Annotated in this window: 54 protein-coding genes and 3 riboswitches (2 of these 57 running past the window's edge); of the genes, 9 read left to right on the top strand and 45 right to left on the bottom strand. The window is 47.7% G+C overall.

What is annotated here, in order from left to right:
* The 6 genes from G3352_RS19770 to G3352_RS19795 all read right to left on the bottom strand — a co-directional run.
* Positions 1 to 1717, bottom strand: the 5' portion of a protein-coding gene (locus G3352_RS19770) for a PAS domain-containing hybrid sensor histidine kinase/response regulator (protein ID WP_163759057.1). It extends 992 nt beyond the left edge of the window; the window shows 1717 of its 2709 coding nt (coding positions 1–1717); its start codon is at positions 1715 to 1717; the stop codon falls past the left edge of the window.
* Positions 1718 to 1994: 277 nt separating this feature from the next.
* Positions 1995 to 2729 carry an ABC transporter permease gene (locus G3352_RS19775; RefSeq protein WP_163759059.1) on the bottom strand — a complete coding sequence of 245 codons (735 nt, stop codon included), beginning with the start codon at positions 2727 to 2729 and terminating at the stop codon, positions 1995 to 1997.
* A gap of 1 nt (position 2730) precedes the next feature.
* Positions 2731 to 3447: an ABC transporter permease gene (locus G3352_RS19780; protein WP_163759061.1), complete on the bottom strand. Its 717-nt coding sequence runs from the start codon at positions 3445 to 3447 to the stop codon at positions 2731 to 2733.
* The gene (locus G3352_RS19785; RefSeq protein WP_163759063.1) at positions 3444 to 4358 is read right to left on the bottom strand and encodes an ATP-binding cassette domain-containing protein; all 915 of its coding nucleotides are present in this window, start codon (positions 4356 to 4358) and stop codon (positions 3444 to 3446) included. The genes G3352_RS19780 and G3352_RS19785 overlap by 4 nt, the downstream gene beginning before the upstream one ends.
* Before the next feature lie 83 nt (positions 4359 to 4441).
* Positions 4442 to 5887, bottom strand: a complete 1446-nt coding sequence (locus G3352_RS19790) for a HAMP domain-containing sensor histidine kinase (protein WP_240343150.1) — start codon at positions 5885 to 5887, stop codon at positions 4442 to 4444.
* 95 nt (positions 5888 to 5982) lie between these two features.
* Positions 5983 to 6666 (bottom strand): response regulator transcription factor, encoded by a 684-nt coding sequence (locus G3352_RS19795; protein ID WP_163759065.1) that lies wholly within the window; start codon positions 6664 to 6666, stop codon positions 5983 to 5985.
* A gap of 217 nt (positions 6667 to 6883) precedes the next feature.
* Here G3352_RS19795 and G3352_RS19800 point away from each other — a divergent pair, with 217 nt between their 5' ends.
* Positions 6884 to 8638 carry an alpha-glycosidase gene (locus G3352_RS19800; protein ID WP_163759066.1) on the top strand — a complete coding sequence of 585 codons (1755 nt, stop codon included), beginning with the start codon at positions 6884 to 6886 and terminating at the stop codon, positions 8636 to 8638.
* 149 nt (positions 8639 to 8787) lie between these two features.
* Here the strand turns inward: G3352_RS19800 and G3352_RS19805 are convergent, their stop codons facing one another.
* From G3352_RS19805 to serS, 32 genes are all read right to left on the bottom strand, one after another.
* Positions 8788 to 9300 (bottom strand): PadR family transcriptional regulator, encoded by a 513-nt coding sequence (locus G3352_RS19805; RefSeq protein WP_163759068.1) that lies wholly within the window; start codon positions 9298 to 9300, stop codon positions 8788 to 8790.
* Between the two features lie 118 nt (positions 9301 to 9418).
* Entirely contained in the window at positions 9419 to 10636 is a 1218-nt protein-coding gene (locus G3352_RS19810) for a YhgE/Pip domain-containing protein (RefSeq protein ID WP_163759071.1), read from the bottom strand.
* A gap of 250 nt (positions 10637 to 10886) precedes the next feature.
* The gene (gene sdaAA, locus G3352_RS19815) at positions 10887 to 11831 is read right to left on the bottom strand and encodes an L-serine ammonia-lyase, iron-sulfur-dependent, subunit alpha (protein ID WP_163759073.1); all 945 of its coding nucleotides are present in this window, start codon (positions 11829 to 11831) and stop codon (positions 10887 to 10889) included.
* Positions 11821 to 12510 carry an L-serine ammonia-lyase, iron-sulfur-dependent subunit beta gene (gene sdaAB / locus G3352_RS19820; RefSeq protein ID WP_163759074.1) on the bottom strand — a complete coding sequence of 230 codons (690 nt, stop codon included), beginning with the start codon at positions 12508 to 12510 and terminating at the stop codon, positions 11821 to 11823. Before sdaAB ends, sdaAA begins: the two co-directional genes overlap by 11 nt.
* A 111-nt stretch (positions 12511 to 12621) precedes the next feature.
* Positions 12622 to 12763: riboswitch (glycine riboswitch) on the bottom strand.
* Between the two features lie 4 nt (positions 12764 to 12767).
* A riboswitch (glycine riboswitch) is annotated at positions 12768 to 12891 on the bottom strand.
* Between the two features lie 337 nt (positions 12892 to 13228).
* On the bottom strand, positions 13229 to 14506 hold the full coding sequence (locus G3352_RS19825) for an MFS transporter (RefSeq protein WP_163759076.1): 1278 nt from the start codon (positions 14504 to 14506) through the stop codon (positions 13229 to 13231).
* Between the two features lie 29 nt (positions 14507 to 14535).
* Positions 14536 to 15633, bottom strand: a complete 1098-nt coding sequence (locus G3352_RS19830) for a phosphotransferase enzyme family protein (RefSeq protein ID WP_163759078.1) — start codon at positions 15631 to 15633, stop codon at positions 14536 to 14538.
* Between the two features lie 227 nt (positions 15634 to 15860).
* Complete coding sequence (gene pstB / locus G3352_RS19835) at positions 15861 to 16616, bottom strand: phosphate ABC transporter ATP-binding protein PstB (RefSeq protein WP_163759080.1); 756 nt, start codon at positions 16614 to 16616, stop codon at positions 15861 to 15863.
* Between the two features lie 12 nt (positions 16617 to 16628).
* Positions 16629 to 17516, bottom strand: coding sequence for a phosphate ABC transporter permease PstA (gene pstA, locus G3352_RS19840; RefSeq protein ID WP_063566305.1), 888 nt, complete (start codon positions 17514 to 17516; stop codon positions 16629 to 16631).
* 2 nt (positions 17517 to 17518) lie between these two features.
* Positions 17519 to 18427: a phosphate ABC transporter permease subunit PstC gene (gene pstC, locus G3352_RS19845; protein ID WP_099858708.1), complete on the bottom strand. Its 909-nt coding sequence runs from the start codon at positions 18425 to 18427 to the stop codon at positions 17519 to 17521.
* Between the two features lie 142 nt (positions 18428 to 18569).
* Entirely contained in the window at positions 18570 to 19493 is a 924-nt protein-coding gene (locus G3352_RS19850) for a phosphate ABC transporter substrate-binding protein PstS family protein (protein WP_163759082.1), read from the bottom strand.
* A gap of 551 nt (positions 19494 to 20044) precedes the next feature.
* Positions 20045 to 21337 (bottom strand): arsenic transporter, encoded by a 1293-nt coding sequence (locus tag G3352_RS19855; protein WP_163759084.1) that lies wholly within the window; start codon positions 21335 to 21337, stop codon positions 20045 to 20047.
* A gap of 190 nt (positions 21338 to 21527) precedes the next feature.
* Positions 21528 to 23624, bottom strand: coding sequence for a methyl-accepting chemotaxis protein (locus tag G3352_RS19860; protein WP_163759086.1), 2097 nt, complete (start codon positions 23622 to 23624; stop codon positions 21528 to 21530).
* 219 nt (positions 23625 to 23843) lie between these two features.
* The gene (locus G3352_RS19865; RefSeq protein ID WP_163759088.1) at positions 23844 to 24887 is read right to left on the bottom strand and encodes an EAL domain-containing protein; all 1044 of its coding nucleotides are present in this window, start codon (positions 24885 to 24887) and stop codon (positions 23844 to 23846) included.
* Between the two features lie 213 nt (positions 24888 to 25100).
* Positions 25101 to 27359, bottom strand: a complete 2259-nt coding sequence (locus G3352_RS19870) for a bifunctional 2',3'-cyclic-nucleotide 2'-phosphodiesterase/3'-nucleotidase (RefSeq protein WP_076290636.1) — start codon at positions 27357 to 27359, stop codon at positions 25101 to 25103.
* Between the two features lie 478 nt (positions 27360 to 27837).
* Positions 27838 to 28254: a pyridoxamine 5'-phosphate oxidase family protein gene (locus G3352_RS19875; protein ID WP_163759090.1), complete on the bottom strand. Its 417-nt coding sequence runs from the start codon at positions 28252 to 28254 to the stop codon at positions 27838 to 27840.
* Between the two features lie 419 nt (positions 28255 to 28673).
* Complete coding sequence (locus tag G3352_RS19880; RefSeq protein ID WP_163759093.1) at positions 28674 to 29132, bottom strand: NUDIX domain-containing protein; 459 nt, start codon at positions 29130 to 29132, stop codon at positions 28674 to 28676.
* A gap of 63 nt (positions 29133 to 29195) precedes the next feature.
* The gene (locus G3352_RS19885) at positions 29196 to 29963 is read right to left on the bottom strand and encodes a LamB/YcsF family protein (RefSeq protein WP_163759095.1); all 768 of its coding nucleotides are present in this window, start codon (positions 29961 to 29963) and stop codon (positions 29196 to 29198) included.
* Positions 29963 to 30994, bottom strand: coding sequence for a 5-oxoprolinase subunit C family protein (locus G3352_RS19890; protein WP_163759096.1), 1032 nt, complete (start codon positions 30992 to 30994; stop codon positions 29963 to 29965). Before G3352_RS19890 ends, G3352_RS19885 begins: the two co-directional genes overlap by 1 nt.
* Positions 30991 to 31701 (bottom strand): 5-oxoprolinase subunit PxpB, encoded by a 711-nt coding sequence (gene pxpB, locus G3352_RS19895; RefSeq protein ID WP_163759099.1) that lies wholly within the window; start codon positions 31699 to 31701, stop codon positions 30991 to 30993. Before pxpB ends, G3352_RS19890 begins: the two co-directional genes overlap by 4 nt.
* A gap of 39 nt (positions 31702 to 31740) precedes the next feature.
* The gene (locus G3352_RS19900) at positions 31741 to 32571 is read right to left on the bottom strand and encodes a DUF2785 domain-containing protein (protein WP_163759101.1); all 831 of its coding nucleotides are present in this window, start codon (positions 32569 to 32571) and stop codon (positions 31741 to 31743) included.
* Between the two features lie 3 nt (positions 32572 to 32574).
* Positions 32575 to 33165, bottom strand: coding sequence for a histidine phosphatase family protein (locus G3352_RS19905; RefSeq protein WP_163759103.1), 591 nt, complete (start codon positions 33163 to 33165; stop codon positions 32575 to 32577).
* Positions 33166 to 33167: 2 nt separating this feature from the next.
* Complete coding sequence (locus G3352_RS19910; RefSeq protein WP_163759105.1) at positions 33168 to 33758, bottom strand: DUF1572 family protein; 591 nt, start codon at positions 33756 to 33758, stop codon at positions 33168 to 33170.
* 27 nt (positions 33759 to 33785) lie between these two features.
* The gene (locus tag G3352_RS19915; RefSeq protein ID WP_063566229.1) at positions 33786 to 34115 is read right to left on the bottom strand and encodes a DUF952 domain-containing protein; all 330 of its coding nucleotides are present in this window, start codon (positions 34113 to 34115) and stop codon (positions 33786 to 33788) included.
* Positions 34116 to 34166: 51 nt separating this feature from the next.
* The gene (locus G3352_RS19920; RefSeq protein WP_163759107.1) at positions 34167 to 34724 is read right to left on the bottom strand and encodes a GNAT family N-acetyltransferase; all 558 of its coding nucleotides are present in this window, start codon (positions 34722 to 34724) and stop codon (positions 34167 to 34169) included.
* A gap of 18 nt (positions 34725 to 34742) precedes the next feature.
* Positions 34743 to 35144, bottom strand: a complete 402-nt coding sequence (locus G3352_RS19925; protein ID WP_163759109.1) for a ribosomal maturation YjgA family protein — start codon at positions 35142 to 35144, stop codon at positions 34743 to 34745.
* Between the two features lie 3 nt (positions 35145 to 35147).
* On the bottom strand, positions 35148 to 35699 hold the full coding sequence (locus G3352_RS19930; RefSeq protein ID WP_163759111.1) for a GrpB family protein: 552 nt from the start codon (positions 35697 to 35699) through the stop codon (positions 35148 to 35150).
* A 202-nt stretch (positions 35700 to 35901) separates the two neighbouring features.
* Entirely contained in the window at positions 35902 to 36999 is a 1098-nt protein-coding gene (locus G3352_RS19935) for an Ig-like domain-containing protein (protein ID WP_240343151.1), read from the bottom strand.
* Between the two features lie 339 nt (positions 37000 to 37338).
* Positions 37339 to 38445 (bottom strand): undecaprenyldiphospho-muramoylpentapeptide beta-N-acetylglucosaminyltransferase, encoded by a 1107-nt coding sequence (locus G3352_RS19940; protein WP_205524960.1) that lies wholly within the window; start codon positions 38443 to 38445, stop codon positions 37339 to 37341.
* Entirely contained in the window at positions 38394 to 39419 is a 1026-nt protein-coding gene (locus G3352_RS19945) for a polysaccharide biosynthesis protein (protein WP_163759117.1), read from the bottom strand. Before G3352_RS19945 ends, G3352_RS19940 begins: the two co-directional genes overlap by 52 nt.
* 154 nt (positions 39420 to 39573) lie before the next feature.
* On the bottom strand, positions 39574 to 40833 hold the full coding sequence (locus G3352_RS19950; RefSeq protein WP_163759120.1) for a HAMP domain-containing sensor histidine kinase: 1260 nt from the start codon (positions 40831 to 40833) through the stop codon (positions 39574 to 39576).
* A 117-nt stretch (positions 40834 to 40950) separates the two neighbouring features.
* Positions 40951 to 41598 (bottom strand): response regulator transcription factor, encoded by a 648-nt coding sequence (locus G3352_RS19955; RefSeq protein WP_163759122.1) that lies wholly within the window; start codon positions 41596 to 41598, stop codon positions 40951 to 40953.
* A 219-nt stretch (positions 41599 to 41817) separates the two neighbouring features.
* Positions 41818 to 43116, bottom strand: a complete 1299-nt coding sequence (serS, locus tag G3352_RS19960; RefSeq protein ID WP_163759124.1) for a serine--tRNA ligase — start codon at positions 43114 to 43116, stop codon at positions 41818 to 41820.
* A 381-nt stretch (positions 43117 to 43497) separates the two neighbouring features.
* Here serS and G3352_RS19965 point away from each other — a divergent pair, with 381 nt between their 5' ends.
* Positions 43498 to 44733, top strand: a complete 1236-nt coding sequence (locus G3352_RS19965; RefSeq protein ID WP_163759126.1) for an MFS transporter — start codon at positions 43498 to 43500, stop codon at positions 44731 to 44733.
* A gap of 183 nt (positions 44734 to 44916) precedes the next feature.
* On the opposite strand, the gene G3352_RS19970 is transcribed toward G3352_RS19965, so the two are convergent.
* Positions 44917 to 45405, bottom strand: coding sequence for a DUF2798 domain-containing protein (locus G3352_RS19970; RefSeq protein ID WP_163759128.1), 489 nt, complete (start codon positions 45403 to 45405; stop codon positions 44917 to 44919).
* 186 nt (positions 45406 to 45591) lie between these two features.
* Here G3352_RS19970 and G3352_RS19975 point away from each other — a divergent pair, with 186 nt between their 5' ends.
* From G3352_RS19975 to G3352_RS20005, 7 genes are all read left to right on the top strand, one after another.
* Positions 45592 to 45978 (top strand): VOC family protein, encoded by a 387-nt coding sequence (locus G3352_RS19975; RefSeq protein WP_163759130.1) that lies wholly within the window; start codon positions 45592 to 45594, stop codon positions 45976 to 45978.
* A 16-nt stretch (positions 45979 to 45994) separates the two neighbouring features.
* Complete coding sequence (locus G3352_RS19980) at positions 45995 to 46750, top strand: NAD-dependent epimerase/dehydratase family protein (RefSeq protein WP_163759132.1); 756 nt, start codon at positions 45995 to 45997, stop codon at positions 46748 to 46750.
* A gap of 145 nt (positions 46751 to 46895) precedes the next feature.
* A riboswitch (TPP riboswitch) is annotated at positions 46896 to 47008 on the top strand.
* Positions 47009 to 47229: 221 nt separating this feature from the next.
* Positions 47230 to 48270 (top strand): ABC transporter substrate-binding protein, encoded by a 1041-nt coding sequence (locus G3352_RS19985; protein WP_143764782.1) that lies wholly within the window; start codon positions 47230 to 47232, stop codon positions 48268 to 48270.
* Between the two features lie 222 nt (positions 48271 to 48492).
* Positions 48493 to 48783, top strand: a complete 291-nt coding sequence (locus tag G3352_RS19990; protein ID WP_090904115.1) for a thiamine-binding protein — start codon at positions 48493 to 48495, stop codon at positions 48781 to 48783.
* Positions 48783 to 49541, top strand: coding sequence for an ABC transporter permease (locus G3352_RS19995; RefSeq protein WP_063566244.1), 759 nt, complete (start codon positions 48783 to 48785; stop codon positions 49539 to 49541). The genes G3352_RS19990 and G3352_RS19995 overlap by 1 nt, the downstream gene beginning before the upstream one ends.
* A 43-nt stretch (positions 49542 to 49584) precedes the next feature.
* Positions 49585 to 50484: an ABC transporter ATP-binding protein gene (locus tag G3352_RS20000; RefSeq protein ID WP_240343152.1), complete on the top strand. Its 900-nt coding sequence runs from the start codon at positions 49585 to 49587 to the stop codon at positions 50482 to 50484.
* Between the two features lie 95 nt (positions 50485 to 50579).
* Positions 50580 to 51386, top strand: a complete 807-nt coding sequence (locus G3352_RS20005; RefSeq protein WP_163759134.1) for a TatD family hydrolase — start codon at positions 50580 to 50582, stop codon at positions 51384 to 51386.
* Between the two features lie 107 nt (positions 51387 to 51493).
* Here G3352_RS20005 and nfsA read toward each other — a convergent pair whose 3' ends face one another.
* The 6 genes from nfsA to G3352_RS20035 all read right to left on the bottom strand — a co-directional run.
* On the bottom strand, positions 51494 to 52237 hold the full coding sequence (nfsA, locus tag G3352_RS20010) for an oxygen-insensitive NADPH nitroreductase (RefSeq protein WP_163759135.1): 744 nt from the start codon (positions 52235 to 52237) through the stop codon (positions 51494 to 51496).
* A complete protein-coding gene (locus tag G3352_RS20015; protein WP_076290660.1) occupies positions 52221 to 52829 on the bottom strand; it encodes a TetR family transcriptional regulator in 609 nt (202 codons plus the stop codon). The genes nfsA and G3352_RS20015 overlap by 17 nt, the downstream gene beginning before the upstream one ends.
* 227 nt (positions 52830 to 53056) lie before the next feature.
* On the bottom strand, positions 53057 to 54217 hold the full coding sequence (locus G3352_RS20020; RefSeq protein ID WP_163759138.1) for a YhgE/Pip domain-containing protein: 1161 nt from the start codon (positions 54215 to 54217) through the stop codon (positions 53057 to 53059).
* Between the two features lie 334 nt (positions 54218 to 54551).
* Complete coding sequence (locus G3352_RS20025; protein WP_163759140.1) at positions 54552 to 57080, bottom strand: heavy metal translocating P-type ATPase; 2529 nt, start codon at positions 57078 to 57080, stop codon at positions 54552 to 54554.
* A gap of 163 nt (positions 57081 to 57243) precedes the next feature.
* Positions 57244 to 57444, bottom strand: coding sequence for a copper ion binding protein (locus G3352_RS20030; protein WP_053779829.1), 201 nt, complete (start codon positions 57442 to 57444; stop codon positions 57244 to 57246).
* A gap of 48 nt (positions 57445 to 57492) precedes the next feature.
* A protein-coding gene (locus tag G3352_RS20035; RefSeq protein WP_163759149.1) for a metal-sensitive transcriptional regulator crosses the window boundary here: on the bottom strand, positions 57493 to 57671 show its end. 223 nt of this gene lie beyond the right edge of the window; only the last 179 of its 402 coding nucleotides appear in the window; its start codon lies beyond the right edge, outside the window; the stop codon is at positions 57493 to 57495.

The following is a 57671-nucleotide window of genomic DNA, read 5'->3' on the forward strand; positions in this document are numbered from 1 at the left end:
GGATATTCAAGAGTGCATCGCCGCTCTCACGGATGATCTCGGCGTACTCTCGCTGTTCCTCTGATAAATCCGTTCCAATGAGCAATTCAGTCATGCCTACGATTCCATTCATTGGTGTGCGAATTTCATGACTGACCATGGACAGGAATTCTGACTTAGCCTGTGCCGCAAGTTCAGCGGTTTCCTTGGCTCGCACAATTTCGCGATCACCAGTCACATCATTGAATACGATAACGGCGCCACGAATCTGACCTTCATCGATAATGGGTGTAACCTGATATTCCACCAGAAAGCTCGTTCCGTCTTTGCGCCAGAACACATCCTCCTTCACTGTACGGCGCTGCCCATCCATCACCGTCATATGAATAGGACATTCGATTTTTGGAAAATAGCTGCCGTCTGCACGTGAATGATGAATGATAGGATGCGAGCTTTTGCCGACAAACTCTTCCGCTTCGTAGCCGAACATGGAAGCAGCAGCCGGATTCATAAACCTGGTGATGCCATCTGCGTCCAGTCCATAGATGCCCTCTGTAACCGAGTTAAGAATCAGGGCATGCTGTTTGCTAAGCTCCTGGATCTGCTCAGTATAATCCTTACGCTCCGTAATATCAGACAGGATCCCATACACACCCACGAGTTCCTGATCCACAATGATGGGAACATTAATGATAGATACATCTACCTTCCGGCCACTGGAATTCACGATCCGCGTTTCATAATGTTGGGGTTTCCCCTGCTTCACCAGTTCGAAATATGCTTGCCCGCCGTGCACTTCACATTTATCCAAATGCGAAAGAAAGGACTGCCCGATCAATTTGCTTCGAGGTACATCCAGCATTTTGACCAGATTGCGGTTCACTGCCGTATATTTGCCTTCGAGATTCAGCGAGTATACCGCTGCCGGATTATGTTCAAACAGAGATTTGTACCGTTGACGACTCTCTCTAAGACGTCTCTCTGCATTTTTATGCTGGGTAATATCCCGGCTGACGCTGACAATCTGAGTATTCTTGCCCTCTTCTCCGGCCACCGGCTTCGCCAGCGTTTCCATCCAGATGTAGTGCCCCTTCTTATGAAGCACCCGCATCTTGCAGCCATTCCCACTCGACGACATCTCCAGTAGTTCAGGGTAATCCCCAGGATAACAGTAATCCTTCAGTAACTTCCCTGTCACCTCTTCCGGACGATATCCCAGCAACGAATAGACGGAAGGGGAAACGTACAGCAGCTTGCCGTCCATCGAACTCGTTGTAATTAGATCCTGGGCATGGTCAGCCAACATCTGATATTTCTCCTGCGTTTCATGCAATTTACGTTCCACTTCTACGATCTCGGTTACATCCCTAGCAATACCGTATATCCCCACAATCTCTTCTTTTTCCGTTATGGGGACATAGGTAATCTCGGCCTGCTTCAGAGAACCGTCTCTATGATAAAACGTGATCGAATTACTGACTGAATGTCCAGCCAGCACCTCACGAATGTATTCTTTACGCGACTCCTCACTCTCGGGAGGGCAAATCCTATCTCGATTCAAGTTACGGAGTTCTTCAAATGTATACCCTGAAATCCTCTCAATCGAGGGATTGGCATCAATATAATTTCCATGGATGTCCATCACATATATGGCATCTGGGTGATTAAAAAACAATGATTGGTAAGAACTTCCCTCAGAAATAATGCGCTTCAGGGTTTCCGTTTTATTAATATCCAAGGCTTACCCCTCTTTTCTCAGCCTATATCTTCATCTAACAACCAAAAAATATAATTTCCGGCGAAATGGGCCTACCCTCGAATAACCATGTAAGCCTTCCTAGAAACAGCTTTTTTTATTTTACCAGATTCCAGTTCGAATTTGCTTACAATCTCTTCACCAAAACCATATATAAACGACAAAAAAAATCCCCTTTAAGCGACATAGACCATCAATAACTGAGGTCTATGTTTGCTCAAAAGGAATTCATTATACAATTAATTGTAATATTTTGTAATTAAATTTCTTTTTTTCTAAAATAAAAAATTCCAATTAAAATGAAGAGAATTGCACTCCCCCCGACCACTGCCAGCATGGTCCCAAGTGGAACATTGTACGCTCCGAATCCCCCACCTTCAAACGGTGTCATTAGAATCATCGGTTGCGCCCAAGGGTAATACGGGCCAAATGTAGCCGAGTTCACGATCAGAATGTTCGGTACGGTCAATGCAAAATTCAATGCCAGCGGTGCGGCAAAGCTGCTCCATACCAAGGAAACGAACATTTGGAGAGCAGCGAGCGGCACACAAGCGAATAGTCCCAGCAGCAGCTTACCTGTAAGGAATCCCCATGGGATGGGATCCGTTATGTCCTGGATCGTACCTGCCAGCAGGATGGATCCCAACAGCAGCAATTGTGTGCCTGCCAGAAGCAAAATCACGATGGTCAGTTTACCTGCATATACGCCCGTACGGGTAAGCGGAAGCACCAGCATTTTTTTCCAGCCTCCCCCCGCATGCTCGAAACGACAGACGAAAGAGGTAAATACGCCGGTCAGGATGGGCAGCAATAACAAACCGTGAAGAAAGACCATTGAACCCATAAGCACATTCCATTGACCTGATGGTGTGGATAGCAGCCCGATAAGCAGTGCGATCAATGGACTAAGCAGAATCAGAAGCCAGACAGGTGATTTGCCCATTTTGAGTCGCTCAGAGGATAGGATTCGAAAATAAGTAGTTGCAAAACTCATCTTAGGCCACATCCTTCCGGCTAAAGTGCACCATCCCCAGCAGCATGATCAAGAGACCCGAACCTACGCCCAAACCGACATACACGAATGGTGTTGGGCTGGCCCAAGCCATCTGCGCCCATGCAAGCGGAAAGTACGGTGAGATACTGAGTGCGAACATGCCCATTACTGCGAGGACAATGCCAAGCGTGACGGGAAGAGCCTGATTTTTGTTTACCATCGTAAGCCATAGCTCCAGCGATAACACCGGAAGTGCGCCAGCCAGCGGCAGTAAACCCAGTTTAATTGCATGTATCCAGGGAATCTCACCCGCGTTGAATCCAAGCACCAGTCCCAGACCAATAATTCCCGCTGTTAATACCAAACAGGAGATGATGAGCAGCATACAAGCGAGCAGGAACTTGGCCAGGAACACCGCAGGTCTTGTGATTGGCATCGCCAGCAATTGCTTCCAAGATCCCTGTTCATGTTCAACATTTGCGATCATCGAACTGAGAATCGTCGCCCCCAGCATCAAGGCAAGCGGTACAAAAACAACCACATTATCCAGCAAACTCTCCCACAGATGACCCCCATACTGTTCTTTCAGATAGTCCAAACGAAGCCCGAAATTCAAAGCTTGCATCGCCGTCAGTCCAATGGGGGCCAGAAAAACGAGGAACCAAATACCTTTGCCACGAATTTTGAGCCAGTCGGACGATAACGCACGGCCCGTCATATCGTTGCCCCCTCACCGATGACCCGCATGAACAAGTCTTCTAGGGATTGACGGTGCTCTTCGACACGATAGACCGCGTGATCCTGCTCAACCAATCGGCGAACCAGCAATGCAATCGCGCTATTATCCATATACGGGAACGTGAGCGCGGCTCCTTCACGTTGACCGAACTGTCCCTGCTCTCTTGCCAGCTTCATCGCCTCTTCCGGCTCGGAAACCGTCATTCGAATGGAACTGCCCGTCTGGCTATGCAGATTGGCAATCGTATCCTGAAGGACCATTTTCCCCTCACGGATAATGCCGACCCGGCTCGCCATCTGTTCCACTTCACTCAGCAAATGGCTGGACACTAGGACGGTAATGCCGTGTTCCAGGGGCATGCGTTTGATTAACTCCCGGATCTCCTGAATGCCCGCCGGATCAAGGCCGTTCGTCGGCTCGTCCAAAATCAGCAGCTCCGGCTGACCCAGCAGGGCACTTGCAATCCCCAGACGCTGTTTCATTCCAAGCGAGTAACCTTTTACGGAACGTTTGGCATCTCGGGTCAGATCCACGATGGAAAGCACTTCGGCAATCCTCGATTTGGGTACATCCAATATCCGGCGCAAGGTTTCCAGATTCTCCACCGCGTTCAGATGTCCATAGTATGACGGATATTCAACCAACGAACCTACACGTCGCAGAATGTCCATGCGATCCTTGCGGATATCCTTGTCGAATACACGGATGACACCTTTGGTTGGCTTGATTAAGCCAAGAAGCATACGAATGGTTGTTGTTTTACCAGCGCCGTTGGGACCAAGGAAGCCATAAATGTCTCCCTTTTTAATATGCAGATCAAGTTCACGGACCGCCGCACGGTCCCGGTATGTTTTCCATAAGTTAGCGGTTTGAATAATGTTATTAGTCACTGTTTAATCACCTCGGATATCATCGTAACCTTCCAAGGTTAAAGCTGAAGTCGGCTGAAGTTTAAGTTTAGTTTAAAAAAAGGTTAGGGCCTTGGCTTCCCAGCTCCCCCGCCGCTATAGAGGCTGACCCGCAATCCGTTCTCAGAGCTGTCTACCCTCTTCCGCAGCCCCATCTCACGAATCAGCAGATCCACGATGGATAACCCCAGACCAGTTCCCTTGGTATCCGAATCTTCCTGCAATCCTGGGCCCCTATCTTGAATAACAAGAGCCTTCTCCCCATGGATCTGTTCTGTCGATATGCCAATATATTTTCCACTCGCTGCATGACGGATGACATTCTGAAACAGGTTATCGAGAACACGACGTAACCCCTGCTCATCCACCTGCCAGATCAACGGTTCTTCTGGCAGATCGATATCAATCTCAAACTGCTCTTTCTCCCAAACGGGATACCAGGCAGCTGCCGTTTCTCTGACGATTCGCAGGACGTCCTTCTGTTCCAGCTTCAATGTATATTTTCCGCTGGTGAGCAGGTTGTACGACAACATGTTATCGATCAGTCCGCTCAAATCATCCATCTTGGCTTCCATACGACGCAATGAAGTATCCGCAGCTGTGCTTAGTGGTTCTTTGTGAAGGGAATGCATATGTCCACGAATAACAGTCAGCGGTGTACGCAGATCATGCGACAGTCCCGCGACAAGACGTTTGCGAAGCTGCTCTTCCTCCCGCTCCCGGTGACGACTATCTGTCAACTGATGCACCATTTCGTTAAACGATTCCTCCAGATGTCCAATCTCGTCCGATCTGCGAATCTCCACAGGAAGTGGAATGCCTTCCTTGCCAGGGGTGATCATCGCCGTCTGGAGACGGATGAGCCGCTTGCGAATTCGCGCAAAGAACAGGATCGACATGATAATAAATAAGAGGAAGATGATCATCATTAATCCACCCAAATACAAAAGTTCCATAGGCCAGTTGTTCTGCGGTTTTTGCAAAAGGTACCTTGGGACCTCAATCACCATAAAGCCTTGTCCCTTGTCTTCGCTATCTCCCCCTACAAAAGAAACCACCGTTAGCGGATCACGATAGGACGCTTCCTTCATAAATTCCATGGTAGTGTTTGAGTTCCATATCGCTGGAATCTGGGTCTCTGTTCTCTGATGATTCAACGTCCACTTCAATATTGTCATCCTTGTTCCATCCACGGTCGATTCCGATACAGCAACGCCCTCTCCAGCGAGAATAAATGCCGTTTTACCGTTTTGGTCCACACGGTACATCGAAGATTTGGGATATTTGCGGTGAAGCTGTGCCATACGTTGATTGATTTTTTCAGAGGTCGCCCCATCCAACTTCTCGGATTCCCGGGTCCACAGATTGCTAATTTTCGTGCTATCCCCATAAGGTGCCGTATTCTCTTTATTTGTATTGTTCACCACCACCACATAGATGATGGATGTAATGGGGAGAACGACCGGCACAAACAAAACCGCTGCCAAGATCAAGAGGATATACCGAGACATCAGGGTCCTTCCAAAACGCATTTTCCGTTTGCCCGGAAAGCTACGTTTCACTCCTCTACCCCTACTGGATGGATCGCGCATCGTCGCCTTTTTGCTCATGGCTTCTTCACACGATAGCCGACACCGCGAACGGTTTGAATGATGGTCGGGTTCGCCGGATCACGCTCCAGCTTCTCGCGCAGATGCCGAATATGTACCATTAATGTCTTGTCTCCGTCGAGGTAAGATTCGTTCCAAACAGCTTCGTAGATCTGTTCCTTGGTTCGAATCATGCCCATATGCCTGAGCAAGTAGGCGAAGATATGAAACTGTTTGCCTGATAAAATAATTTCTTCCCCCGTCTCCTCATTCACGATCCGGTGATCTTTCTCGTAGATGGACAAATGGTCCAGTTTTACAACGGTATCGGCCGAGATTGCAGTTCCTGCCTTTCGAAGCTGTACCTCAATCCGTGCGGCGAGTTCATCGGGATGGAATGGCTTGGTTACATAATCATCGGCAAAATCAAGCCCATGCAGCTTGTCGTCAATGGACGTTCTGGCTGAAAGCATGACAATGGGCACTTCAGGATGTTCCTTTTTGAGTCGTTGTCCTACCGTAAAACCATCCAGTCCCGGCAGCATGACATCCAGAATAACCAACGAGCAACCCCCTGCAGCTTCAGTAGCCCCCTCACCACTGCCGAGCCATACCAATTCATATCCACGCTCCTCCAAGTCGGCCCTGACCCATGTAGCAATTTCCGTATCGTCTTCAATGTATAACAGTTTCGTTTTCATGCGCACATTCGTTTCCTTTCTGCACCCTTTGGGTTAATTATATATTTGAAACATAATGAAGTATCTTGTTTATATAAAATGTACGAATGATGATCACACGACCATTGATGTCTTTTTATTTTAAATTATACCTTAATCATCCGCTTCGCATAATTCTGCATCGAATGCTGCGACTTGCTCACATACTACGTGTGTATACGACGGGAGGAAATTCAACATGCTGCTGGAAGCCATCTATCATCAACCGAAACGGAACTGGGCCTATGCCTACGATAAGGATACCATTCGTCTGCGTCTGCGTGCCAAAAAGAATGATCTCACCGAGGTACATGCCCTGACTGGGGACAAATACGCCTGGGATCGCACTAAAGAGCTGGTTCCTTTAACCAAATATACATCCGATTCCATGTTCGATTATTATGAGGGGCAAGTAAAACCTCCGTATCATCGACTGAAGTATTCCTTCCTGCTGAAAAGCGGCACAGAACAGATCTGGATGACCGAAACGGATTTCCAAACGCATGAACCCGACGATCCTGGTCACATGTTCCAGTTTCCGTATATCCACCCCGGAGCTGTATTTACACCGCCTGCATGGGTGAAGGATGCGATCTTCTATCAGATCTTCCCTGAACGATTCGCAAATGGCAACCCCGACCTTGATCCAGAACATGTGGAACCCTGGGGAGGTGAGCCGACCCCGTTTAACTTCTTCGGCGGTGATCTTCAGGGCGTTATCGACCATCTGGATTACCTTGAAGAGTTGGGCATTAACGCCATTTATTTCACTCCGATCTTCGAGGCAACAACCAATCACAAATACGATACCGAAGATTATCTGCGAGTAGATCGGCATTTTGGTGATGCAGATACAACCAAACGGCTTGTTGAACTGTGCCATGCACGTGGAATCCGGGTATTGCTCGATGCGGTGTTCAATCATTCCGGGAAGACATTCGCCCCATTTGTGGATGTGCAGAAGAACGGGGAGAAATCCAAATACAAGGACTGGTTCCATGTGCATGAATTCCCGCTGGATGTGAAGGATGGCATACCTACGTATGAAACCTTTGGATTTGAAGCTCACATGCCGAAGCTGAACACGGAAAACCCTGAGGTGAAGGCGTATTTGCTGGAGGTCGCCGAATACTGGATTAAGGAAGTCGGCACCGACGGCTGGCGGCTGGATGTCGCGGATGAAGTGGATGATGCGTTCTGGCGTGACTTCCGCCGTGTGGTCAAAGCTGCGAATCCGGATGCCTATATCTTGGGTGAGGTATGGAATGAGTCCTCCTCCTGGCTGCAAGGCGACCAGTTCGATGCCTCGATGAACTATCCATTTACGGAAGCTGTGAATCGTTTTTTTGTAAAAGATGTCATGCACGCTGACCAATTCGCCAACTCCATCGGTCGACAGCTATCCCGCTATCCGCTGCAAGCCAGCGAAGTAGCGTTTAATCTGCTGGATAGCCACGATACACCACGGCTGCTCACCTTATGTGAGGGCGACCAGCGGAAAATGAAACTGGCCGCGCTGTTCCAATTCACTTATATGGGTACTCCGTGCATTTATTACGGAGACGAGATTGGGCTGGACGGGGATCATGATCCCGGTTGTCGGAAATGTATGGAGTGGGACGAGACGAAGCAGGACCGCGAGCTGTTCTCCTTTTATCAAAAGCTAATCGCACTTCGCCATGCCCATCCTGCCCTGCGTGCAGAAGGCAGCATTCGATTCCTGCAGGCCCGTGAAGGCGGAAGCCAGCTTGTGATGGAACGACAGGATGAGGAGGAGCGTATTCTGGTCCTCTTTAATCGTTCGGAAGAAACAGCTATCGTCGAACTGGAGGCGGGTGCCGGGGAGTGGACGGAGTTATTTGGTGAGAAGTATCGTACAGCCAAGGAAGAGGGAACCCTCGCCGTTGAGCTGCCCGCATACGGATATGTTGTACTAAGTACAGATATCGCGTAGCTTTTTAAAATTTTTGTGTCTTTACAATTCCAACGCATTGAACGCAACGCACAAAAAGCGCTCACAGATCTGTTATTGATCTGTAGAGCGATTTTTCTGCGTTATTGATGGATCGTCAATTGATTTAGGGATATGGATACTATTAAAAGCTACTGTGACGCGGCCAGCTGTTCCTTGAGCAATCGGATAGTAGCCTCATATTGCACAAGTCCCACTTGCATACATAAACGCTGTGCAGGTGAGATCTGTTCGCCGAATTGCTTCATCTGGCGTTGCAGCTCGGCATACAGCAATTCTTTACGATTCAGCTCCGACCGGACCCACCCTGCGACAGTATCTTCATCCGCCAGCTCTCCGAAATACAGACGCATCAGAAAATCAGAACGGAACACCTCTGCTTCCAGGGGGCTCATCAAATAGGTATTGAACTCCGCAGACCCTTCCGGGGTTAAGGTATACACATTTTTGTCAGGTTTCCCTTCTTGTCTAACGGATTCTTTGGTCAATAACCCTGACTTTTCCATCTTGGCAAGTGTAGGATAAATGGTGCCAAAGCTGGCATCGAAGAAAAATGAAAAATATTGTTCAAAGTACTGCTTGATCTCATATCCGGAACATGGCTGATTGTGCAGTATTCCGAGGATGACATGCTGCGTGTTCATCGGTGTACCGCTCCTTTCCAATTGCTCTTAACGTATCACATCCTCCCTTATACGTTCAACATCATCAGACGTTCACGGATTGGCTTATCCGGCAAAAGGGGGCTTATCGTTATCCATGTTATCCACGATCAGGCGAAGGCAGGTTTCCAGTCAGAGCGACAGGTGTCGCAGCAGACTTGGACTCCAAAGGTATGCCGGATTGTGCAGGACCTGAGCGTTTGATCCACGTGCACACCGCACCCAGAAACAACGTCGCCGCTCCAATCACCACCAGAAGCAGAACATCATGACTAATCCCATCTCCGCCAAGCACCAGATTCATCATGCCCTCCACCGCGTAGGTTGCCGGCAGATAATGACCGATCTGTTGATAGAAGTCAGGCATGACATCGCGCGGAATGGTTGCGCCTGATGACAACATCAGCAGAGGCAACAAGGCACTGTTTAACCATGCTCCAGCATTTCCAAGCAGCAGCAAGCTCAATTGCGCCACGAATAGAAAAGATAAAGTAATCAACAACTGAAATAGCCATAACATCCACCATCCATCTGCTGATGATACACCCATAACATGCATCATCCCTGCTCCAACGAGCGATACGATAAATGCAGCACCAACATTGATGATATTGCGCGCCCAAAAGCGTTCCCATTTTCCTGCCCTGCTACTGAGTTCACCAGAAACCTTTTGCAGATTCATGCCAAGCAGCATTGCACCTGTAAACGTAGCCGTCACAATCAACATCGGTACCATGGAAAAAGCAAAATTGTTAACTGGATTCAGCCGTTCCACTTCTGCCTCCACCCGGGAAGATAACCCCACTGCCATCGTATTCGCCTGATCGGCAGCCATACCTGATTGATTCAGCACTCCCCGAATGCTATTTTGCTGTACTTCACGGTTCAACGTCGCTGTGACTTGGGCGGATACGGTCTGCATCACACTTTTTACGGTAGCCACGTTGGATTCATTCATCACATACTTCACCGCTACTGGACCCGACAAGTCTCCCGCCTGCTGCATGAAACCAGATGGAATCACGATAATCATGTATACATCCCGGTCCGTCAACATTTGTCTGGCTTCTTCCATAGTTGCCGAAGGCTTGATTGCGAAATGAAGCCCCTCTGCAAGTGACTTCGCCACAGGCTCCGCCCCAGCCCCATCTTCATTTACGATGGTCACTGCAAGCTGATTCATCCGTGCATTGACCTGATCATACCCACTAAGCCAAATGGTATTAAAAAAAACCTGGAACAGTACGGCTGTAATTAACCCGACCACTGTAGCTCCATTTTTCAAAAACAGAAGACTCGTTTGAAAAACACTTTTCATGTTATCCATCTCCTTAAATTATATAACTTCTTCTCAGCTTTATATATCGCATTGATATATGACAACAAATAATATATCTAATCGATATATATTCGTCAATACCTATTTTTCTTGTGGGAACAGCAAAAAAGCCGATACGCTTCTTCACTAGGAAGAATTCGTATCGGCTTTTCGTATCATGATGGGAGCACATCACCTTTTTTTATATTAAAAGGCACACCAAGTTAAAATTGATTTCAGGCCAAAGGCGTTATGCCTTGGCTTCTGGTTCATTTTCAGCAGGAGACTCAGCTTCAACCTCAGGCTCAGCACGCTTCGCCTTTGGTTTAGCAAGCTTCTCCATCATTTTCCGTCCTGTCGGTGTTTGGGCAAGCCCACCTTGGGCCGTTTCACGGTGCCTGCTCGGCATCGCACTCCCCACTTCCAGCATGACATCAATGACTTCGTCAGAAGGGATAGCACTTCGTACGCCGGCCAGCGCCATGTCGGCCGCAGCCAAAGCAGTTACGGCACCCAGTCCATTACGCACGATGCAAGGGATTTCCACGAGGCCTGCTACGGGATCGCAGATGAGTCCTAGTGTATTTTTTAACGCGAGGCCAACCGCATGAACCACTTGCTCCGGCGTCCCTCCACGCAGCTCCACCATGGCTCCAGCGGCCATACCGATAGCAGAACCCACTTCAGCCTGACAACCACCCTCGGCACCCGAGATAAATGAGTTGTTGGCAATGACATAACCGATCGCTCCCGCACAGAACAGACCGTTCACCAGGTGCTCGTCACTCCAGCCAAAACGCTCTTGGGAGCTGATAAATACACCCGGAATGATGCCGCAGGAGCCGGCTGTCGGTGTCGCTACGATCCGGCCCATGGAGGCATTCACTTCCGATACACAAAGGGCATATGCCATGGCCAATGCAGAGGCATCTCCAGAACAAGTCTCGCCTTTACGAATGTACTCAGCCATTTTTTTGCCGTCTCCACCAGTCAAGCCGCTGCGTGATGTCGTATCTTCTGTCAGCCCTTTGTGTACAGCTTCCTTCATCACCTGATAGTAATCCGACATCTGCTGCACAACATCCGCTTCAGGAATATTCGTCTCCTGAACCTGCTCTTCGATCATCAGCTCGGCAATGGTCTTAGACTCTGCTGTACAGATAGTATTCAGTTCATGTAGATGTTTAAACCGCATCAGGCTCGACCCCTCTCTTCAAATCAATCACGCGAATGTCCAGCATATGATCCAGCGACCGCAGACGGTTCAACATCTCAGGATTCGGCGCACCATCCATCTCCATCGCTGTCAGTGCTTCACCATCCCGGGCTTTCCGATCCACTTGCATGTACCCGATGTTCACCCCGGACGAACTGATCGTGGAAGTTACGGAAGCGAGCACCCCTGCTTTGTCCGAATGTCGCAGTACAAGTGTGGGGAACTCTCCGCTGATCTGTACACGAAAATCATTCAATGCATGCACCGATACACTACCTCCGCCAATGGAAGCACCGATTAGTGTGCATTGACGGTCTCCATGCCAGAGTTCAATCTTGACCGTATTCGGATGAGGAGCAGGCAGGCCGCTTGTAAAAAACTCTACCTCCATACCCGCTTCCTCTGCATATTGTTCTGCATCCGGTATACGCGGATCATCAGTCACATAATCAAGCAGGCCACCGATCAACGCAAGATCCGTACCATGCCCCTGATACGTATCAGCAAACGAGCCATACAGAGTTAAACGGGCGCGTTCAGGCGTGCATCCCAGCCACTGACGGGCAATTCGCCCCAATCTTGCCGCTCCAGCCGTATGTGAACTTGATGGACCTGTCATGGACGGACCAATAATTGAAAAAACGTCTTTAAAACGCATCGCAAACCCTCCATTTATAATCGTCATTTTCATCCAGACGTACACCCATAATGTTCCTTTATTACTGAATGATGACATAAGAAAAGGACAGAAGAAGGCCCTAGGCCCTCTCTCTGTCCTCGATACCTGAGAGTTTCATGATAAGCAGCGCGGCGAATCGATGCATCCCTGTATTCACAGGTGATGTCACCCTGCACACCGTGCTGCTTGACCATATACCCCTTGGGTGGCGCAGTTCGCGCACTCTCCAGAGTTGCGTCCAACGATGGTACATTTACCTGAGAGATTAACTGCTGCGCCGGGTGCGCAGCAGCTTGCTCCTTCGGTGCCCGACAGCTGCCTTTGTACTCGACATGCCCAGGTCTCTCCCGCTCGCTATCATTCGCTGTATGGAACCATTCTGATCTTGTACCAGAACGATAATTGAAGTTTTTAATACTTTCTCATTAAGATTAATCGACCGGAAGATCAGTGTCAACAAACTTAACGATTTCTTTCTGAATAATTGTTTTTTTCCATTTTATACACAAGATAAACTGAACAACTGTAAACTTTCATCACATGAATGTGTTAATGCGTTTCATCTCGAAAGCGTATACATTTTTCATTTTCGATTAGCCAATATCTGTGTTTAATACTATTTATGTTATGTTCCGTTGAACTGTTCGGGTATTCAGGCAACCATTATTCTGTACTAGAATTGCCTTATTTCTGCCTGTTATCCCACCATCGCCTTGGACTTCGCCGGTTCATCGTAATACCTGCTTCGGGAAGGAAACATGCTCGTCACCCACAATCCCAACGCAGCTAACAGCATGACCCCAGATACAACTGTATATACCATACGAAGTGACAACTGCTCTGCCACTACCCCTGCAATCAAAATGGAAGCCACCTGCAGCAGACTTAACACAAGACCAAGTACACTACTCATTCTCCCCATCAGATCGACAGGGATATTATTTTGATAAAAGGTAATCAGGCCGGTATTCGCCAGTGCGGAGCACAGACCGAGCAGAATAAAGGCAACAGCCGCCAGTTCAAACGAGAATGAACGGGCGAACAGGAAATAACCAAGCGCAACCAGAAGTACACCGCCACCCATCATGTGACGGATCGGCAAATGTTTGGCGAACATCCAAACTAGCATGGAACCTGCCAAATAACCGATTCCGGTGACACTCATTAATGCTCCGTACTGCGATTCAGGCAGGTTCATTACCTGACGGATAAACACCACTTCCTGAGCATCCAGCGACATGCCGACGACCAGAATAATCTGGAACAGGGCATATATACTGACTACGTAGCCCGACTTCCGGCTGAAGCTCAGTACAGCTCTCCAATCCTGGGCAATCATTTGAGGCGTCAGTCTGCTTCCCGTCCCTATATTCTGTTCTCCAATGCCCAGTTTGGGAAGAAACATTAGAATCAACGCAGAAGCAGCAAAGGAAACCGCATTGGCATAAATGGCTGCCGCCGGAGATAGATAAATCAGCATCACTCCTGCAACTGCTGGGCCGGTAATAAATGCCCCTGAGCTGATCAGGGCTTGTAGGGAATTGAAGCGCTTGCGCCGTTCAGCAGGTACCAACCGGGTAATGTATACCTGAGAGGAAGGGACAAATATAGATGAAGACATGCTGATCAGAAACATCACTGCGTACATCATCCATAGGCTGGACATCAGTGGGAGCGCCGCCACCAACAATGCCCGTAGCATATCAGCACCAATCATCAGCTGTCGCTGATCATAACGATCAATCAGGCTGCCTGACCAAAACTTAGTGCACACCGAAGCAATCGGCGAGATAATCCACAACCCTGCGACTGCCGCTGGAGACTGTGTCATATTCAATACCATCAGGTTAATCGCCACAATATATATGAAATCACCCAGATTGGATATGCCCACTCCGCTAAGTAGCAATCCGGCATGCTTCCAGCCACCAGACTGCCCCTTCGATGCAACTCTCTTTGCACGAATGTTCTTCATAGCGCTACCCACCCACTAGAAATCACAAATTATAACTCATAGAAAATACTCTCGTTCTGTACATATGGTTTGCAAAATTTACTGCATATAAGAGGCATTCGCTCTTTCATCCATTCGTACCTGGACTCATTCTCCATCTGAAATGCAAAATAGCCGAACGTAAAAATCAGCATGAATCCTTCCATTAACCGAATATCACGCTTCGTCAGTGGTCCTGTCTGCTCCGTATATCCCGATAGGAAGACATCCCGTTCCTCCCGATTGAAAATCGTAGCCGCACCTCCGGCATCAAAGAGATAGTAGCCATACCCGTATAAACAAAAATCAATCATAGATATGCCCTGATCCGTCACTAGTAGATTGCCGCGGGTAATATCTCCGTGTATTACTCCCCATGTCTCGGCATTCTGCGGATACGTTTCGAGTTGCCCGTTAATGTTCTCAAACGTCTCACGAATCAGATCGAAATCTTCAGGAGTAAAGATGCCACGTCTAACGCCTTCCTCCAATTGCTCCAACATGACCAGATTCTCTTTGATCGAGCCGTAGGCTGGTCTTACTTCCGTTCGGTCCAAGGCAGGGCTATCGCTATCGGTATATACCTCTGAGATGATCGCCCTAACAACGTGCTGTTCACGGTCATTCGTCTGCTGTCCGCTTTCAGACACCTGTGAACCCACCTGTGGCTTAGGAGCTTCCTTTGGTTTTCGTCCATATTGGTGCAATATCTGCAACTGTACGCCTAAATCATGGATCTGCGCTGTTGTCAGACGTTCTCCCTGCTTGATATCCCTGCCCTCGATCCATTCCAGAACAGTACAACAGATCTCTTCTCCTGTTTCGTCCAAACAGACAGTGACCCACTCATCCAATGTATTGCGTACAGGTATCTGCACCCGCAATGGGCTGGTAGCTCGTAATTCATGAAGTAGATTCATCTCTGCTTCAAGTGCAGGTCGAGTATGCTGGATGCCCGTCATGCTTGCAAAAGCGGCTTTATGTATACGCAATAGGTATTTCTGTCCGGTTGATTCATCAACCACCTGATACGTTAGATTTTCATTATGTCGGATAAAGGAAATTGCAGGTTTTTCTATGGAATAATGCGAGATAATTTCATTTGCCATGGTGTCATGGGAAATCTTATGGGTAGTTATGATCTACATCTCCTTCTCTTATCAAATTAAAGGTAGCGTTTACAAATATCGTAGCATGATTGTTTTTACTTTGGCAAACTATTCCAAATACGTGCTTATGTAAAAAAGCATAACCCCCGAACTGCATCGCCCGGGTGTTATGCTTCCTTCTATCTCTATAAATCTATCTAGATCTCATACTCCATCCAATATAACAATTAACCGAAACGTCCCATAATATATTCTTGTGTCAGACGATTGTCCGGGTTGGTGAAAATATGTTCCGTATCTCCGTGTTCAATCATGCTTCCCAGATAAAAATAAGCTGTATAATCCGAGATGCGTGCCGCCTGCTGCATATTATGGGTAACAATTACGATCCGAAGATCCTTCTTGAGCTCCGAGATCAACTCCTCCACCTTACCCGTTGATACCGGGTCAAGCGCGGATGCCGGCTCATCGAGCAGCAAAATCTGCGGATCAACCGACAACGCGCGGGCGATACAGAGCCGCTGCTGTTGTCCACCCGAAAGGGCCAGGGCAGATTCATTCAGTCTGTCCTTCACTTCGTCCCAGAGCGCAGCGCGGCGCAGGCTTTTTTCCACAATTTCATCCAGTGCCTTCTTGCTCTTGATACCGCGGTAGCGGGGGCCAAACGCGATATTATTGTAAATGGACTTGTGAAAAGGATTCGGCTTCTGCCAAACCATGCCGATCTTCTGGCGAAGCTTGATTACATCTGTGCCCGGCTCATTCAGATCATTGCCATCCATCCAGATATGTCCCTCCGTGCGGGAACCGGCAATCTCGTCGTTCATTCGGTTGAGCGACCGCAGGAATGTGGATTTACCACAGCCGGATGGTCCAATGAGTGCCGTTACACTGGCTTCGGGAAAAGTCAGGCTGATCTGCTTAACTGCCTGAAAATGCCCATAATATATGCTTAACTGTTCCGTACCAAAAGGTATGGCCATATTGGTTCCTCCTTATTTCGAAGCTGTCATGCGGCGGTAAACCACCCGACCGATCCAGCGTGCACTCAGATTGAACGCCAGCACAAGAAGTACAAGCACGGCTGAAGCCCCAGCTGCTACTTCTTTGGAATCCGGGCCAATACCTTCACTGTTTACTTTCCAGATGTGCACGGCCAGTGTCTCTGCCGGACGCAATGGATTGATCGGCGACCTTGGACTCGTTGGATTCCAGTCCGTGAAGTCCAGCGGTGGACTACTCATACCCGCTGTAAACATCAGGGCTGCTGCTTCACCGAAGATCCGTCCCGATGCCAGGATCGTACCCGTGATTAAGCTTGGCAATGCCACAGGCAGCAGAATGGAGGTAATAATTTTCCATTTGGACAACCCGAGTGCAAGACCCGCTTCCTTCTGCTCTTTCGGAACGGCCCGGAACGCTTGCTCCGTTGTCCGCACCATAAGCGGAAGATTGAATATAGCCAAGGCCATGGCACCCGATAATAAGGAGAATCCAAGACCAAATGTATTAACAATTAACAAGAGTCCGAACAAACCAATAACGATAGATGGGAACGAGGATAACACTTCGACAACGAGTCGAATAAAACTTGTGATCCGGCCCGGCTTGGCGTACTCAGCCATATAAATACCGCCGCCCCATCCGAGCGGAATCGTAATAATCAAAGTCAGAACAAGCAGGAATATGGAGTTGAATAATTGCGGTCCAATCCCGCCTCCACCTTTGAGCAACTGTGGTGCACTGGTCAGGAAGTGCCAGTTAATCTGTCCGATCCCACGTACTAGAATGAAGCCAAGCAAACCGAGCAAGAGAACAACAATGAACAGCGCCAGAACAACGATAACGGATGTGGCAACTTTATCTACCGTTTTAGCCTTCATTTTCATACCCGGTTCCTCCTTTCAAGCAGGCGAACCAGAATGACGAAGACAAAGGTCATCACTAGCAGGACAAGCGCCATACTCCACAGTGCATTATTATGAACAGATCCCATCGTGGTGTTACCCATACTCAGGGTGATTACACTCGTTAACGTTGAAGCCGATTCCAGCAGTGATGTCGGTACATGCGGTGCATTCCCGATAACCATCTGTACGGCAAGAGCTTCACCAAATGCGCGAGCCATACCGAGTACAATCCCTGTCAACAAAGCTGGAAGAACGGTCGGGATAATGACACGGTAGATCGTTTGCCAGCGAGTTGCCCCCAATGCGTAGGAGGATTCACGCAGACCTTTCGGCAGTGCAGACAGTGCATCTGCCATAATGCTTGTTACAGTAGGCAAAATCATAACAGACAGAACCAAACATCCGGCTGCAATCCCGACGCCGGCTCCGCCAAACATGCTGCGTAATAAAGGAACGATCACACTGAGACCGATAAACCCGTATACAACGGAAGGAATACCGGACAGCAGCTCAATCGCAGGTTGCAATATCTTTTTACCTTTACCTGGTACAATCTCGGTCATGAAGAGCGCTGCACACAAGCTAAGTGGACTTGCAATCAGAGCTGCAAGCAATGTTGTTATGAATGAACCGGTAATGAACGGTAACGCTCCGTAGGCAGCGGGTTCCCCCGTTGGATTCCACGTTTTTCCGGATAAAAATTCACGTAAACTTACGCCATTCTGGAAAAAGGTCGACAAGCCTTTGGACGCTACAAAATAAACGATGGAAAACATGACAACGATCAGGAAAACGACACAAATCGACGTATAGATCCGTCCCGTCCACTCTTCCCAATAATGCTTTTCTCTCAAGGGCCGGCGCGGTTTCAACTTGTTGTTCATTACCGTTCCCCCTTCGGTCTGTTCCATAACAACCATCCTTCTATAGTAGAATTCATGCAAAATATGGGATTAATCCAGAGCAAACCGCGCAAAGAGGCAGGACCTGGGTCCGCCTCTCTCGCTGTATGCGCAAGTTCAAAGATTATTGAGTCACAGTGCCTGCTGCGTCACGTTTTACTTTCATGCCGGATACCGGGATGTAACCAAGCTCCGTCACGTCGCTTTGTTGAATTTCGTCACTCAGGATGTAGTCGAGGAATGCTTTTGTTGCTGCATCCGGGTCACCTTTAGTGTACATGTGCTCGTAAGCCCATACCGGATAAGTTCCTGCTTCTACGTTCTCAACTGTTGCTTCAACACCTTCGTATTTCAAAACTTGCAGGCTGTCATCCAGGTAGGACAGAGCCAGGTAACCAATTGCGCCCGGCGTTTCAGCTACGAGCTTTTTAACTGTACCAGAGGAATCTTCCTGAATAGAACCTTGGATATCTTCCACTTTTGTTCCCAGTGCAAAGTTCTCGAATGTTGCACGAGTACCGGAGCTGCTAGGACGGTTTACGATAACGATCGCTTGATCAGCACCGCCAACATCTTTCCAGTTTGTGATTTTACCAGAGAAAATGTCGATCAGTTGTTGTTTCGTCAAATCTTGTACACCTGCATCTTTGTTGCTTACTGGAGCGATGGCTACAACAGCCACTTGGTGATCTTTCAGTTCGCTTACTTTTGCTGCGTCATCGATTTTCTCTTCTGCAAATACGTCAGAGTTACCGATTGTAGCTTGTCCGTCGGATACTTGTGTCAAACCAGTACCACTACCGCCGCCTTGCACTTGTACCGTTACGTTTTTATATTCATCAACTGCCATAAATTTTTGTCCAGCTTGCTCTACCAGAGGTTGCAGTGCTGTTGATCCAACAGCCAGAATGTTACCGCTAAGTTCAGTAGCAGTTTCTCCTGTGGAACCATTGCTTCCCTCTGTACCAGCGTCATTTTTCGATCCGCATGCTGCGAGAACCAGTACGAACGTTAAGGTCATCAAAATGAACGGCAACTTTTTAAACATGTTTTGTTTTCCTCCCCCAATTTAGTGACGGTGATTTACTTTTATTTTTGTTCACCATCAACTCTTTATTCATTGTAGTTTCGTTATGTCATCTCAAAATCAATGTTTTGTAAACGCAATGTTAAAAATGTTGGGCTGTGGATTGAAATACATCTGAGACAAATTGCGCTAAAGTGGCAGCTCCGGGAACGGACGTTGTTTCAATCGCTGTTATCCCCGGATTTATATGATTTACTTTTCTAAAGGAATACATCCGGGGATAAAGGCGAACGCTTCGCTTTTACACACTCGTTCCGTTCCCTGCGCTGTGTCAGCGCTGGTGGGGTCCCAGGCATTTTAATCCTCAGCCTGAGGGGTGACAAAAAGAGAAGGCCAGCACTATAGATGGCTGTCCTTTGTGTACATGTTTTAATGTAGAAAAAGAATTTGTTTCTTCTATAGAAGAAACAAAAAAAACTGCCTCATAGCTAGTAGGTAGCACCAGCGTATGAGAGCAGCTTTTTACAATAAGTTGGATCATATGATAATTGTTAGTGTAAAATGCGATTTTACTAACCTAGAATCCATAGCCATAACGCTAATCCGGCCAAGGTGATTAATAGTGTGGGAATGGTTAAGATGATGCCTGCCTTGAAATAATATCCCCAAGTAATTTTCACACCTTTGCGGGACAGCACATGCAGCCACAGTAATGTCGCAAGTGAACCAATTGGCGTCATTTTGGGACCCAGATCGGAACCAATCACATTGGCATAGATCAGCGCCTCACGCACAATACCTTCGGTGTGTGCACCCTGAATCGCGAGTGCGTTAATCAACACGGTGGGCAGATTGTTCATTACGGATGACAATATCGCTGCGATCATGCCCATTCCCACTGAGGCAGCCAACAGACCATGGTCTGCGATAGTATCAAGCCAGCGGCTTAGGTGATCGGTTAAGCCGGCATTGCGCAGTCCATACACCACGATATACATGCCAACTGAGAACACGACAATGGACCATGGGGCTTCTTTGATCACGCGTTTCAGGTCCACAGCTTCGCTCTTTCTTGCCAATATAGCGAACAAAAGAGCTACGGCACCAACGATAACCGATACGGGAATCGGCAAAAACTCACTGGAAGCATAGGCCACGAGCAGCAGCACCAGCATGAACCAGGCGATGCGGAACATCCGCGGATCACGAATAGCTTCCCTGGGATCACGTGCTGCAGAGATATCGTAGCGAAGCGGGATGCTTTTGCGATAAAACAAGAACAACATCCCTGTACTCGCCACGATGGAAAAGAGATTGGGTACGATCATCCGCACCGCATACTCCACAAATGTAATACCAAAATAATCCGCAGATACGATATTCACCAGGTTGCTGACGACCAGCGGCAACGACGTTGTATCCGCGATAAATCCACTAGCCATAACAAAAGCAAGCACCATGCGCTCATCGAACTTCAAAGCACGTACCATCGCGAGCACAATCGGGGTAAGAATTAGCGCTGCACCATCATTGGCAAAGAGCGCCGACACCGCCGCCCCGAGCAAAATGGAATAGATAAACAGCCTACGTCCATTTCCTCCTGCCAACCTTGCCATATGAAGAGCGGCCCATTCGAAGAAACCTGTCTCATCGAGTATTAATGAAATCATAATAATGCCGACAAAAGCGAGCGTTGCATTCCATACGATGGACGCTACATCAGAGGCATCGTTCGGACTGACGACACCACACATCAATGCTAGCAAAGCTCCACCCATGGCGGACCAACCAATACCTAATCCGCGTGGTTGCCAGATAACCAATGTGATGGTCAGGACAAAAATCAGAATTGCTACATATGTCATAAAGCCTCCTGCGCCGATATATTCATCATGTTTTGGAGCATGATATAAGAATGGCCTGCCAGATATGATTACACCGCAATTCTTGCGGATAAACCAGACGCTATAGTTATACAGGGCTGCAGGAGAAATGTCTATCTTTATTTCCTTCTAACTTCTATAGAAACTGAGATATAAAGATATCGCCTAATGGTTAGGACTTGTCCCCATCCTTCGGCGTGTCCTCTACCATTTTGAACATACCCAACAATCCTTGTAATTGCTCGGCCATACTGTTCAGATGTGCCGAAGACGAAGCGATCTCCTCCACAGATGCCAGTTGTTCCTGAGAAGACGCCGAGACGGATTCCGTATTCGCAGCAGATTCTTGGGTCACGATCGAAATATCGTTCATTGCTTTGGCAACGTGGGATGCACCATGCTCCAATTGCTTCGTTGTTTCGGACAAATCATCCAGCGTATGAACAGCATCCTCTACAGCCTCTCGTATCTGGGCAAAGGATTGCCCAGACGTATTCACGGCCTGGATTCCGTCCCCAACTCGAGTCTGAGCTGAATTCATAGCTATCAGGGCAGCATCCATGTCCTGACGGATATTATGAACAAGTTCACCGATCTGTGCAGCCGAGCTTCCCGATTCCTCTGCAAGCTTCCGCACCTCACCCGCAACGACAGCGAAACCACGGCCAGCATCTCCCGCTCTTGCCGCTTCAATGGAAGCATTCAGAGCCAGCAGATTGGTCTGCTTCGAGATGGTAGCAATCACATCTACCATGCTGCCAATTTCTACGGACCGTGCATTCAATGACTGAACTACCGTCGCCAGCTGTTCTACCGTTTCCTGAATGCTATTCATCTGCTCTACTGCCTGACCTGCAGCCTCATTACCTGAATAGGCCGCTCCAGATGTATGACGCATATTCGTTGTAATGGATTGCACACGCTCAGACATCATGCGAACATCTTCCGCCATTTGGCTCATTTGTCCTGATCCATCCGATACACTCTTCACTTGCTGCTCGGCACCCTCGGCAAGTTCCTGAATAGCCAGCGTTGAATGCTCAATGGCTTTGGTTGTTTGATCTGCACTGGCGGACAATTCCTGCGAAGAGGCAGATACCTGCTCTGCCGTTTCCTGCACACCCAGAATCATCATGCGCAGATTGTCGACCATTCGTTCAAAGTACTTCGCCAGATCGCCTACCTCATCTTTGCGTCCTGTGTCCAATTTTACCGTCAGGTCGCCTTTACTTACGGATCTGGCGGATTCCTGCAGACGTTTAATCGGACGCAGCATCGAACGTGTAAACCAGATAATAAATATCAACGTTAAGAAGGTTGCCGTCAGAAGGACCAACAGGGTAGCCATTCGAATGTCTTTACTTGCATTTAATATTTCACTCTTGAACATTGTACCGCCAATTTTCCACCCGGTTTCCTCATTAGTAGAGAAAATCATGGTCTTTGAATCACCATTATAGATATAACTGAATTCGCCTTCCTTGCTCTCGAACATCGCATCCAAGGTAGTCGACTGCTCCTGTGTACCAGTTTCCACGACTGGAGATACGATATAATTTTTGTCCGCATCCATAATGATGACGTACCCGTCCCTGCCCACTTTAATCGAAGCCTGCTCACGCAGTTCGGTCAGATCCAGGGAGAGACCTACTACACCGGATTGATCATCAAGCGTTTTGGAGACAAATACAACTGCAATGCCGTCCGTATTCTTGGATACAGGGGACACTACTGGAGTACCCGGTTTCTCCATTGCGAGCTTGTACCATTCTCGTTCCCGAGGATCATAAGCGGACCCTTGTGAGCTTCCTGCAGATTCCTTGCCACGAACCATGACTCCCTCTTTGGTCCCCACAAAGATATTTATAGCATCCGGATGCAGCCCAAGATACTGTTTCAATTTCGTCTCAAGCTCAGGGCTTTCATCTTGTCCTTTAATCATGTCAGTCACAATCAAACTGGCAAAATAATTGATATCATGGATCTTTGCATCCACATGTGTTCCAATAATTGAATTCGTTGTGTCTACACTTTGTTTGGCACTATCCATCAGCTGGTCTTCCACCGTATGATCAGCGATAAGCATCGTAACGATCCCAATGGTTAGACTCGGCAAAAGTAGTACCGCCAGGAAGGATACCAATAATTTGTTCCTTATGCTCCAGACGAAGCCTTTTTTCTTTTTGTTTTTCTTCTTCGGTTTATTATCTTTGGGCTTGGCTGGCTTGATTGCTGCCTTTTCTTGCTCATTCCCCCGAATGTTCCCCATCTTGCTTCTCCCCCTCCAAATATACATCTGCCCTTTTTCTTTTTTTATGTAGGACCTCTCCAACCTGACTAAATAAGGTGTCACATAGACCCCCATCTAATCTAAAAGCCTATCCTATATATCGGCTGAGGGAGCGTATTTATAAATTTACATAGCATGTCAAACAAGCCACTCCGATCATACGAAGTGACTTGTTGGTACGACTATATTTTATTGCATTCACGCAGAGGTTTTTCCGTAGGGACCTTGTGGTGGATATGCGGTTGGCTTACCAAAATAATACCCTTGTGCCAAATCAATACCCACGGATCGACAGAATTCAAATTCCTCGATTCGTTCAATGCCTTCAGCTAGTACCCGCCCGCCAAATCGACGTGACATCTCAACAATATCGATAATTTGCTGCTGTTTGTTCAAATCATGATCACAATGATCAATGAGACTCCGATCTATTTTAACAAAATCCGGCTTAAGCCGATTCATTACTTCGATCGTCGAGAATCCGGCCCCCACGTCATCCAAGGCAACCGACATTCCATGAGAACGATACACCTCAAAAATATGCTTCAAGATGGACATATGCTGAATCTGTTCCGTTTCCACCACTTCAAACACAAAATCCTTAGGGTCTAGCGAAAGGCGTTCAATCGTCTCAAATGTGTGTGTCAGGCAATATTCGGGGTTATAGATGGAGGAAGGCAGGAAATTCACGAAACGTTTGACACCATGCCGTAAAAGAACGGCACTCGTCTCAATGGCAGCAATACGTGCTGACCGATCTAGAAAAGAATGCAATCCGGTATCCCGTGCCACTTCAAATAATTCATACGCACTGAAGGGTCTACCCTGTTCAGCAGGACGAAGTAAAAATTCAAATCCGATAATCTGCTCCGATGCATCTACGATCGGCTGCATATGACTGCTGAATTGATGCTCCAGGATAATGGAGACCAGATCCGCATGTTTGAGTCGAGCTGCCTGCATGGAGAGACTAATCCAGCTATCAGCATCTGCCTGGCCATACAGTGGAGTGATCTGAACCGTTAACTTCTCTGGCAGGGTTGCTTCAATCTTGAGAATGTCCTCAATACAATGTTGTGCAGATTCAAGATTCATAAAATGCATCCAGATGAGTTCATCCGAATGTTCGACATGTCTTCCCTGCTTTTGCAGTGCTTCAAGCAAAGCGGGGGAGATGGGACGCATATACAGGGTACCTTGATCCTCTATAGGATGAATTGGACTGCAGCCACTGCAATTCATGTAGAACCCCCTTGCCAGTTTGTGATTCTATCTCATTAATGTTTACTGGTATATACCCAAAGTTTGTAAATATTATAGCATGGGTCTTAAAATTTATCTCTACTGTTTTGGTGACTTCAACTATGACGGTTACTGAAGCATTAACGTATCAGCATAGCATGAAAAAGACCGACAGTCTGATGACTGTCGGTCTTCATTTACCGCTAAATAATCTTAAGAAGCGGGAATTACGATTTTCTGTCCAACTTTAAGGTTGTGCACATTTGTAATTTTATTTACGGAAACCAGCTTGCGCCAGTCCACACCGTATTTCAAGCCAATGCGGTAGAGGTTATCTCCTTTTTTCACTACATGTACCACTTTGCCACCAGCTGGTTTCTCAGGTTGTGGTTTGGTTGTAGGTTTAGTTGGAGTTGGGTCTGGCTTCGTAGGCGTTGGAGTTGGCTCCGTACCTGTTTCTGGAGTCGTTGTTGCTTCTCCTGTCAATTTCAAACCATACTCAGCAAAACCATCATCGTTCGTACCGATGAAGGACATCGCCGGGTTTGCTTCAACCAGCGCTTTGGCATCTGGGGAAGAAGCGAATACCACTTCGAGATCGTTAATTGCAGCTGCCGTTACTCCTGCTGAAGGCTTAATTGGTGCAAGCGACCAGTTGCCGTCTGCTGTCGGGTTAATCGTTTTGTTCTCACGGATGTAATCAATGATAACTTGACGGTTCTCATCCGGTGCAGCCAAGACGATACGTTTACCGTCCGGGTTAGCCAGTTTGGACGAAGAAGCACGATAGTTATTCGTTGCCACGATGAATTTTTGTGCTGGATCAACCGGTTTGCCATTGAAGCTCAGGTCTTTAATCCGGTTAGCTGAAGCATTTACAATCGTTGCTTTGCCATCGTATTTCGCTGGTTGAGTTACATCAATTTGGTACGTAACACCATCGATAACGTCGAAGTTATACGTTGGGAAGTCCATATTGACCAATTGTTGCTGTCCACCTTTTGCCGGATCGATCTGGTTAAATTGGCCAGCAGACCATTCCAACCATTCTTTCAGCTCAGCGCCATTAACCAACACAGCATGTACCGTATTTGGATACACGTACAAGTCAGCTACGTTTTTAATCGCAATGGTGCCTTTAGGGATATTCGTGTAGTACGAAGCACCTGAACGTCCGCCTGCTTTGAACGGAGCTCCTGCAGACAATACAGGGATATCTTCGTATTCTGTTCCTTGCATATGTTTTTCGACATACCATTTCTGTGCATTGGTTACGATCTGGATGGATGGATCATCCTGAACCAGTGCAAAGAAGCTGTTGATTGGAGCTGTCGTTTCGCCGACTGGGCCACGCACATACTCAAGCGTACCTTCATGTTCGTCATGAACAGCGTCAACGATCTCTTGATCAGCATCTACCAGAGCTTTTTTGTTAGCTGTGTCATAGATAGGGCGTGCCTCCACTTTGGAGTCTGCCACTTTCCACTTACCGTCTACCAGTTCCAGATCCAGATCGATAATTCCAAGGTGGTCACCCCAGAAGCCTGGTTCAACGGAAGGAACACCATTGATTGTACCTTTTTCAAGGTCTACACCTTTTTTACCGGCAAAATCAGCGCTCGGGAATACTTTATGGGCATGTCCGAACAGAATGGCATTAATGCCTTCAACCTGGCTCAGATACAATACCGAGTTTTCCATCAGATCCGTTTGTGGAATATCCTCAAAACCGGAGTGAGGAATAGCTACAATAATGTCGGCACCTTCAGCCTTCATTTTAGGAATGAATTTTTTCGCAGTAGCGATAATGTCTTTGGCAATGACTTTGCCTTCCAGATTAGCGCTGTCCCACTGCATTACTTGTGGTGGTACAAATCCGATGACACCCACCTTGATCGTGTGCTCTTTGCCACTCTCGTCGGTAACTTTTTTGTCTAAAATTTTATACGGGGTAAAGTAGTTCTTGTCATTCGTCTCATCGTCGTCACCGTCATCTACATAAACGTTGGCATTGATGTAAGGGAAATTCGCACCTTCCAGCGTCATGTCGAGGAAGTCCAAACCATAGTTAAACTCATGGTTACCGATGTTTCCTGCATCATAATCGAGCAGGTTCATCGCTTTATATACAGGGTGAGTCTCACCCTTTTTGAGTGGATCAATCTTCGCTACATAATCCCCGAGCGGGTTACCCTGGATCAGGTCACCGTTGTCGAACAGCAAGCTGTTCTTCGCTTCGTCACGGGCTTTTTTGATCAGTGTAGCTGTCTTCGCCAGACCATACTGGTCTGTCTCTTTGTCGGAATAGTAGTCATAGTTAATCAGGTTGTCGTGAATGTCCGTTGTTTCCATGATCCGCAATTTAACCTTGGTAGCGTCCGCTGCCGATACAGGTACCGGAAATACCGCAAGCACGTTTAATGCAACCAAAGCGGCAGTCAGGCTTGATAATACTTTTTTACTCTTTCTCAAAATAACCCCTCCCGGTTATGTACATTGAATCATGCATTAGTGAGCAAACGAATAAGCGCAGAAATGTGAAAGATCTCATGGGTTGTGCGTACTGATTTTCCGATCGTATGGTTCAGAATCTCAGGTTAGTTTATCTCACATGAACATCTATTCATATCTGTGCGTATCGTTTACATTCCAAATCATAACGCAATGTTCAGCCATTGAAAAGCATTATTTTTTACGTTATCCGCACATACCTGCCCCAGTTTACAATAACATGCGTGATTTCGACATCTTTTGCATCTTTTTGAATGAAAATAGTTTACTCACGCTGTTAAAAACGTATATTACATGTGTCTTACATCTATATCCATATTAGCTGAATCGACCCATATCAAAAAACCGTGAAGCCTTATGGCGTTCACGGTTGGCTATATCTTTTCCAAATAGTTGGCATGGCCTTCCACTCAGAAAAGGTGATTTTCAATATCTAAAATTACTGCTCCCACACCTGATGCTCATGATCTTTGTCGGTGTATTCAATCCGATTCGGGGTAATGTCCAGAATGACATAATTGGGATCGTTCGGGCCGTCAAACCAAGCTTTTAGTTCATCATTCCATACCTGTTCTCGCAAACCTTCATTTTTTGTCACTTCGCACGTTCCTTCAATCTCGACCACTTCCTTGGAGCCACCCGCTTCATAACCTAGCAAAAGGCTGACATTCGGATTATTCTCCAGCTCCTCTACCTTGTGCGTACGGCGGTTTGTCGCCAGATGAATGTTCATTCCATCGTTGAAAAGCGCCATATAGCGAGATTTCGGTTTACCATTCTCCACCGTGGAGAAACTGCAAAAAGGGTTGTTTTCCAATGCTTTTACAATGTTTTGTTCCAATTCAGTCTGGTTCATGGGAAATGCTCCTTTCGATTTGGGGGTATATAAGCTGAACTAACTATCATTACACTGAAGCACTCCGCTGACAGACTACCTGCGTGGGCAGCCGTTACGGGTACGGATCGTTCTTTCGATCGCTGTTATCCCCAGATTTTTTTTGAAATCCTATTTCATAGGATAAAATCCGGGGATAAAGGCGAACGCTACCGCTTCTTCAGAATCGATTCCGTCCCCTCCACTACATCCACATTTCTTCCAATTAAGATGCTAAGCCAAAGTTTAGATAGAATGCTTCGCTTAATTAGGCTTCTGTCCACTTCGTTGCCGTGTAACTCTTGGTTCCGCTTATATTAAGATTTTATATAAGCCTGTACTTATAGTGTACCCACCTCATCTATGGTGAATCCATGAACCCGTTCGTAAACGTGACAGTTTTAATTCAAATCTCCTAGATAAATGCGTGATGCATTCTTATTCTGCAACAACTCACCAATTGTTTTTGGATATAGGCGAACCTTTGGCAGCTCTTCGAGAGGAATCCATTCTACAGCGACCTGATGGTCGTCTGGACTGGAGCCTTCAAAGATCGTAGCTTTCGGATCAACTAACTTGCATTCAAAATAAAATTCAACCTGGTGGACATCGGCATCCCACTCGGCAAATTCATGGTTTTTTCCGATATACTCCCGGATATGCAATAGTTCTCCCACAGTCACCGCCTGTCCAATCTCCTCCAGACATTCACGGGCAACAGCATCCTTAAGTTCTTCGCCTTTCTCCTGTCCTCCGCCAGGGAAAACATAAGCGTCACCATATTGATCCTCCAACCGGATCACCAGCAAACGTCCATCCTGTACAATAACAGCCTTCGCCGAATTACGTATCGGTTTCATGCTCTACTTTCACTCCTTACAAACTCGTATACTTCGATCTCTGGCCCTCGAATACTGTAGCAATCATCTAGCAATTCCAGGAGCAGACAGATTAACTCCCTCAGATTCAAGCAACGTGCGTATCTCTTGAGCAAATGCTAGTGCATGAGCTCCGTCACCGTGGATGCAAATCGTCTCTGCCTTTATGGATACAGGTGTACCTTCCGTCGACACAACAATGCCCTCTTTCACCATACGCAGCACTTGAGCAAGAGCTTGTTCCGTCTTCTGAATGACAGCCCCCGGATGACTGCGTGGGGTTAGTATCCCATCCGGTCCATAAGTTCGATCCGCAAAAACTTCACTGACACTGCGTAGTCCAATGCGATCCGCTGCCTGTATCATTGCACTGCCGGCCAGGCCATAGAGATACAGTTCCGGTTGCACCTTATAGATCGCCTCAGCGATTCCCTCAGCGAGCTGATTATCTTCAGCAGCCATGTTATACAAGGCTCCATGAGGTTTCACATGATGCATACGCCCCCCATATGATCGGACAAAAGCATTCAGCGCACCCATTTGATACACAACCATTTCATAGGCTTCCCGTGGTGTAATGTCCATACGTCTTCTGCCAAAACCCTGCAAATCCGGCAGACCGGGATGGGCGCCGATGGCAACCTGATGCTCCAATGCTTGCTGCACCGTTTGCCGCATCGTTGCCGGGTCACCCGCATGAAACCCACAAGCGATGTTCGCTGAAGTGATTAGCGGCAGAATCGACTCATCCGACTCCATCCGGTACACCCCATAACTTTCGCCAAGGTCACAGTTGATATCCACCGTGTTCATTAATGGTCCCCCATTTCTACCAATCTCCTGCGAATCAACTGATCGGTTAGCCGCCACTCCAACTCCTGTTCCAGGAATAGTTGCTGTGCTTCTTCATATGTAATCCGTTCAAAAGTAACCCGTGCCCCCGGCCTTGCCTGTGCCAGTATCGGCAAATCTACCCGGGCCACCTGGGCGATCACAGGATAGCCCCCAATGGTCTGATGATCGGCCATCAATATGATGGGTTGACCATCTGCTGGCACCTGAACTGTACCATAGGTGACGGCTTCAGACAGCCGATCCATCGGTTGACCGAGTTCCTGCTTCAGCTTTGCACCCTCCAATCGATAACCCATCCGATCCGATTGAGGAGAGATCACGTATCGTTCTTTATGGAATCGTTCCAGGCTATCTTCATTAAACGCTGCGCTGTCTTTGCCCGGCATGATACGGATAACAGGTTCAGCATGGTAGGCGGGCCATTCCCTGCTGGACAAATACCAGGCAGTTGCATGCATCCACCGGTTGCTCTTTTCGGCTTCTACACTCAATCCATGCAACGCCGCTTGTGCTTTCCGAGAAGCTTCTCCCGCAGACAACCTGTCTCCCACCTTCAAGGCACGACCTTCAAACCCACCAAAACCTGTCTTAAGATCCGTGCTTCTACTGCCCATAATCTCAGGTACTGCGATTCCACCAGCAATCGCCATATAAGACCGCAAACCGGAACGGCATCGCCCAAATCTCAGCACACTTCCAGCAAGCAACGCGACCGGACGCCATAGCGGAACAGGCAGGCCATCCACCGTTGCCGTAAGATCGGCACCACATAAAGAGATCAGCCGATTGTCATGAAAACGAAGCTCCGGTCCCGTCATCGTCATCTCTAGCACAGCTGCATCGCGGGAATTCCCAACCAATGCATTGGCTGCTCTGGCTGCAAAGGTATCCATAACCCCACCCGGATGAATTCCATACCGGCGAAATCCCATTCTTCCTTCGTCCTGAACGGTGGATAACAAACCTGAGCGAATGACTTCAATACTCATCGTTCGCCCTCCTTTTGTTCCAGATACTCCTGAAGTGATATCGATGCAAAACGAACCCGATCCCCTGCTGCCAGCAGACTTGGCGGACTTTCCAGCGGACGAAATAGCGCCAGCGGTGTGCGGCCAATACATTGCCATCCACCGGGAGTCGTCACCGGATAAACTCCCGTTTGTTTGCCACCAATACCCACCGTTCCCGCCTCAACCCGAAGCCGAGGTGTAGGTCGTCTGGGCGTAGCGATCTTCTCCGATAATCCGCCCAAATAAGGAAAACCCGGCGCGAATCCGATCATGTGAACCAGGTAATCGCCGGATGTGTGAATAGCTATGACCTCATCTGGCGTAAGCCCATGTTCAGTAGCGACGTATTCCAGGTCAGGACCCAGTTCACCGCCATAACATACGGGAATAATGATCGTTCTGGGTTCATCCAGCGTTGCCTCTTCCATCTTGTTCAACTCATGAAGCAGCATTCCACATACCTCGTGGTACGGGGAAATCAACGGATCATAGAACAGCGTGACCGATGCAAACGAAGGTAACCACTCCAAGATGCCCTGCAGTTGGCTCTTTTCCAGCAAAGCACATACCGACATCACCCTCCGGTGCACCGTTTCGGATATGGTATCCCCACAACGAATCATAACCCCTGTTTCGCCCAGAGGAGACAGCAAATCCTCTGTCCATGAATACGACAGTTCAGTCATACTATCACCCTCCTTGTCCACAAGTTTATAATTCCTTGATCATTTTTTCTCCAAAGCCTGCAAAATAAGTGAACGGACAGCCTGAAAGGGCTCTGCTTCTTCTGTCCGTATGGCAAGATAAAGCGTCTGTAGAAAGACGCGCACATTCAAGCTCATCTGGCTGATCTCCAGAAGAGATTTCCCCTCCGTCTTATCGTTCGGATTCAATGAATCAATCCAAGACGAAATATCGTTTTGCTCCAGCAGATTGCGACGAAGGATCGTGACCACTGCATGAGCAATTCGCTGATCCTCATCATAGATGTAGGCTACACTTGATTCGGTAATTTTCACAGTGAGCGCATGCAAAAGCTCCAGCAAGGCTGCCCGCTCCATATAAGGTGACTGTGCAAGATCTTCAACTGCATCTGCCGCGTGTGCCGGAGCATGCGCCCAGCCCTTTTCATCGGCATAGCCGCGAACATCTTTTTCATGCTCCAGATACGTGGTCAACCGATGATGAATAACCTCTATATCTTCCTTTTTCAGAAAAGGCCGCTGACGATCTACACTCAGAATTGGAGGCAGGAGCAGCACAGAGAAGGTTCGGGTAAACACACTGTCCGTGCCTTGTTCTCCAATACCATGAAAAAGATGCTGATCATCCAGCGCCATATGTAACAGCTGACTGAGCTGTTCTTCCGAAAATACACCCTGTCCAATCCAGGTCGCAAACGTAACATAGATCAATTCATCCCGCAGAACCGGGTCTGGACTGCCAATATGCTGCATCATATGCAGAGCCAATTCGTAAGGATGTTCCACTTCATGGGCGGATAGGTTAGCCGACTGAATCTGCCGCAATTTCTGTTTTAATGCCAGAGCATCCATATATCACAACTCCTTGGAGGAATTCAGATGCACGCTGCAATTGTATAGCTCACATTGCCAAGAATTCGTTTCCCAAGAAATCCGGGTGATCGACGTGTTGGACAGCTTTGCGCTTACATCAAGTTCAGGCACCAAACCTCGCAGTGTATTACGGAGAATGGCACCATGGCTGACAACGATCACTCTTCCACTGGGATGCTGACGTACAATATCTTCTATCGCGGCACTGCCCCGAATCGTACCTGCATCCGCAAGTTCCCGGCCTAAATCCAGAGTATTCCAATCCGCTCCCCATTTGGCTAGACGTTCAGCTTCGGTCGTGCCTTCCACCTGCCCACCGCCCATTTCACGCAACCTCGGGTCCAAATGAATCTCTTGTATTCCCAAACGATCTCCAATGATGCGAGCCGTCTCACTTGCACGCTCCAGATCACTTGCATAGATGGCATCCCACGTTTCCTCACTCAGTCTTGCAGCAAGCAATAGTGCCTGTTCTCTTCCTTCCTGATCCAGAGGGTTATCCGTTTGTCCCTGCGAACGTTTTTCCTTATTCCACGCCGTACTTCCATGGCGAATCAATGCGATCTGTGTCATTGCTATTCCTCACCTTTACCTTTTTCTATGCGTAATTCATCATCTGTAAAATGTTTTCGTGCCTTCGGCTTGGCAAATTTGCCACCATTATATTGACTAGAACCATTTCTCGGAATGGAAAGACTGTTCCAAGCGGTTTCTTTGAGCATTTTGGCTGCATAGATAATCTGCCCCACATGATAGGGGTAATGCGCCAATTGCCGGATGATTGCCTCCATGACGGTATGTCCTTCATTGCGAATATATATAATATGAGACAGTTGCTCCGGTGTAAAAGAACGAATGGCTCCAAGCAGACAGTTCCAGCCTTCCTCCCATTTGGCGAGCAACTCTTCCCGGGTCGAAATATCATTCACAAATTCCGCATCACGTTCACGCCATGGCTTTTCTCCATCAGTTGTCAGCACATCCGTCCAACGGGACAGCATATTGCCCCATAGATGCTTCACAATAACCGCAATGCTGTTGGCATCTTCATTCCAGGATTGAAACAGCTGCTCGGATTCCAGTTGCTCCATGGCCTTTTCCCCAAGCTGTTTGTAATACAAAAATTGCTTCTCGGCTGTATCCAGAAATACCTGATTCATATCCACACGTTCACAACCCTTCACAAAATGTGTTTATTCAGGAAAAGAAAACGTCCCGTCCTCATTCGGTTCAAAGGAAATGACTTTCCGTACAGCATCCAAATTAAGTTCACCATAAATATGTGGAAATAGTTCATTCAACTCATAGAGGTCCTCATACACCAGTTCCGGCTTCAAGGCCCTCTCATCAATGCCAATCAATAATAAATCCGTGCGTCCTTGATAAAATTGAGCCGCTACCCATGGAATCTGTTCTTTAGTGGAACAATGAATGAAACCGTCCGTCTCCAGGCTATCCGGTGCATACACGCTCTGCTTGGATACCTGCTCCCATACCGCTTGGGAAATAATACTGTAGATCATTGTTCCGCCTCCTTCAATTTCTTCTATATATCCTGCATGTCATTGGAAGTATTATAGATCATCCCGGATACGGGAGTACAATTTTTGATCTGTAAACACATCTTTGATCTTCAATTGTTTACGCATTAAACCTTCATATGACATCCCCAGCTTCTCCATCACTCGTGCAGAGCCGATGTTGCCTGCATTGCATTTTCCCTCCAGCCGATTGCAGTCCAGTTCCTGAAAACAGTATTCAACAATCGGCTGCATCGCTTCTGCTGCGAGGCCTTTGCCCCAACAACTGCTGGCAATTGCGTACCCCAGTTCAGCACTTTGCATGGATTCATTCAGATGAAAAATACCACCTCGCCCGATCAGCTTCCCCGTTTCCTTCAGAATAAAGGCCCATATATAGATCGTTTTCTTCTCATAATTGTCTAACACTCTTTGAATATATTGAACGGAGTCATCCAACGTCTCATGGCAGTTCCACAGACTTTGCTGACTCACTTTCGGATCGGAGGCAAACATAAAATAATCATCGAGGTCGTTGAGCGTAAGACGTCTCAGTAACAACCGATCTGTCTCAAACTCGGGTGATTCCGTAAAAAGCTGCTCTACATTCACTTAAGTCCCTCCCCATTATCAAGCCTTCTTATTTCTCAGGAAATAACGATCCATCCCATACACACACAGAATGCCGACACCATATCTCAACAGATCCATTACCAGAAATCCACGTCCCAAAATAAGCGCACCCAGCACCGTTGAACGCACTTCGTTCAGCCAAGAGGTCTGAATCATTTGCGAACATTCGACGGCCCAGCTAAAAAGCATGCTCACGATCAGCGCCAACTCTTTGCTGCGATTAATCCAAACCATGCGTACCCCAAAATAAATCATCGCTGCCCACAAGGCATCACCGAAATGCTCTCGTACAAAATCCGGCAAAAGTTCACCAAAGTGTCTGGATGCCAGTCCTGCCGCCATGGTTATGATCACTGCGATGAAATAAATCAGCCTCTCTTTGAAAAATGCCTTCATCATGGATCAAATGCCTTCATCAAGCACTTGTAAAATAAAATCCGTTTTGGCAGCGGTATACGCTTCTCTGTCATCCTTATTCTCATCAGCAAGTTTAACTTTCAATGCCGCATAAACCTCTACCAGATCCGGCCGCTGTCTCAGCACATCCCGGAACTGGATTTGGCGATCCCAACGTTCCTCGCCTGGGCGCATCAGATGAAGATGTACAGCCCTCTTGCCATCTTTCACTCTGACCCAGAAACGTCTATATTCCCGACCATCCAGTTCAGGCGGAACGTAGTTCCAGCCTGCCGGATTCAGCTGATCGGCAATCAAGTCTATGTCCTCCCATGACTGCACCTCTCCCATCAAATCAATAATGGGCTTGGCGGGCAATCCCGGGATGGACGTGCTTCCGATATGTTCAAATCGATGAATATTGAGCTGCTGTAAAAGTCCTCTGAGCTGGCGAATCTCTTCCTGAGCCTGTAGGCCCCACATAGGGTCGGCATCAACAATCTCTACCGATTCTGTCGCCCATTTAGGCCAATTTTCCGGTTGCAGATGTTTTGTCATTCAGATGCTCCCTCCTTTGCAGGATTGAATTTCAATCGGTATTGTTCCAGGTACTTCGAATGGGCTCGTGCTTATAATTGAAGAATTCAGTTTTCATCACATCCAATTTTTTATACTTAAAAAGGGCGTATTTCTACGCCCCCTCTGTTTCTGTTCACGATGATGAAATGACCTCAATTGATATAATTCATTCGTTGAAACTTTATTTTACCGTCACCGGTATAGTAACTTTTTTATTACCCCACTTGGCGGTGATGGATGTTTTGCCCTTGCCCACGGCCACAATCTTGCCGCCCGTTACTGTGGCTACACTTGGTTTGGTACTGCTCCACACGGCACTGCTCGTTACAACCGTGGTTTTGCCTGTATCATACTGCGCCATCACACTCAGTGTTGTACTTGCCTGTGGCGATAAGACGAGTGTTTTCTGGCCTGTGATCAGCTTTTTGAGCAAAGGAACAACGGTAACCTCTGCCTTTATTGTCTGATTTTGATAAGTTCCTGTCAAGGTGGCTTGTCCTTCCGTCAGTGTTTTGACTGTACCATTTTTGACGATGGCTACATTATTGTTGGAAGAGGTCCACGTTACCTGTTTCGAAAGATTAATTGTTTTCCCATTGGCATATGTACCGATTACCTTCAACGCTTTCGATTTCTTAATATTCAGCTGCATGACAGCAGGAGTTACTTCGACTTTGGTAATCTCGTCCGTGATCGCTACGGGAACTTTAACCGTCTCTGAGCCATATTTGCCTTGTAACAGCACTCTACCAGGCGTAATACCTTTGATTTTACCACTCTCCAGCACCGCGGAAGCGCTCGATACCGTCCATACAATCTCAGATGTGACGTCTTCTTCCTTGCCGTTTGCACGCACAATGCTTACTTTGGGCAGCGTACTTTCACTACCTTTGACAAAATTATAGGAACTTGGCGAAGCTTTGATGCTTTTAATTTTATCCTGAACCTTAACCACCAATTGCGCTTTGGCGCCATCTACCTGTGCATATATCGTTGCTTCTCCCGCTGCCACAGCCTTCACTTTGCCTTTAATAATGGTGGCAACAGCTTCGTTACTCGTGGACCATGTGACGCCACCCGTAACATCCTGCTTGTTATCAAATCCTTCAATCACCGCCATCACTTGAAGTGTAGTTGTCTGGGATACACTCATCTGTTGCGGACTACTGTTGGTAATCTCGATAGATGTCACGTCACCCGTGGCTGCTAGGGCAAACGAAGGAGCCAGTAATGCCAATACTAAAATAAAGGCCAAGCTGCCTCGTATTGCTAATTTCATTCCATTCATTGCAATCTTCATCTCCTGTAATCCAATATTTTACTTCTATTATATTATATCGGAAACTCATTACATAAAAGTGAATCATGTTGGAGCAGAATCGCGGATAAGAGGAACATTCGACATTTATTACTTGATACAGCCCTCCCCCTATATTCCGAAATAAGTAGAGGCATTCTTCAAGTCATATAGAAGTGACTGAAGAATGCCTCTTTATTTAGAAGAAGAACGGGATTGTAACAGGCTGCAATCCTAGTTTAATACAATAAACGTTTTGAGATAATCAGGATAGATACGATGAGCAAAAAGAACATGACTAGCAGCAGTTCGGGAAATCTTTTACTCATGTTCAGCTCTTTCTACCGAAGAAACCGTTGTACGAATAAGCTGCAGAACCTTGTCAACCGCGTTGTCCGTTCCACTCGCCCTCATATGACCCACAATATGATCCCTCTCCTTATATACAAGGTCAATATTTCGCAGGAATGTCTGAGCAGTCAGCTCCTCTTCTTGGAGAACCCTTGCATAACCTCTCTCCTGAAAATACTTCGCGTTCAACGTCTGTCCAACAAGAGACCCGCCGTTGGCATGCGGAATTAGGAGCATCGGCTTGCGGAGCAGTAGCCACTCATGGATCGCATTGGAGCCAGCGCGTGACACGACCATATCCGCCATAGCCATTAAATCCGCAAGTTCTTCATGCACGTATTCAAATGCCTTGTAGCCTGCAAACCGTGGAAAGGATGAGTTCAATTTACCTGTACCACATATATGAATGATTTGATAACGCTTGAGCAGCTCCGGTAGTGTTTCAAGTACCATACGATTAAGCTTTTCCGAACCCTGACTGCCACCCATAATTAACAGAATAGGTCTGTCGGAGACAAATCGGCAAAAATGAATCCCCCGTGCTCGGCTGCCAAGCTTCAACTCCTCTCTGATCACAGGTCCCACGTACATCGTCTTGCTTGAACCTTTCGAGGAGGCGAACGTCGCGGTATCCATAAACGTAGTACACATCATTTGAGCGTATCGCCGTGACAGCCTGTTGGCCAGACCCGGATGAAGATCTGGCTCCAGAATCAGCACCGGAACCCGATTCCACCTGGCACCCATTACAGCAGGAACAGCCACGAATCCCCCTAACGAAAAGCATACATGAGGTTTAATTCGTAAAATGAGCAGATAAGCCTGCAGCACTCCAAGTATAATTTTGAACACATCGGAAACATTAGCCCACGCCCAATATCTTCTCAGCTTGCCTGTTGCAACCGCATGATAGTGAACAGCCGGGATTTTGCCGATTAATTGGCGCTCGATGCCATGCTTGGAACCGATATAATGGATTTCCCATTGCTCCTGAAGCAGCCTGGAGATCAGAATGAGATTGGCTGTCACATGACCGGCGGAGCCGCCTCCTGTAAATATGATCCTCCGTTTGAACACAGAAATCCCCCTCTCCACAGCATATCGCGAACCTCTGCCTTGGTCATGATGACATCCTCCGAATGATATCCTCTGCCAGGAAGAACAGATGTCCCACATCCCTCTTTATCCGCTAATTTGGGTGAAGGGTCGGCAGTGACAACAAAGTAGGACTTCTCCTCTTCCGCTTCCCTAACGTTTTCCCAATCTGAAATCAGCGTTTCATAAAGCCGTTCTCCCGGACGGGCACCGACGAAATGTATCGGAACATCCTTTTGCCCAGCATCCTCTGCCAAAACCTGTGCGATATCCGTTATTTTGCAGGATGGCATTCGGGGTACGATAATCTCGCCGCCCTCACATTGCTCCATGGCCGACAGGAGAATTTCCACGGCGTCTCCAAGGGGAAGAAAAAAACGTGTCATTCTGGAATCGGTAACGCTAAGTGGCTGCTTCAACTCAAGTTGGCGTTTGAATAACGGTACTACGCTGCCCGTGGATCCAAGAACATTCCCGCTTCGTACACAAGCAAAGTTTGTAGCGGAACGGCTGTCAGCCAATAAAATCAATTTTTCCCCGATAGATTTCGTCATCCCGTACATGCTGGAAGGATTCGCTGCTTTGTCCGTAGAGACATATACCACCTTCCGCACACCATTCTCGATTGCAGCATCAATGACGTTCTGCGTTCCGATAATATTGGTTTTGACCGCACAATCCGGTTGGTCCTCGCAGACCGGAACATGTTTAAGCGCCGCAAGATGAAAGACATAGTCTACATCCTTGCAGGCACCTGCCAGCTCCCATCGATCTCTGATATCCCCCAGTACAAACTTCACTCTCGGGTCAGAGACGGTTTGTCTCATTTGAGCCTGAAGCGATTCATTTCGTGAAAAAATACGAATCTCTTTCGGCTCCTGAACGAGCAATTGTTTGACCAACTCTTCTCCCCATGAGCCTGTGCCTCCCGTTATTAAAAAGGTTTTATTGAACATCGAATATCCCTCCATGAATTAAGTTCTGATTTGGTAATAGGCCTATCCTAAGGCAATTGTGTTACATCAGTATGACAGGGGAAGAATCGGTTTTTCGCAAAGTGAGCATGCTTTAATTCACAAAAAAACCACCATTTGCATGGCGGCTCCTTAGTTAACGTTGTATTAAAGGTAAAGAACAATAAAACATAACTTTTCCATCGGCTACGCTAAGGCCATAGTCGGCATGGTGGTTCTCCAGAATCGTCCGGGCGATAGACAAGCCCAATCCCGTCCCGCTAAACTTTTTGCTGCGCGAACTATCCATTACATAGAAGGGCTCCCATACCTGATCCCACTTTTCATGCTCTTCCTTATCCGTTTCATTGGCGATACCGAAATATGCCGCTTCCCCTTTCAGTTCAAGTGTAATGATTATTCGGTCACCGCTTGTATATTTCACCGCGTTGGTCATCCAATTGTGCAGAACAGACTCCAGCTTCCGTCGATCAGCCAGCACCCATGCCTCGGCAGTCCATCGATCCTCCATTTCCACATGCAAGCCATGCTGCTGAAATACGGTTTCATAGGTATGAAGGGTCTCCGTGAGCAATTGGCGAAGATCAACAGGTTCAAAATCGTATATTTCGGCCTGCAGACGGGATAACTCCAACAGACGGTCAATTAAACCAGCCATCTCTTCGCTCTGTTGCTGGATTACTCCAGCATAGGTTCCGTCATCCAGGCCATCCTGAATACCAGAGGCATAGACTCGAATCAGAGAGAGCGGTGTTTTCAACTCATGCGAGATATCCGAGATGAACGTTCCCAGATTGGCGTTTTTTATTTCCAAAGAATGTTGCGCCTGCTGCAATTTGTCGCTCATCACATTGATGCTGCGTCCTAAAGACTCAATCTCATCACCTGTCTTTATATCAACCTTCGCAAACGATAAATTAGAAATGGCTTCAGCCGTTTCGCTTAGTTTTGCGAGCGGTTTAACGATCCGGGCGGTATACAGCACGGAAAGCAGGATAAGCAACAGCAGCATGCCGAGCCATATGTACGCATTGAACTGATTAATAATTCGAATCGTCTCCGATGAATGGGAGATAGATTCGCCGACAGCAAACACGGAATCCCCCACCTTCACAAAGTTCACAAGAAAGCTTGATTTCAACTTGGTCTGATCATAGAATTTATTAACCCGGGCACCCTCACGCAGCGCAGAGATACTCTCTTCTGTCAGCCAAAATTTACTGAGGGCAATCCCCTTGCGGTTATATTGAAATAACAATTGATCGTTAATATCATTCACACTATCCTTCAACGAAGCATAAGCGATAGCGACCTCGTTTTGCGTTTCAAGGCTCTCAATCCGTGATATTGGAACGCCATGTTCTGTAGCAGAGATTTCGGTCGTTAACTCGGCCAACTTCTTCTTTTTTGATACAAAAAATAGCTAGGCAGGAAAAACGTATTGACGATAAAGGATAGGAAAAAGACAACACACAATGCACCGATAATGCGCACGAGCAATTTTCGGGTCAGTTTACTCATTTTGATCCTCTAGACAGTAGCCCATTCCCCGGTACGTTTTGATCGAATCTTCTCCAATTTTCTCACGCAGTCTGCGGATATGAGTGTCTACGGTGCGTTCCTCACCGAAATAATCGAAACCCCACACCTGATCCAGCAAAATTTTACGGGTTACGATCTGTCCCTTATTCATTCCCAGTACCTTCATTAATTCAAATTCCTTATGGGTAGCCCCTACATCCACTCCACAACGATAGATCTTCTGGCCTTCCAGATCCACGGTCAGTTCTCCCACAATGATCTTGGAGGAAAGTTGCAGCAGCTTCTTTACACGCAATAGCAGGATACGCGAGTCAAACGGCTTGCGCAGATAATCATCCGCCCCGGCCTTCAAGGCAACAAACTCATCATCCGATTCCCCTTTGGCTGTCAGCAGCAGTACCTTCGCCCGACTCGTACGCTTGATTTCCCGACATACCTCGACACCGCTGTGTCCTGGCATCATCCAATCCAAAACCGCCAAATCGATTTGATTATTATAAAAAAGATTCAGGGCCGCTTCCCCATCCTCGGCCAAAAACACTTGAAAGCCCTCTTTAACGAAATAGGCTTTTAATATTTGCAGCATCAGCGGCTCATCATCCGCGAGTAGCAGGTTCATATCTGCGCCTCCTTTCCAAACTGGATTCTACTATACAATCTGTACGTTACAGCTGTGTGACATACCCATCTGGTTTGGCCATTTCCCACATCCCTATACTGCGGCCTCCGTAACACAAAAGCGCTGAACACTCTTCACTGGTCCCAACATCACAGGCAAAACAAAAAGGAACCCTCACAAGGGTTCCCTTTTTACTTCTCCACACAGCTTGTAATCCTTTTAAACCTCTTCATCCTGGTGCGCCAAAACCAAATATTCAGCACCGCCCATATAGGGCTGAAGTGCGGCTGGAATACGAATGCTCCCATCCGCCTGCTGATGATTCTCCAGCAATGGAATCAGTATGCGTGGCGAAGCCACAGCCGTATTGTTCAACGTATGGCAGTAAGCAAGCTTACCTTGGGCATCGCGACAACGAATATTCGAACGCCGAGCCTGGAAATCATGCAGATTCGACGACGAATGTGTCTCCCCGTAAGCATTGCGGCTTGGCATCCAGGTCTCAATATCGTACTGTTTGTACGTTTTCTGCGACATATCCCCTGTACACACAGCCACAACACGATAAGGCAGTTCCAGCAATTGCAGTAACTCCTCGGCGTGTCCTGTAATTTCCTGCAGCATTCGCTCCGATTCTTCCGCATCCGGTGCACAGATAATGACTTGTTCCACTTTGGCAAATTGATGCACCCGGTACAATCCGCGTACATCCCGCCCGCCTGAGCCAACCTCACTGCGGAAACATGTCGATGTGGATGCCAGCTTGATTGGCTCCTGCACATCCACAATCTCATCCGCATAATACGAAACCAGCGGCACTTCCGATGTTCCCACCAGCCACTTGTTCTCGCCTACTAATTCATAGACCTGATCCCGTCCTGTGGGGAAGAACCCCGTGTTCAAGAGTGTATTCTCCCTCACCATCAGAGGAACTTCCATTGGCGTAAATCCATGCTTCAGCAGCAGATCAAGCGCAAGTTGCTGTACAGCCCGGTGCAGGAGCAGCCCTGCTCCTTTGAGCACATAGCTTCGTGTTCCGCCGATTTTCACCCCACGTGGGATGTCGATTAGGTCATGCCTTTCACCGAGCTCTACGTGATCCTTGGCCTCATAATCGAATACCGGCAGCTCACCCACACGTCTCAGCTCCACATTATCCTCATCCGATGCACCCACTGGCGTGTCCGGCGATACAACATTGGGTACCAACCATTGCAGCCTTGTCACTTCCTCTTGCACAACGGCAAGCTTGGCTTCAACTTGCTCTAACTGACCATTCAGCTGTTTCACCTGTTCCCTTAAACCCTCGGCCTGTTCACGCTCACCAGCTTGCATCAGTCTGCCAATATCTGCAGATAACGAATTACGTACTCTACGTCCTTCTTCCGTTTCCAGTAAAAGTGCTCTGCGCTCCTCGTCCCGTTCCAACAATTCGCGAATACTGATATTCATTCTCTTGCCAACTGCCGCAGCTTGCACCTCTTCTGCATGCTCCCGAATCCACTTCATTTCCAACATGGTCACCGTCTCCTTTGGCTGTAAAAATACAAAGAGCGCCCTCATCCCTTGGGACGAGGAGCGCTCTGCTCGCGGTGCCACCCAACTTGCCAAACCAGAATATTCTGGTTCAGCCTCTTGGTCCGCGATAACGGGCGGTTCCGGTTAACTTGGGGAATGGTTCGCTCCCCTGGCGAAAACGCCTCCGAGTTGGATGCTCTTCAACGGCATGGTCCGATCTGTAATTGTTGTTTTTCAGTATATACGAACTTTAGCCTCCATTGCAAGTTATCCGTGCACACCCTTACATGTCCTGTTATGATAGAGATTGTTTGTTTTTAGGAAATACTCCTGAATGGCAGACTTACTACATAACATAATATCTAGAAGGAGTTTTTCTTCATGAAAAAATTGCTTTGGATTGGATGCTTATCCTATTTCCTCATCGGACTTGCCCATGTGGTTCTCGGCTCCATCCTGCCCGTTGCTCTTGAACATTATGGCAAGGATTATAGTCAGGGGGGCACACTGATATTTGCCCAATTTGCCGGGTTCCTGGGTGGTGTATTGTTATCTCCGTGGTTGAATAAACGCTTCGGGAAACGAGGCGGTCTATTAATTGCCGCAGCTCTGCTCTGCATTGCAGAGTTATCCTATATGCTGCTGCCTCCTTGGGGCTGGATGTTCGTCATTGCACCTGCAGCCGGATTCGGCTTCGGTATGATAGAAGCTGTCATCGGTACAATCATCATTGCTGCAATTAAAGATAATACGGCGGTTGCCATGAGCCGACTTGAAGTGTTATTTGGTATCGGCGCCATGGTCATGCCTCTCATTGCAAGCGGTCTGATTTCTGCCGGGTACTGGCGCATGTCGTTCCTCGTGGTTGCCGTCTGTGCAGCGATGACTTTTATCTTCTGGGCCAAAAGTTCATTCGGTGAGCTGGACAGCGAGCTGAGTCGCCGTAGCTCAGACCAGACTCCTGTACACACTCACGCTGCTGAATCGCCAAATGGATCGAATCCTGAAGACATTAAACCAACCCGTTCAACCTATCACGGCCGTAATTTGGCTCTTCTATCTTTATTTGTTTTATTTTTCTTTCTCTATGTCGGCACTGAAATGAGCCTTGCCAACTTCATGCCAGCCATTCTGATTGAGAAAATGAACATGAAAGAAGCAGGTGCTGCACTTAGTGTTACCTGCTTCTGGATCGCCATGTCTGTTGGACGACTTTTTGCCGGATATATTGCGGAGAAATTCCAATATCGCGTCTACGTTCTGTACAGTTGCCTTGCAGCAGTTGTACTGCTGATGATCTTTCCTTTTACCAACCAGATCTGGTCGGCATTTCTGATCATTCTGTTGCTCGGGCTCGCATTATCGGGCGTATTCTCCATTGCCCTCGTCTTCGCCAGCAAAATGCTGCCTGGAACAGAAGAATCGACGCCAAGCATTCTGATTGCATCAGGTGGGGTTGGTGGTGCCATTCTGCCTTTGGTTACAGGCTGGAGTCTGGACCATCTGGAGGTTAACCAGTCGGCATGGATGCTTGCCATTTTTGCAGTTGGTCTGCTGATTATCAGCGTGATTGCGTATCAATGGCAGCGTAGGCATACTGTGAGTTCAGCATCGTAATATCTACCGAACAGAAGATAAAATTAAATTCAATTAATCATAGTTGTAAAAAGTTAGGCGTCGTAGCGTGAATGCTACGACGCCTTTTTTGATTTGAAAATGTACAATTACTTCTTTATCTTAGAGCAGTGGACGATTGCCCAGGAAATACTTTTAGGTGCTCTAAATCGGAACTAACGTTATTTAGGTTGAAGGGACTACATTCCCTTTATCCTTAATGAATTTACCGAATACATATCGAACGAGTGGTCCCAGAATAATAATTTGGTAAGGAAGCGCCAGGCTGAAATTACGAGCAATCGTATGAAGATACGTACTAAGTATGGATGCTCCATTCAACTGATTCGCAAGATAAGCGGAAATCATTCCGTACAAGGACATAATCAGAACCATCCCAATGACCATGAAAAATGACATAGCGAGCACGCCCAAAATTTTATTGGATTTGTCAAAAGGTAAGGAAAATGCAATTTTTCTCGCTACAGGTCCAACAATGAAGGACTCCACCAGGAACGCAATGATAAAACACAATATGAATTGAAGCAGTATATCTAGCGCGGACATCTTGCTCAATAACCCATTGTGCCATAAATTGAAGGCCATCATGACGATGACCATTCCTGTGCACATCATCATTCCAAAAATAATCTGTTCTTTCTTCGTTGTTGGCAAATCTCTCATCCTCTCTGTTTACCTTCGTAATTATAGAGATAATGAACCCCTCCTCATAAGTGAACATTCTGTGAACAATTATAATTTTTCCAAATTAAAATCTTATTTGACAACCTCGTGGTACAGCCCTATCATATCCCTTAAAATGGTAGAAAATATTCGCTACATATAAGGAGGATTTTAATTATGAGTTTTCAAAAGCGCATTGACCACGTCGGCATTGCCGTTCGTGATCTGGAGACCACGCTGCGTTTCTATACGGAGATTGTTGGTCTTGAATTGAAAGACCGGGTAACCCATACCAACGGTGTCATTCAGCTCGCCTTTCTCGGCTTCAACGGAAGCGATGAGACCGAGATTGAGTTAGTTCAGGGATACAGCGACAAGCTGCCTTCCGAAGGTACGGTGCACCATTTTGCCATCCATGTCGATGACCTTGAGTCTGAGTACAACCGCATTAGGGAAACCGAGGCCGAGTTTATTGATGGAGAGATTATTACACTGCCTAACGGTTACCGTTATTTCTTCATCTATGGACCTGAAAAGGAATGGATTGAGTTCTTCCAGCGCTAAGAATTGGAGCTGATTTATGAACATTTTAATTACCGGCGCAGCCGGAAAAATTGGACGTGACTTGTCCCAACACTTGTCAGAAGCATTTCACCTGCGACTAACGGATTTGAATATCGACAGACTGCATACGTATCAAGGGACAAGCCATGAGATCATGACACTTGATGTGACAGATCCCGAAGCCTGTCAGCACGCTTGCGAAGGCATGGATGTGGTTGTACATTTGGCGGGAGATCCCTCCCCACATGCAGGCTTCTATGAATCGTTGTTGGATATCAATATCAAGGGTACATTTAATGTATTCCGTGCAGCTAAAGACCAAGGTGTACGGAGAGTCGTTCTGGCAAGCAGTGCACAGACGATCGAGGGGTATCCCATTGATGCTCAAGTCTATCCGGACATGCCGACACGCCCACGGAATTTGTACGGGGTTAGCAAATGTTTTGGTGAATCGCTCGCTTCCTATTTTGCGTATACCGAAGGTATACAAAGTGTAGCAATACGTATAGGTGCATATGATGATTTCCAACCGGATGGACCCGCGCTGGAGGCAAGGGATATGAGCGCGTATATTAGTCCGGCTGACTTGTGTGATTTGATGTTCAAAGCAATTACAGCTACAGATCTGGAGCCCTTCACCATACTGCATGGGATCTCGAATAATCGGTTTAAACGATTGAATCTCGAAGCGACTCAGAAACAGGTAGGATATGACCCGAAATCCGATGCTTTTGCACTCAGTCAGATTTCCTTATATGATTCGCCACGATAATTATTGAAAATCACACATCTAGAGAGGTCGTTATACACATGTATAATGGCCTCTTTGATTCATTCATACGTCCCCCTATCCAGTTCCTGACTGGACATGCATGGGCCTCTGGCCTATAATTACACCTAGTAATGCCCGTAACTTCATAGTTTCCCAGGGGAGTCGGAATAGGCCGGCTGAGAGTGTATCCCACCAAGATACTGACCCTTAGACCTGATCTGGATCATGCCAGCGTAGGAATCGGAGTATATCGAATTGGCCCAGCCTCTTTGCTGAGTGCCACATCTCTAACGCCTACACGCGTCCCGGATTAACGGGGCGCTTTTTTAATGTTCTTTTATATAGCCAGAGAGCTAAAAAAAGTGACGTCATCCGGATCATAGCTAGTATAAATCTGCTGATTTATGCAAGAAGCTTGGATATGAAGCCAAGGAGTACCCCGCGCCACTGGCCGGACAACATGAAGGAGAGAAATGAAGATGAGATGGCGTAAAATGATGGGCCTAATGCTCTTGTGCGTACTACTAGTGGCTGTGGCCGCATGTGGCGGCAAAGAAGCTGCACCTTCAGGAGAAAATGGCAGCAGCAACACCGAAAACAGCAATGAAGGTGACAACGCAGCCCTCAAAGACATTAAAGTGGTGCTGGACTGGACACCAAATACGAATCATACCGGCCTGTATGCGGCCGTAGATCAAGGTTTTTACAAAGCCGAAGGCTTAAATGTCGAGATTGTACAGCCAGGTGCCGGAGGAGCGGATACGATGGTAGCTTCGAACGAAGTGCCTTTTGGCGTAAGTTATCAGGAGAGTGTGACCCAGGCCCGCACACAGGGCGTACCGCTCGTGTCCATCGCTGCAGTCATTCAGCATAACACGTCCGGATTTGCCGCTCCGGTGGATCGGAACATCAAATCTCCCAAAGATTTTGAAGGTAAAACCTATGGTGGCTGGGGCTCTCCGGTGGAAGAAGCTGTGATGCAATCCATTATGGAAGGCGAAGGCGCCGATGTATCCAAAGTAAAAAATATTAGCATGGGCGATGCAGACTTCTTTACCGCTGTGAAACGCGATATCGACTTTGCCTGGATTTTCTACGCATGGACGGGCATTGAAGCCGAACTGCGCGGCGAACCGATCGACATGCTATATGTGAAGGATTATTCCGAGGCACTGGACTACTACACTCCTGTACTCGTTACCAATGAAAAGACGATTCAGAACGATCCAGAGCTGGTTAAAGCGTTCTTGAAAGCGACTTCCGAAGGATATCAATACGCGATTGAACATCCCGAAGATGCTGCCAACATTCTGATCAAGGCCGTACCGGATCTGGATAAGGACCTTGTACTCGCAAGCCAGAAGTGGCTGAGTCCAAAATATCAGGATGACGCACCACGCTGGGGTGAGCAGAAGCAGGAAGTATGGCAGAACTACACGGATTGGATGTTTAGCAAAAAACTGCTCGATGAGCAGGTAGATGTATCCAAAGCATATACAAACGAGTTCTTACCCCAATAAAAATTGTTTAAGTTTAACTTTTTTTTACACCAGAACGAAGAGTGCAGAACCCATCTGAAGAAACGAAGTGGTCGCCTTTATCGCCGGATTTTCCCCATGGGGAAAATGGAATCAAAAAATCCGGGGATAACAGCGATCGGAAGAGGGTACTGCAATCAGAGTGGTTTAGTGTAAAGCTGGTTTAACTCATGCAATTTAACCCGAAAGGAAAAGTGATCTTTCATGGCAAGCACACTACTTAGCATTCAAGTCATTCCCAAAACGCCAAATGGCGAAAATTCCTATCCTTATGTTGATCGTGCCATTGAAGTTATTCAGCAGTCCGGCTTGAAATATCAGGTTAATGCACTCGATACCACGATGGAGGGAGAACTAGAGGAACTGCTGGAGGTTGTCCGCAAAATGCACGAAGTTCTCGTGGAAGCCGGCAGTCCGAGCATCATCTCACAGATCAAGATCGCCCATAGCCCAAGCGGCTTCAGCATGGACACCCTGACGGAGAAATATCGCTAATGCATGCCTATTGGAAAAGCGTATGGCCGCCCTTTGTGGCGGTTATTCTCTTTATAGCCATATGGCAGGGAGCTGTCTCCCTGTTCCATATTGAGAAATGGATGCTGCCTGCGCCTTCGGACATCGCCCATGAAGCAGCGTCCCAGGCCGAGCGACTTGGCATGCATGCATGGGCAACAATCCAGCTGACATTGATCGGATTTGCAGCAGGTACGCTCGTGGGATTACTGATTGCGATGGTACTGCATTTGATTCCATTTTTGAAATCTGCACTCTATCCATTACTTATCCTTAGTCAAAATATACCGACCATTGCGCTTGCTCCGCTCTTGCTGATCTGGTTCGGATTTGGGCTGCTGCCCAAACTGATTACCATCATCCTGGTCTGCTTCTTCCCGGTGGCTGTAGCTGCCATGGACGGATTGACCCGCACCGATGCGGCCATGATGAACTATATGCGCATGGCTGGTGCAAAACGCGGCCAAATTTTCTGGAAACTCGAACTTCCACATGCATTGCCCTCGGTGTTCTCGGGGATTAAAATTGCCGCTACGTACAGCGTCATGGGTGCGATTATCGCCGAATGGATCGGTGCAGATAAGGGCATCGGCTATTATATGATGCTGCAAAAATCAGCCTATCGGACGGATCGTCTGTTCGTGGCAATCATGATTATTGTGGCATTGAGTCTGCTGCTCTTCCTGCTCATTGCGCTACTGGAAAAGCTGCTCGTACGCTGGCGTCCACAAAAGCGATAACTTTGAAATATGCACCATATAAAGGTTAGGAAGTGATGACAAGATGACACCCGAACACAACGAGCGGGTAGCTGCTGCGCCGGATGAAGGTGCAACCACTCCAACGAGTAGCGGAAGTCCTGAGTATGAAACCGTGGCCTTACCTGCACATCATTCATCACCAGCGTTGGAAGTTCTGAACGTGAATGCTTCGTTCCGAGAGCGACGCAGCACATTGCCCGTTCTGGATGGCCTGTCCCTGACCGTGGGACAAGGAGAATTCGTAGCCATCGTCGGTCCTTCCGGCTGCGGTAAAAGCACCCTGTTTCACATCATCGGCGGTCTGCTGAAACCTCAGGAGGGCCAAATCCTGATGAATGGTCAGGATGTTACCGGACAACGCGGCAAGATTAGTTATATGCCACAGCAGCCTGCACTATTTCCATGGCGTACCATCGAGGACAATGTGCTGCTTGCAGGTGAAGTGTCTGCGGACGCACCACCCCGAGCAGAAGCGCTTGCAGATGCCCGGAAGTGGCTGAGCAGTGTCGGACTGGCCGGATTTGAACAAGCCTATCCGCATATGTTATCGGGCGGCATGCAGCAGCGGGTTGCCTTTCTGCGCGCCCTGCTCAGTCCGCAGGAGTTGATGCTGCTGGACGAGCCTTTTAGTGCGCTGGATGCACTGACCCGCAGCGACATGCAGCGCTGGCTGCTCGATATCTGGGAACAGAACCGCCGCTCGGTGCTGTTCATCACGCATAATATCGAGGAAGCATTATTGCTTGCTGACCGTATCTATGTTTTATCGAATCGCCCTGCAGCTGTACTTCACGAAGTCGATGTTCCCTTTGATCGTCCACGTCGCGAAGCGATCACGGAGGAATCTGCTTTTCTTGAACGGAAACGGCAGATTTCCCAGTGGATGAGAGAAGAACAGCAGAAAACCCGCCTATCTAAATAGTGCGGGTTTTTGAGTTATTTTTTCCCTAAAATGGGTGATCCAAGACAAACTACGCTGCGTATCATTGGTAAAAGACAAAAAGGAGGGGTCCATCCATGCAATCAACCGCTTTTGCACCCTTGATCGATGCTCATCTTCACCTGGACAAATATAATCCTGAAGAACAACGTGAGATGCTGCATTCCTTCCCATCCCAACAGGTTGAGGCGGTCATCGCCGTTTCCATGAATCTGGCATCTGCCCAGACTAACCTGGAACTAGCATCACAATACCCTCGTACCGTATATCCAGCCTTTGGGTTCCATCCTGAGCAGCCCCTGCCGTCCCTGGCAGATCAGCATCTGTTCTTCGACTGGATCGAAAAGCATATGGGACAAGCCACAGCGATTGGGGAAGTTGGATTGCCCTATTACAACCGACAGGAAGCCGAACAGGCAGGACACCAATTTGATCAGAGCGGCTATATCGATCTGTTAGAGAGATTTATCCAGCTAGCCAAGCGGCACGGTAAACCGATCGTACTGCACGCTGTATATGAGGATGCCGATATCGCCTGTGACCTGCTCGAGCAATATCATCATCGCCGGGCTCACTTTCACTGGTTCAAAGGCTCCAAGCAGACCGTCCAGCGAATGGCTGACAACGGATATTTCGTCTCATTTACACCTGATATCATATACGAAGAGGAAATTCGCGAATTAGCTCGCCAGTATCCTTCCGAACAGGTTATGGCAGAGACCGATGGACCTTGGCCTTTCGAGGGACCTTTCCAGGGAAGAATGACACATCCTGCCATGACGAGACAGGTTATTCAGGCATGGAGTGAAGTGACCGGTATGGGAACGGAGCGGGCAGCGCGTCTCTTTTATCAGAATACGAAACGCTTCTACGGTCTTCCTTAGGTCCGAATTGGCATCCAGTCTTGTGATGATTCCTTAACTAAATAGGTACAGTTTGCAAAAAAGAAGTCAGTCGGCATCCGCCAAACTGACTTCTTTTGAATTTACGCTTAACGTTTCAAGAATCCTTTGCCTTCGAGGAATGGCTTCATCTGTAGACGTACCGGTTCTGTGAGGCGTTTCGCCATCATTTCGGACCACGGTGTAGAACGTTCCCCTTGGGTGCGCTCCTTCATGTATGCAGCGGTCGTTTCGTCATAGCTTTCGACGCCTTTTAGGGTCTGCTCAGCGTTATAGCGGCCATGGTGCAAGACGGCATCCAGCGGCAGACGCGGACGAATACCCGTCTCCTGATCAGCAACACCAATGCACATACCATATACTGGATATACGCCGTCAGGCAAGCCCAATACTTCGCTAACTTCCTCAATGCGATTGCGCAGCCCACCAATATATACAATTCCGAAACCTAGTGACTCTGCTGCAAGGGCGGCATTTTGCGATGCGAGTGCAACATCAATGGTGGCCACCATAAAGTTTTCAGTGGAGTCCTCATAGGATTCCTTTTCAGGCAAATGACGCTTTGCAGCATCACTCAGCCGATAAAGGTCAGCACACCATACGAGAAACACAGGGCATTCGTTGACGTAAGACTGATTGCCTGCCAATTCAGCCATTTTGGCCTTCTGCTCCTGTTCGGTAACAGCAATTATTGTATAGGCCTGCACACTACTTGAAGAGGAAGCCATCTGCCCGGCCGCCACGATTGCTGCCAGCTGCTCCTTACTTACCGGGTCTGGCTTGAATTTCCGCACAGAGCGGTGCTTCATCATCAAATCAATGGTTTCGTTCATTGCTATTCACTCCCAATCCTCGTAGTACGAATTCAATGGTCTGCTCAGCCAGCTCATCTGTGTTCATATCCTGATAGTCAAAGCTAAATCGTGAGTTCTTGGCCCGTTTGTGCGCCAAAGCTACACCCATGACCTGAAGCATCGCATAAGATACGGATTCGATCTGAAATACGCCCTGTTCCTTGCCTTCTTGCAGCAGTTCTCTCACTCTGGTCCAGACGGGGTCCAAAAAACGAAACACGGTATCTGTGCGATGGGTACGCAGCGTAATTTCAAGCTGCACAATATCGCTCATCTCCCGGTCCGTCATTGTGAACTTTACAACTTCACCTATGATTCGTCGGATACCCTCCACGGGGGAGGACATGGACTCTTCAGCCAACTCATTCATCATATGATCAGGAAAAAAGTGCTCAAATAATGCTTCGAACACCTTTTCTTTTCCGCCAAAATGATACGAGACCAGCGATACATTCGCACCCGCCTCATCACAGATTTGACGAACACTCGTCCCGTCATACCCCTGCTGAGCAAAAAGTTTCTTGGCTGCAAGCAATATCCTCGTTTTTATATCCAATTCCGGTTCCGTCATTCCGTCCGCTCCTCTTGTCCGTTCTATTCATTTGCTCCAGCTCACCGGGCTGCAGCGAGACTACTCTATCGTTTCATTATGAAAGTTTGTGCATCAAAGCGCAAGGTGTGCCGCCTGTGTTCCTGCAAAGCTAGCCACCTCAACCTACTATTAAACCAAGCACCCCGGTGAAAATCACCGGGGTGCTTGATCATATCCTATGAAGAACAACCATGATGTCTGGACTATTAGCTGTTCATTTGAGCCGGGCTTGGTGCCCCAGCTGGCATGCGTTGTTTTTTCAACGACGTCACCACCAGGGAGAGGGCTACAGCAACCAGCAATACAATAACAATCGAGCCAGCAGCGGATTGAACTCCAGGTCCACCCAGTTGAGCGCTCAGAACACCTTGAACGGCATATGTGGCTGGCAGATACTGACCAATACCACTGTAGAAACTGTTCAGCAATTCACGTGGCACCATTGCACCGGAAGATACCAGTTGCAGCGACAGTGAAATGATGTTAAACAAGCTTCCTGCTGGTCCAAAGCAGATCAGGAAGAACTGGGAGAAGAACATGAACGTGCAGAGGAACAACGCCTGGAACAACCAGAATGCGATAAATCCTTGCTCGATCTGTCCGCCCAGCGAAACAATCAGTGATGATCCCAGCAGGGAAACTACAAGAGCAGACCCCAGATTAATGACTACTCTGGCACCGAACAATGTCCAGCGGGAGTGAGTAGCGGACAGCATACCCATCGCTGTCTGCAGGTTCATACCCATAATCATGGCTCCCACATAAGAAGCGAGTACCATCATCATCGGAACCATCTGGTTGTTCATACCGTTAACCGGATTAATGGAAGTGGTTGTACCTTCCACTCGTGTCGTCAGGTTGGCAGCAGCTTCAGCTGCCTGATCTGCAGGCGCTCCGGAAGCCGTCAACACAGCTTGCACACCTTGAGCGGTTGCTTGCTTGTTAATCGTGTTCGTCACGCTTTGCGATACGCCTTGCATCATGCTTTTGATCGTAACCGGGTTCGCCTCGTTAATGGTGTACTTGATTTCGGCAGTGGAACCGGCTGTCTGAATCAGCTCGTTAAACCCTGCAGGAATATTGAGCACCATATGAATCTTGCGATGATTTAACTGGTCAAGTGCTTCGGCAGCACTCAGATTCGTTACGGTATGAAAAGGAAGCGTCTCAGCCATACGATCTGCGATTCCCTTGGACTGCTCTCCATCCTCATTGACAACGGCAACCGTCAATTCATTCATCCGGTCATTCACTCCGGAATATGCTGTCATCCAGATCACGCTGAAGATCACTTGGAACATAAGTGCCGTCACGATCCCCACAATTACTGGCGGTTTTTTCAACAATATACGTAAAGCCTGCAACATAAATGATGTCCTCCATTACTAATTAGTTCTAATTTGATGTAAACGATTGTTTAAATCAAACGATCGTTTTAAATTTTAAGTCTATATGTCTATATTGTCAATCTATTTCTGAAAGGTTCAGAAAGATAAAGATGTGTTTCGCAAACAATGAATTCCATTTCATAAGAGGACATCACTTCACACGCTCACCTTCAATTAACAAGGAAAGCACCATTCCCTTAACATATTTAAAACACCTTTTACCAACAAAAAAGGCACGGTCCGCCGTAGCGTACCGCACCCTATGGTTACTCTTGAACATAATTCAAAGTTGAATTACGTCCCTCAATGGACATCAGTCATTGCTTTTAAGTTTCATTCGTTGCAGACGCAGCGAATTCAGTACAACCGACACGGAGCTGAACGCCATGGCCGCACCTGCTAACCAAGGAGCCAGGAAGCCCACTGCTGCAATTGGAATACCAATCACGTTATAGCCAAGTGCCCAGAACAGGTTCTGCTTAATATTGCCCATCGTGCGCCGGCTCATCTCGATTGCATCTGCAATACTGTTCAGATCGCCGCGCATCAACGTAATATCCGCTGCTTCCATCGCTACATCGGTTCCGGTTCCAATGGCCATACCGATATCTGCTGTAGCAAGGGCCGGAGCATCGTTGATACCATCTCCAACCATCGCTACCTTGAGGCCACTCTCCTGAAGTTTTTTCACTTCTGCCGCTTTGCCCTCTGGCAGTACCTCAGCCAGAACTTTATTAATTCCGGCTTGCTCTGCTACAGCGCGTGCTGTCCGCTCATTATCTCCCGTAATCATGATGACATCGATTCCCATAGCATGAAGCCGCTGAATGGCTTCCCGTGAAGTACCCTTGATGGTGTCAGCCACGGCAACAAGCCCAGCCCATTGACCATCCACCGCGACCAGCATCGCTGTGCGCCCTTGTTCTTCAAGGTTGTTCATCTGTTGCATGGTTTCCTCGGAGACATTCACCTTCGCATCTGTAAGCAGTCGGCGTGTCCCGACCAGGACCTCTTGTCCCTGAACCCGAGCTCGCACACCATATCCCGGTATGTTCTCGAATTGCTCTGATTGGGTTAACTCCAGACCTTTACCTCGGATTCCTTCCACAATCGCCTCAGCCAAAGGATGCTCCGAACTCTGCTCTGCCGCTCCCACCCGTTGCAGCAGCTCTGCCTCCGTCCATTCTGGAGCCGTCACCACATCCGTAAGCACTGGCTTGCCTTGGGTAACTGTGCCTGTTTTGTCCAGTACAACGGTCTGGATCTGCTGTGCCGATTCCAGATGTTCGCCGCCTTTGAACAACACACCATATTCCGCCGCGCGCCCTGATCCAGCCATAATGGACGTTGGGGTTGCGAGTCCAAGCGCACAAGGACAGGCAATGACAAGTACAGCAATCGCCTTCTCCAGCGAACCAGCAAAGTCACCGGGACTGGCGAACAGATACCAGATTAGGAACGTGACTACCGCGATGCCTACAACAATCGGAACAAAGATGCCTGAGATCACATCGGCAATCCGCTGAATAGGGGCCTTGGAACCTTGCGCTTGTTCAACCACTTTAATGATCTGCGATAACGCCGTGTCCGAGCCCACGCGGGTCGCACGCAGTCTTAATACTCCATTTTTGTTCAGCGTAGCGCCTGTAACGGCATCCCCTGGTTTTTTATCCACGGGCAGGCTCTCTCCGCTTAACATGGATTCGTCGACGGAAGATTGCCCTTCCTCCACGATGCCATCCACAGGAATGCTGTCTCCGGGTTTTACCAGAACAAGATCACCTACCGCAACATATGCAGACGGTACAATAACTTCCTGTCCATCACGAATCACTCTGGCTTCACGCGGAGCCAGTTCGATGAGGCTTTTAATCGCCTGAGAGGAGCGCCCTTTAGCTACGGCCTCAAACCATTTTCCCAATAGGATCAACGTAATCAGGATTGCACTCGTCTCATAATAAAGCTCCACGATTGGCATGGCTGCTGTAGCCATTCCCGTCCCACCATGATCCATCATGGTCGAAGCTGCATTGCCACTGGTCAGGGTCAAATACAGACTGTAGAAGAACGCCGCACTTGTACCCAAAGCAACCAGTACATCCATATTGGCACTGCCATTACGAAGTGCTTTATAGGCTCCCACATAGAACTGCCATCCGATGACAAACTGTACCGGCGTTGCCAACACCAGTTGGAACCATGGGTTCATGAAAAGATCCGGTACCCAGATCCACGAGGTGAATGAGAAGTGGCCCACCATGGCCCAAAGCAGCGGCAAAGATAACAGGGCGGAGATCATCCACTTCCACTTTTTGCGCTGTAATTCACGCTCACGCACCGACTGGGTATCTTCCTGTGTCTGCTGCAATTCCGCACCATAACCGAGCTGCTTGATCTTCGCCGTAATATCGGTTGCCTTCAATACTCCTGCTGCAAATTCCACATGTCCCGTTTCCAGCGCCAGGTTCACGTTTGCACGGGATACACCTGGCAACCGGGAAAGACCTTTTTCGATTCGGGTAGAACAAGCGGCACAGGTCATGCCTGTAATGTCCAGATCCACGGATTCCGTTACTGTACCATAACCAAGCGCCTCCACTTTATCCCGCAAAGCATTAATGTTCGTTGTCTTCGGATCATAGGATACCGTTGCTTGTTCGATGGCGAGGTTAACATTCGCCTGATTGACCCCTTCCATTCGGGACAATCCCTTCTCAATCCGGGTAGAGCAAGCAGCACAGGTCATGCCTGTAATTTGCAGTGTTGTCTGTAATCCCGCTGCTTCCGGTGATGGTACGGGTTCTGATGCTGTTGTGTTTTCCGTTGTTGATGACTTATCCATGTTGTTTAGCTCCTTTCTTTATAAAATACTTCTATTACTCAATACCCCCAAGGGGTATATAAAAGACAGAAAATCAGGCTTAAACAATGAACTCATTTATTGGAAAAGAGATCTGTTGAATTCCTTTCCATGCAAAGGGAAGTTCAGTTTAAGCCCGCAATGATTAGACTACGTCATATCCTTGATCTTCAATCGCTGCCTTGATCTGATCCACATTGACTTTTTGTTCGTCATATTCAACTGCGACAGTTCCTGCTGCCAGATCAACCTGACCATTCGCTCCCGCATTCTTCACGGCTTCTTCAACCGATTTCACACAGTGATTGCAAGACATTCCTGTAACGTTCAACGTAATATTTGACATGGGTAGTTCCTCCTTAGATATATAAATGATGAGTTCATTCAAAAATAGTTACTTCATTAACTTCCTTACCGTTACCAATAATTCATCCACAACCTCATGCTCTCCGGCCTGAATGCGCTCAACGATACAGCTCTTCATATGACCTTCCAGCAATAGTTTGCCTACTGAATTAAGAGCAGACTGAGCCGCCGCGATCTGCGTCAACACATCATCACAATAGGTGTCCT

Source organism: Paenibacillus sp. ALJ109b (genome assembly GCF_010747435.1).
In the GTDB taxonomy this organism is placed as follows: Bacteria; Bacillota; Bacilli; order Paenibacillales; family Paenibacillaceae; genus Paenibacillus; species Paenibacillus taichungensis.

Bases quoted from the DNA above. Each gene is read 5' to 3' on its own strand.
- G3352_RS19825 (WP_163759076.1), bottom strand. From the start codon at position 14,506: ATGAAGAACATTCGTGCAAAGAGAGTTGCATCGAAGGGGCAGTCTGGT.
- G3352_RS19780 (WP_163759061.1), bottom strand. From the start codon at position 3,447: ATGACGGGCCGTGCGTTATCGTCCGACTGGCTCAAAATTCGTGGCAAA.
- G3352_RS19980 (WP_163759132.1), top strand. From the start codon at position 45,995: ATGAACATTTTAATTACCGGCGCAGCCGGAAAAATTGGACGTGACTTG.
- G3352_RS19790 (WP_240343150.1), bottom strand. From the start codon at position 5,887: ATGTCTCGGTATATCCTCTTGATCTTGGCAGCGGTTTTGTTTGTGCCG.
- G3352_RS20000 (WP_240343152.1), top strand. From the start codon at position 49,585: ATGACACCCGAACACAACGAGCGGGTAGCTGCTGCGCCGGATGAAGGT.
- G3352_RS20030 (WP_053779829.1), bottom strand. From the start codon at position 57,444: ATGTCAAATATTACGTTGAACGTTACAGGAATGTCTTGCAATCACTGT.
- G3352_RS19810 (WP_163759071.1), bottom strand. From the start codon at position 10,636: ATGAAAAGTGTTTTTCAAACGAGTCTTCTGTTTTTGAAAAATGGAGCT.
- pstB (WP_163759080.1), bottom strand. From the start codon at position 16,616: ATGGCCATACCTTTTGGTACGGAACAGTTAAGCATATATTATGGGCAT.
- G3352_RS19850 (WP_163759082.1), bottom strand. From the start codon at position 19,493: ATGTTTAAAAAGTTGCCGTTCATTTTGATGACCTTAACGTTCGTACTG.
- G3352_RS19995 (WP_063566244.1), top strand. From the start codon at position 48,783: ATGCATGCCTATTGGAAAAGCGTATGGCCGCCCTTTGTGGCGGTTATT.
- pstA (WP_063566305.1), bottom strand. From the start codon at position 17,516: ATGAAGGCTAAAACGGTAGATAAAGTTGCCACATCCGTTATCGTTGTT.
- G3352_RS19800 (WP_163759066.1), top strand. From the start codon at position 6,884: ATGCTGCTGGAAGCCATCTATCATCAACCGAAACGGAACTGGGCCTAT.
- G3352_RS19860 (WP_163759086.1), bottom strand. From the start codon at position 23,624: ATGGGGAACATTCGGGGGAATGAGCAAGAAAAGGCAGCAATCAAGCCA.
- sdaAB (WP_163759074.1), bottom strand. From the start codon at position 12,510: ATGCGTTTTAAAGACGTTTTTTCAATTATTGGTCCGTCCATGACAGGT.
- G3352_RS19805 (WP_163759068.1), bottom strand. From the start codon at position 9,300: ATGAACACGCAGCATGTCATCCTCGGAATACTGCACAATCAGCCATGT.
- G3352_RS19795 (WP_163759065.1), bottom strand. From the start codon at position 6,666: ATGAAAACGAAACTGTTATACATTGAAGACGATACGGAAATTGCTACA.
- G3352_RS20015 (WP_076290660.1), bottom strand. From the start codon at position 52,829: ATGACGGAACCGGAATTGGATATAAAAACGAGGATATTGCTTGCAGCC.
- G3352_RS19965 (WP_163759126.1), top strand. From the start codon at position 43,498: ATGAAAAAATTGCTTTGGATTGGATGCTTATCCTATTTCCTCATCGGA.
- G3352_RS19975 (WP_163759130.1), top strand. From the start codon at position 45,592: ATGAGTTTTCAAAAGCGCATTGACCACGTCGGCATTGCCGTTCGTGAT.
- G3352_RS19900 (WP_163759101.1), bottom strand. From the start codon at position 32,571: ATGGATGCTCTGGCATTAAAACAGAAATTGCGGCAGATTCAGTCGGCT.
- G3352_RS19885 (WP_163759095.1), bottom strand. From the start codon at position 29,963: ATGAACACGGTGGATATCAACTGTGACCTTGGCGAAAGTTATGGGGTG.
- G3352_RS19945 (WP_163759117.1), bottom strand. From the start codon at position 39,419: ATGTTCAATAAAACCTTTTTAATAACGGGAGGCACAGGCTCATGGGGA.
- sdaAA (WP_163759073.1), bottom strand. From the start codon at position 11,831: ATGCGGTTTAAACATCTACATGAACTGAATACTATCTGTACAGCAGAG.
- G3352_RS19925 (WP_163759109.1), bottom strand. From the start codon at position 35,144: ATGATGAAGGCATTTTTCAAAGAGAGGCTGATTTATTTCATCGCAGTG.
- G3352_RS20005 (WP_163759134.1), top strand. From the start codon at position 50,580: ATGCAATCAACCGCTTTTGCACCCTTGATCGATGCTCATCTTCACCTG.
- pxpB (WP_163759099.1), bottom strand. From the start codon at position 31,701: ATGACTGAACTGTCGTATTCATGGACAGAGGATTTGCTGTCTCCTCTG.
- G3352_RS19865 (WP_163759088.1), bottom strand. From the start codon at position 24,887: ATGAATTGCAGTGGCTGCAGTCCAATTCATCCTATAGAGGATCAAGGT.
- G3352_RS19930 (WP_163759111.1), bottom strand. From the start codon at position 35,699: ATGACAAAACATCTGCAACCGGAAAATTGGCCTAAATGGGCGACAGAA.
- G3352_RS19890 (WP_163759096.1), bottom strand. From the start codon at position 30,994: ATGAGTATTGAAGTCATTCGCTCAGGTTTGTTATCCACCGTTCAGGAC.
- G3352_RS20025 (WP_163759140.1), bottom strand. From the start codon at position 57,080: ATGGATAAGTCATCAACAACGGAAAACACAACAGCATCAGAACCCGTA.
- G3352_RS19905 (WP_163759103.1), bottom strand. From the start codon at position 33,165: ATGACACAGATCGCATTGATTCGCCATGGAAGTACGGCGTGGAATAAG.
- G3352_RS20020 (WP_163759138.1), bottom strand. From the start codon at position 54,217: ATGTTGCAGGCTTTACGTATATTGTTGAAAAAACCGCCAGTAATTGTG.
- G3352_RS19955 (WP_163759122.1), bottom strand. From the start codon at position 41,598: ATGAACCTGCTACTCGCGGATGATGAGCCGCTGATGCTGCAAATATTA.
- G3352_RS19830 (WP_163759078.1), bottom strand. From the start codon at position 15,633: ATGGCAAATGAAATTATCTCGCATTATTCCATAGAAAAACCTGCAATT.
- G3352_RS19880 (WP_163759093.1), bottom strand. From the start codon at position 29,132: ATGAAACCGATACGTAATTCGGCGAAGGCTGTTATTGTACAGGATGGA.
- G3352_RS19875 (WP_163759090.1), bottom strand. From the start codon at position 28,254: ATGAACCAGACTGAATTGGAACAAAACATTGTAAAAGCATTGGAAAAC.
- G3352_RS19985 (WP_143764782.1), top strand. From the start codon at position 47,230: ATGAGATGGCGTAAAATGATGGGCCTAATGCTCTTGTGCGTACTACTA.
- serS (WP_163759124.1), bottom strand. From the start codon at position 43,116: ATGTTGGAAATGAAGTGGATTCGGGAGCATGCAGAAGAGGTGCAAGCT.
- pstC (WP_099858708.1), bottom strand. From the start codon at position 18,427: ATGAACAACAAGTTGAAACCGCGCCGGCCCTTGAGAGAAAAGCATTAT.
- G3352_RS19935 (WP_240343151.1), bottom strand. From the start codon at position 36,999: ATGAAATTAGCAATACGAGGCAGCTTGGCCTTTATTTTAGTATTGGCA.
- G3352_RS19855 (WP_163759084.1), bottom strand. From the start codon at position 21,337: ATGACATATGTAGCAATTCTGATTTTTGTCCTGACCATCACATTGGTT.
- G3352_RS19915 (WP_063566229.1), bottom strand. From the start codon at position 34,115: ATGATCTACAGTATTATTTCCCAAGCGGTATGGGAGCAGGTATCCAAG.
- nfsA (WP_163759135.1), bottom strand. From the start codon at position 52,237: ATGAACGAAACCATTGATTTGATGATGAAGCACCGCTCTGTGCGGAAA.
- G3352_RS19990 (WP_090904115.1), top strand. From the start codon at position 48,493: ATGGCAAGCACACTACTTAGCATTCAAGTCATTCCCAAAACGCCAAAT.
- G3352_RS19775 (WP_163759059.1), bottom strand. From the start codon at position 2,729: ATGAGTTTTGCAACTACTTATTTTCGAATCCTATCCTCTGAGCGACTC.